Below are 55898 nucleotides of genomic sequence, written 5' to 3'. Positions count from 1 at the left end.
GGCGCGCCGTCGGCGCGGGAGGCACGGCCCTGGCCCATCGATTCGCGAATGACCTTGCCGCCGCCGAAGACGGCCTCGTCGCCGCCCGCGCTGAGGTCCTGCTCGACTTCGATCAGCAGATCCGTGTCGGCGAGCCGGATCCGGTCACCGACGGTGGGGCCGTAGAGGTCCGCGTAGCGCCTGCGCGTCATCGTCAGCGCCGGGACGGGCGCGGGCTGCTGCTGGGGCTGCGGCGTGGGGACGGGCTCGGACGGGGGTACGGGCACGTCAGTCATCGAGGCTTCCCTTCGTCTCGCCGCGCAGGCCGAAGACCTCGCGCCGTCCGGCCAGCGGGACCAGCTCGACCTCGGCCGGCAGGCCCGGCTCGAAGCGCACGGCGGTACCGGCCGGGATGTTGAGGCGCTGCCCGTGCGCTGCGGCCCGGTCGAACTCCAGACCGGGGTTGGCCTCGGCGAAGTGGTAGTGCGATCCGACCTGGATCGGGCGGTCCGCGGTGTTGACCACGGCGAGGGTGGTGACCGGCCGACCGAGGTTCAGCGCGACCTCGCCGTCCCCGAGCAGCAGCTCGCCCGGGACGACCGGACTCTCGGCCCGGGAGTGCCCCGGGTGCTCGGCCGGGTTCATCCGATCGGCTCATGGAGGGTGACCAGCTTGGTCCCGTCCGGGAAAGTGGCCTCGACCTGGACATCGTGGATCATCTCCGGGATCCCGTCCATCACGTCCGAACGGGTGAGCACCCGACGCCCCGACTCCATCAGCTCGGCCACGGTGCGGCCGTCCCTGGCCCCCTCCAGCACATGGACCGTCAGGAGGGCCACCGCCTCCGGATGGTTGAGCCGCAGCCCCCGCTCGCGGCGCGCCCTGGCGACGTCGGCGGCGACATGGATGAGCAGGCGCTCCTGCTCGTGCGGGGAGAGTCTCATCAGCGTGCACCTCTCACGGGTGCCCCGGGCCCACGGCCTGGGGGGTGGCACGCGGGCACGCCTTCGTGCCGCGGGGGTTGTCCGGGCAGCGGCGCGGGGATACCGGCCGGGTCGCACCGCACACGGGCCGCACTGCCCGCTGCCACCTCGGCCGATCGTCGCGCCCGGGGGCGGATCGTGTGCCGACACGCTAGCGGAAGGGCCGGTCCGCCGGTCAGAGGGCACACTCGGATTCACCCCCGGGTCGCCCCGGGAGCTTACTGCCCGTCATATCGCCATGTCCATGGCACTGCACTATGTGATGTCGGAATGCAGTGCTCCGCCAATGCCCGCCATCGGCGCCGCGCTCACCCGGTCGGCCGAACAGATCGAGCCGCCAAAGGCGGAACATTACCCTCCAGCGACCACCACCATGGGTGATATTCCCAGCTCAGGGCATATTCCCGCACGGCGTGTGAATTTTCTCAAGCCGCCTTCGAATTAGGCTGAATAGCTCTCACATCCGCCCCCGGTTCACTTCTTTGGGGCATTGGAAACACTGGGTGACAAGAATCACAAATGGCTGGCATGACGTGAAGATCGCATAAAAACGTGCCAATACTGTCCGCCGAACCAATAAGTCCTCGCCGCCGTGGCGGGGCGGTCCGGCCGGACGCCGAGTCTCGCCACCGGTCGGACGCCAGGTGCCCACACACCTGACAGGCGAGAACGGGAGACCCGAGCAGGCCGGGACGGCGCGACCGTCCCTTGGGGTGAAGCCATCACGGTGGCCGGGCAGCTTTCGGAGCCCGAACCCGACAGGGAGACCTTTCGTAGGCGGTTCCGGAAGGACACGCATGACTGCGTCCGTTCCTACCCACGCCCAGATTCAGCAGGACCAGGGGGAGCAGCAGGACCAGAGGGGCCGTCAGGACCAGCACCAGCACCAGCACCAGGAGCAGCGGGACCGACGGGAGGCCGTGAACAGCCGCCGCTGGCGGCCGGCCGTGGCCTCCGCGCTCACCCTGGCCGCACTGGCGGGCAGCACCCTGCTGGCCGCCGCACCGGCCGACGCCGCCACCGTCGAGATGAAGGCGCTGAGCATCGCGGCATCGAAGCACGGCGACCCCTACGGCTGGGGCGCCACCGGCCCGAACCGCTTCGACTGCTCAGGGCTGACGTACTACGCCTTCAAGCACGCCGGGAGGACCCTGCCGCGAACCGCACAGGCGCAGTACAACAGCGTGCGACATATCTCGAAGTCCAGCCTCCGACCGGGTGACCTGGTCTTCTTCCACTACGGAAGCTACGTCTACCACGTCGGAATCTACGCCGGCGGCGGCATGATCTGGCACGCGCCGCGCCCGGGCTCGTACGTGAAGAAGGAGCGGATCTGGACCAACTCGGTCTGGTACGGCCGCCCCTGACCGCCCGTCCCCGGTCGGTGCCGGACGTGTACCGGCCGGGGCCCTAATCTGACGATCATGACTGCTGTGTCGATCGACGCCGTGACCGGGATCCTGTCCGAGGCGGCGGAGGCCGCGATCCTCCCCCGCTTCCGGGCCCTGGCCGAGGGGGAGGTGACCGAGAAGTCGCCGGGCGAGCTGGTCACCGTCGCCGACCGCGAGGCCGAGGACCTGATCAGCCGTCGGCTGCGCACACTCCTGGACGCGCCGGTCGTCGGCGAGGAGGCCACCGCCGCCGACCCGGGGCTGGTCGCCGCGCTGCGGGAGGCCCCGGCGGCCTGGCTGGTGGACCCACTGGACGGGACCGCCAACTTCGTCGCCGGCCGCCCCGAGTACGCGGTCATGGCCGCCCTGGTCCGGGCCGGGGAGACGGTGGCGGCGTGGATCGTACAACCCGCCGAGGGGCGCGCCTACGTCGCCGAACGGGGCGCCGGGGCCTGGCGGGACGGCACCAGGATCCGGCGGACGCCCGCACCCGCCGACCCGTCAGAGCTGCGCGGAGCGGTGCTGACCCGGTTTCTGGACCCCGTCGCCAGGGCCCGGGTCGCCGCTGCGGCACCCCGGTTCGCCGAACTCGGCCCGGGCACGGGCTGCGCGGGCGTGGACTATCCGCGCGTGCTGGACGGCGGGCAGGACTTCGTCCTGTTCCACCGCACCCTCCCCTGGGACCACGCCCCGGGCACCCTGCTGCTCACCGAGGCGGGCGGCCTCGCCCAGCGGCCGGACGGCACCCCCTATCGCCCCACCGACGACCGCACCGGCCTCCTCGCCACCGCCGACCCCATCACCTGGCACACCGTCCGCCCCCTCCTGCTGCCCTGAACCATCAGTGCAGAGCGTCGGCGCCGGGGCCAGAAGCGGGGGTGGTGGCGGAAGAAGGACGGTGCATGGTCATGGGTCCAGCTTTCGGGGTAGTGCGCTGACGCCTGTGAGCCTTCCAGGCCGGGCGTCGAGCGGGGAGTGGCAGAAATGACAGCGTGCACATCGGCGGGGCCGCCCTATCCGGCACTCGCCGCAAGAGCACACCATCAACCGGCCCCTCGTCATCCTGCTGCTCATGGCGGACGAGGGCGAACTGCACGACAACAAGTACGGCCCGGAGCCCGACCGTCGGCACCCGCCGCGTCGTGGCGTGCGTGGCGACACCGCAGGCGAGCAGCTGTCCCAGGCCTGAGCCGGGGCCCGAAGGCCCGATTCGATCGTCGGCCGGGCACCGGGGGTGCCCAGCCGACGCGGGGTCAGCGGGGGGCGGTGCGGGTGAGGGTGGCGACGGCGTGGTCGATCTGGTCGGGGGTCAGGTCGGCGCGGGCGGTCAGCCGCAGGCGTGACCAGCGGTCCGGGACGGACGGCGGGCGGAAGCAGCCGACGGCCAGGCCCTGGCGGCGGCACTCCGTGGCCCAGGCCAGCGCGGCCTCAGGGGAGGCGACGCGGATCGAGACGACTGCCGCGTCCGGCGTGGACACCTGCAGGCCGTGTGCGGCGAGCCGGGTTGACAGTGTGCGCGCCACCTCGCGCGCTCGTTCGGCGCGCTGCGGCTCCTCGCGGATCAGCCGCAGCGCACCCAGCGCCGCGCCCACCGCCGCAGGGGCGAGTCCGGTGTCGAAGATGAACGTCCGAGCGGCCTGCACCAGGTGGTCGATGACGCGGCGCGGGCCCAGCACCGCCCCGCCCTGCGAGCCGAGCGACTTGGAGAGGGTGACCGTGGTCACCACGTCCGGCGAACCGGCCAGCCCGGCGGCGGCCGTCGCGCCGGCTCCGCCGGGGCCGAGCACGCCGAAGCCGTGCGCGTCGTCGACCAGCAGCGCCGCGCCGTGGGCCCGGCAGGCGGCGGCATGCCCGGCGAGGGGCGCGGCGTCACCGTCCACCGAGAACACCGAGTCGCTGATCACCAGCGCGCGGCGCCGGGTACGGCCGGCCAGCGCGGCGCGGACCGCGTCCGGCGAACGGTGCGCGGCCCGGGTGACCTCGGCGCGGGCCAGCCGGCAGCCGTCGATCAGCGAAGCGTGGTTGAGCTCGTCGGAGACGATCAGGGTGTCGGCGTCGGTCAGCGCGGTGACGGCGGCGAGGTTGGCGGTGTAGCCGGAGGAGAACACCAGGGCCGCCTCGGCTCCGCTGAAGTCCGCGAGCTCGGCCTCCAGTTCGGCGTGCAGCGCGGTACTGCCGGTGACCAGGCGCGAGCCGGTCGAACCGCCGCCCCAGCGCAGCGCCGCGTCCGACGCGGCGGCGGTGACCCGGGGGTGGCGGACCAGGCCCAGGTAGTCGTTGCTCGCCAGGTCGAGCAGGTCCTCCTCGGCCGGGCGCGGCCGGAGCGTCCGGACCAGGCCGGTACGGCGGCGCGCCTCGGCGGCCTCGTCCAGCCACCCGAAGGGGTCGGCGACAGCCGCGAGGGGGGTGGCGGGTCCGGCGACACTGCCGGGTCCGGCGACGGTGCCGGGTCCGGCGACGGTGCCGGGTCCGGCGACGGTGTGGGGGGTGGTGTGCAGGCTGGTCATCCGGAGCAGGCTCCTCGCTGGGCCTGCTGCCATGCGCAGCGCGGGCACAGCGGTGAACCGGGCGCGTCGGCCGGGTACTCGCTGGGCTCACCGCAGAGCACGCAGTCGGCGAAGGGTCCACCGGGCGCGGCGTCGGTGGCCGGGCGGGGTGGTTCTGGGGTGGCGGCGTCGCAGTAGGTCTCGTGCTCCACGCGGTGATCCTACGTGCTGCCCTTTCGCAGCCGCGCACGGCGCCGCTCGACTCGACGGACCGGCCGACGGCGGTCCACACCCCTACAACAGGCGCGACCGATCACGGAGCAGAGGCTCCGCCCGGTGATCGGGCGGAGCCTCTGCGGTGAGCTGCTAGGCCTTGAGCGCGACCGCTTCGGCCGGCTGCGCCTGCGGGTTCGCCTCGACAATGAGGTTGAGCTGCTTCTGCAGGTAACGGACGTTGAGCCCGAAGACGAGGCCGAGCCAGCAGGCCACAGCAGGACTGCAGGTCACCGGCAGCCCTGCGGCACGCTGGGCACTGGCCACGGCCTTGCCGGTGTTGTGGAAGGACACCAGCGGGGCCACCACCGTCCAGCTGAGGAAGAGCAGCACCATCATGCTGCCGCCGGGGCTGAGCTGCAGGCGGCGGTCGTACTCCTGCAGCTCACGGTGGATCTTGTAGTACCAGACGAGCGGGTAGATCCCGACAGTGATGATGGGCAGGCCGAGCCAGACAGCTACCGGGCCGCGGCGCTTCATCGCCACGCCGTTGACTGGTGGAGCCGACTCGGGGGTTGGGTCTGTCACTTGCTGCTCCCTGACGTCCGGTTGGGTTGGAAGCGCCAGAGTTGCAGCACTGTGGAGACGCTGTGCACGACGTTGCGTTTTCGTGATCAACTTTCTCGGAGACGGGCCCCACAGCGCCGCTGAACAGGGACGATTCCGACGAGGACGCTGACCGCCGCGGGTTCAGCTGGTCGGGAGGGAGGGGTCCCAGGCGAGGGTGTTTCCGGCGGTGTAGCTGAGGAACCAGTCCGGGGTGTCCAGCTCGGTGGCGACCGGCGTGCCGTCGGCGAAGGCGGACTGGACGATCACCACCGACTCCCCGACCGGCGTGACCCGGACGTCGAGCTGGGTGGAGGCGGCGCCGTTCGCCCGAGGCGTGAGGACCAGCTGCGGCATGCCCTTGTCGGGCTGCCGGAAGTGCACCATCGCCAGCGCCTGTCCGCTGCTGATCCTGGCCGCGGCCTGGGCCGCGGCCGCCGCGCTGCGGTAGTTGAGGACGGTCACCGAGGAGTACACCGCGTGGTCGGTCTGGCGGACGTAGTCGGCGGTCAGGTAGCTGGAGCAGTCGACCGTGGCGGCGGCCAGCGCGGCGAGCTCGCTCTGCGCGGCGCCGGCCGGCTGCTGGTTCCCGGAGACGGTGGCGGCGGAGGCCGTCCCGGAGCCGGAGGCGACCGATGCCTGGCCCGGAGCGGCCGTCTGCCCACTCGGGGTGGCCTGGCCTGTCGCAGCCGGCTGCCCGGCGCCCGCGGACTGACCGGACTGGGACGGCTGCGCGGACGCCGAGGGCTGGCTCGACGCCGAAGGCTGGGTCGTGGGGGTCGGCGCGACGGGCTGGTCGAAGGCCGACCCGCAGCCGCCGTCGCCGTACGCCGCCGCGTACCGGCTGCCCTGGTAACCGTCGGGGCTGGTCGGGCTGCCGGGGGCGGTCACCGTCAGCGGCAGTACCGCGTCCAGCCGGATCTGCAGGGCGCTGACGCCTCCGGCTCCTGACACCGCGTTGGCCCCGTACAGTCCGGCGCTGTCCTGGGACGCGCCGTCGGCCGTGGCCGGGGGGTCGATCGGGGTGCGGCCGGCGTAGTGGACCTCGGCCCAGGTCGCACCGGTCGCCGTGACGGCGAGCAGCCCGACCAGGGCGAACGTACGGGCCGTGCGCCTGCGAACTGGTCCGCTGGGCTTGGCGCGGTGGTCCCCCGGCGTGGTCATGCGGATGAGTGTATGGCGTCCACCTGTGTGCACAACCGTGGGTTCGGAACTCTGATCATCATCCGCCCGAATCCGCCCGATGGGCGTCCCGAATGCCGCGAACCAGTGGTTATGTCCGGGTTCCCTGGGTCGCTTTGGTACTTCTGTGACATCCCGGCAAGATTGCGCGCCGATCTTCTGGCGGGTTCCGCAGTGGCGAGGACCGGGCCCCGGAAGGCAGGATCGCCATCATGGATCTGCTCGACTCCCTCGTCGCCAAGGGCTTGCGCCGCGAACTCCCCACCCGTGAGGAGGCTCTCGCCGTACTGGCCACGTCCGACGACGAACTGCTGGACGTGGTCGCCGCCGCCGGCCGCGTGCGCCGTGCTTGGTTCGACCGCCGCGTGAAGCTCAACTACCTGGTCAACCTGAAGAGCGGGCTGTGCCCCGAGGACTGCAGCTACTGCTCGCAGCGGCTGGGCTCGAAGGCGGAGATCCTCAAGTACACCTGGCTCAAGCCGGACGAGGCCGCCGCCGCCGCCAAGGCCGGTGTGGCCGGTGGCGCGAAGCGCGTGTGCCTGGTCGCCAGCGGGCGCGGCCCGACGGACCGGGACGTGGAGCGGGTCGCCGACACCATCTCGGCGATCAAGGCCGAGAGCGCCGAGGTCGAGATCTGCGCCTGCCTGGGGCTGCTGTCTGACAATCAGGCGGTCCGGCTGCGCGAGGCCGGGGTGCACGCCTACAACCACAACCTCAACACCTCCGAGCAGACCTACGGTGACATCTGCTCCACCCACGACTACGCGGACCGGGTCGACACCGTGCAGCAGGCCCAGGCGGCCGGCCTGTCGGCCTGCTCCGGCCTGATCGCCGGTATGGGCGAGAGCGACGCCGACCTGGTGGACGTGGTGTTCGCGCTGCGCGGGCTGAACCCCGACTCGGTGCCGGTGAACTTCCTGATCCCGTTCGAGGGCACCCCGCTGGCGCAGGAGTGGAACCTCACCCCGCAGCGCTGCCTGCGGATCCTGGCGATGGTCCGCTTCGTCTGCCCGGACATCGAGGTCCGGCTCGCCGGCGGACGCGAGGTGCACCTGCGCAGCATGCAGCCGCTGGCGCTGCACCTGGTGAACTCCATCTTCCTGGGGGACTACCTCACCAGCGAGGGCCAGGCCGGCCAGACGGATCTGGACATGATCGCCGATGCCGGTTTCGTGGTCGAGGGCCAGGACGAGAAGACCATGCCCGGCGACCGCGCAGCCGCCGGTCACGGCTGCGGCAGCGCGAACGGCACCGCGAACGGCACCGCGAACGGCGACGCTGCCAGCACCGGCGGCTGCGGCAGCGCGAACGGCGGCGGCTGCGGCTCGCACGGCGCGGGCGCCGATGCCGATGGCTGCGCGTCCACCGGCTGCGCCTCGGGCGCCTGCGGTGAGGCGCATGCGGTGCCTGCGGCCCGGGAGGCGGTCGGTCCGGCCGGCGCCACCAGGATCCGCCGCCGGGGTACCGGCACCGATCTCCCGCCGAACGCGTGACCCCGGAGGAACTCCTCGCCCTGGACCGGGCGCACGTCTGGCACCCGTACGGGGCCATGCCCGGAGCCGTCGCCCCGTACGCCGTGGAGTCGGCGCGCGGGGTGCGGCTGCGGCTGGCGCAGCCGGTCGAGGGCCGGGACGAGCTGGTCGACGGCATGTCCTCCTGGTGGTCGGCGATCCACGGCTACGGCCACCCGGTGCTGGACGAGGCGGTCCGCGACCAGCTGGGACGGATGAGCCACGTCATGTTCGGCGGGCTGACCCACGAGCCCGCGGTGCGGCTGGCGGCACGGCTGGTGGAGATCACCCCCGAGCCGCTGCGCCATGTGTTCCTGGCCGACTCGGGGTCGGTCTCCGTCGAGGTCGCCGCCAAGATGTGCCTGCAGTACTGGCGTTCGGTCGGCCGCCCGGAGAAGCGGCGCCTGCTGACCTGGCGCGGCGGCTACCACGGCGACACCTTCCATCCCATGTCGGTGTGCGACCCGGAAGGCGGGATGCACCAGCTGTGGACCGGGGTGCTGCCGCGCCAGATCTTCGCGGACGCCCCGCCGGACGGCTTCGAGACCGATCCTGACCCCGCCTACCTGGCCCACCTGGACGAGCTGATCGGCCGTCACGCGGAGCAGACCGCCGCGGTGATCGTGGAGCCGGTGGTGCAGGGCGCGGGCGGGATGCGGTTCCACTCCCCCGCGCTGCTGCGGGCGCTGCGCGAGCTCTGCGACCGGCACGGCGTGCTGCTGGTGTTCGACGAGATCGCGACCGGCTTCGGCCGTACCGGGGAGCTGTTCGCCGCCGGCCATGCCGGGGTGGCGCCCGATGTGATGTGCGTGGGCAAGGCGCTGACCGGCGGCTATCTGACACTGGCCGCCACGCTGTGCACGACCCGGGTGGCCGAGGGGATCAGCAACGGCGAGGTCCCGGTGCTCGCGCACGGCCCCACCTTCATGGGCAATCCGCTGGCCTGCGCGGTCGCCAACGCGTCCATCGACCTGCTGCTGGCGCAGGACTGGCGGGGCGAGGTCGGCCGGATCGGGTCGGCGCTGGCTACCGGACTGGCCCCCGCCGTCGACCTGCCCGGGGTCAAGGACGTCCGGGTTCTGGGCGCGATCGGTGTGGTCCAGCTGGACCGCGAGGTGGACGTCGCCGCCGCCACCCGCGCCGCCGCGCGGCACGGGGTGTGGCTGCGGCCGTTCCGGGACCTCGTCTACACCATGCCGCCGTACGTCACCGGTGACGAGGACCTGGCCGCGGTGTGCGCCGGGGTGCTCGCCGCCGCAGAGGAAGGCTGAACCGCCGTGGGAATCATTCTGGTGAGCGGCACCGGCACGGAGATCGGCAAGACCGTGGTCACCGCCGCCGTCGCCGCGCTGGCCGTCGCCCGGGGCCGCCGGGTCGCGGTGCTCAAGCCCGCCCAGACCGGCGTCGGCCCCGACGAGCCCGGTGACGTGGACGAGGTGCGCCGTCTCGTCGGCGGCGAACTGACCTGTCGCGAACTGGCCCGCTACCCGGAGCCGCTGGCCCCGGGGACCGCCGCCGCGCGCAGCGGACTGCCGGCGCTGACGCCGCGACAGATCGCCGCGGAGGCGGCCCGGCTGGCCGAGACCCACGACCTGGTCCTGGTCGAGGGCGCGGGCGGGCTGCTGGTCCGCTTCGACCAGCAGCAGGCCGGCAGCCTCGCCGACGTCCCCGCGGAGCTGCGGGCGCTGGGGCGGGACTGCCAGGTGCTGCTGGTCACCACGTCCGGGCTGGGCACGCTGAACACCACCGAGCTGAGCGCCGAGGCGCTGCGGGCCCGGGGCGCGGAGCTGCTGGGTGTGGTCATCGGCAGCTGGCCGGAGCGGCCGGACCTGGCCGAGCGCTGCAACCTGGCCGACCTTCCGCTGGTCGCGGGCGCACCGCTGCTCGGCGCCGTCCCGGCGGGTGCCGTGCCGGGAGGGGCCGTGCCCGGCGCCGGCGCGCCGGGACGTGAGGAAGCGGACCGGGCCTCCCTCCTGGCCACGGCCCGCTCCTCGCTCGCCCCCGCCCTCGGTGGCGAGTGGCGGGGAGTGCCCGTACCGGCCGGGGTCAGCCGGTGATCTTGTTGAAGATCGAGGAGTAGGCGTAGCCGGTGGCCCGGTCGTAGTCCTGGACCTCCCAGAAGGCCAGCTCCTGGACGCCCTTGGCGGCGGCGAAGCTCTCCAGCGTGCGCGCGTTGGACTGGGTGAAGTTCTCGTTGTCGTCGTTCTGCCCGGCGATCGGCGTCAGCCCGATCTTGTTCCAGACCTGCGCCGAGCTGCCGCCGTAGATCGGGGCGAGCTGGCCCTCGGTGGCGACGGCCGCGGACTCGGCGTCCTTCAGCGCGTTCTCGCCGTCGCCGAAGTCCATGGTCATGATGTTGACCAGGTTCACCTTGACGCCCTTGCTCTTCGCGTCCTTCAGCAGGTTCAGCGCGTTGGACTCCAGGCCGGTCGGGTCGACCGGCACGGTGTAGTCGACCTGCACCGAGGGGTTCGCCTTCTGCAGCGCCGCGAGTGCCTGGTCCCGGCGGGAGTTGGCGGTGGTGTTGTCCAGGTAGCTGCCCTCGATGTCGAAGTCGAGGCGGGTGATCCCGTAGGTCTTCACCACGTTGGCATAGGCGGCGGTGAGGCTGCTCACCGAGGTGCAGGTCTGGGCCAGCTCGCCGCCGGACGCGCCACCGAAGGAGACGATGACCGTCCCGCCCGCCGACTTCAGTGCGTTGACCTGCGAGGTGAACGCGCCGAGCGGGTCGTTGTCGTCCTCCCACATCGGCGTGCAGCCGGACTTGGGGGTGAGGAAGGCCAGCGTGTAGTACTTCGTCCCGGTGGCCTTCATGTCGGCGGTCATGTCGCCCGCGTCGGCTGCGGAGATCTGCAGGTAGGGGGCGGCGTAGTGGGTCGGGAAGGAGCCGCCGGCCTGAGCGGGGACGGCCCCGGCCAGCAGGACGAGCGCGGGGACGAGGGCGGTGGCGGCGAGGGCGGCGGTACGCGTGGGGGACTTCGCCATGACGACCTTTCAGTTCCTGGAAAAGGAAAGCCGGCAAAACTAGTTAGGAAGGTTTCCTAACTGCATGCCAGGATGGTGAACCCTTGCCGGGTGCCTGTCAATAGCTGCGGACCGGTCCGGCCCGGGGAATGCCATTGACCGGGCACAGCAGGAGTGTTGGGATCGTCAGCTGTGTCCCTACCCCACGCCACCGAGCAGTCCACCGCCGTCCGGCCCGACGCCGACCCACCCGGGCTCTGGCGGAACCGCCCCTTCCTGCTGCTGTGGGGTGGCCAGACGGTCAGTGAGATCGGCAGCTCCGTCTCCACGCTGGCGCTGCCGCTGCTCGCGGTCACCACCCTGCGGGCGTCGACCTTCCAGGTGGCACTGCTGGGAATGCTGGGCTATCTGCCGTTCCTGCTGCTGTCGCTGCCGGCCGGAGTCCTGGTCGACCGGCTGCGCAAGCGCCCGCTGATGCTCTGGTGCGACGTGGCCCGAATGCTGCTGCTCGGCTCCGTCCCCCTGGTCGCCCTGCTGGGACGGGTCCCGATGGGGCAGCTGTTCGCCGTCGCACTGGGCGTGGGCGCGCTCAGCGTGATGTTCGACGTCGCCTACCAGAGCTATCTGCCGACGTTGCTGTCGACGCGTCAGCTCGTGGACGGCAACGGCAAGCTGGGGACCACTCAGGCGCTGGCCCAGTTCGTCGGGCCCTCGCTCGCCGGTGCCCTGGTCGGCCTGCTCGGCGCCGCCCGGGCGGTGGCCGTCGACGCGGGCTCGTACGCGCTCAGCACCGTGTCGCTCGCACTGATCCGGGTTCCGGAGACCGGCGCCGGGGATGAGCCGGGGAAGCCGCGCGTCGGCTTCCGCGAGGCGATGACGGAGGGGCTGGTGTTCGTGGTGCGCGATCCCATCCTGCGCTGCATCGTCGCCTGCACCGCCACCGCCAACCTGTTCTCCGGGGCGCTGAGCGCCGTCGAGGTCGTCTTCCTGGTGCGCACGCTGCACGCCACTCCCGTGGTGGTCGGCGCGGTGCTCGGCCTGGCCGCCGTCGGCGGGCTGGCCGGCGGGCTGCTGTCGGGGTGGCTGGCCCGCCGGGTCGGATCGGCCCGCGTCATCTGGGTCTCGATGCTCGCCCCGACGCCGCTGTTCCTGCTGATACCGCTCTCCCGTCCCGGCTGGGGTGTGCTGCTCTACTCGCTCGGCTGGGCGGCCTTCTCCGCGGCCGGAACCGTCTACAACACCGCGCAGGTCTCCTACCGCCAGTCCATCTGCCCACCGGAGCTGCTGGGCCGGATGAACGCCTCGGTGCGCTGGATCGTCTGGGGCACACTGCCGTTGGGCTCGCTGCTGGGCGGCGCGCTGGGCAGCTGGATCGGGCTGCGCCCCACGCTGTGGGTGTGTGTCCCGGGCGCGTGCGCGGCCGGGCTGTGGCTGCTGTGCTCGCCGCTGCGGACCATGCGCGACGTGCCGGAACCGCGGTTCGGGTAGCCCGCTCCGCCCTGAGGCGCACCGGCCGCGGACCGGTGCGGCGGGTCGGTGCGGCGGATCGGTGTAGGGGACAGCGGTCTCCGGCCCCCTTCGCCGGAAGGATGCCGACTGTCAGAGCCGGACCCTACGCTCTGAACACAGCAGAATCAGATGACACGAGCTGGGGGAAGCCTGATGTCCATTCCCGCCGCAGCCGCGGCACACCCCGAGGAGCCCGGGCCGGCCGACGCCGCCAGGGCCGAGCAAGTGACCAAGGCCTACGGAGCCGGAGACACCCGGGTGGTGGCCCTGGACGCGGTGGACGTACAGATCCGGCAGGGCCGGTTCACCGCCATCATGGGACCGTCCGGGTCCGGCAAGTCCACGCTGATGCACTGCCTCGCCGGACTGGACACGGTCACCTCGGGGCGGATCTGGATCGGCGACACCGAGATCAGCTCCCTCGGCGACAAGCAGCTCACCCGGCTCCGCCGGGACCGGATCGGCTTCGTCTTCCAGGCGTTCAACCTGCTGCCGACGCTCACCGCCGAGGAGAACATCACCCTGCCCGGCGACATCGCCGGGCGCCGTACCGACCCCGACTGGCTGCGGCAGATCGTGGAGACCCTGGGCCTGGGCGACCGGCTGCGGCACCGCCCCGCCGAGCTGTCCGGCGGCCAGCAGCAACGGGTCGCCGTGGCCCGGGCGCTGGCCTCCCGGCCGCAGATCATCTTCGCCGACGAACCCACCGGGAACCTGGACTCGCGCAGCGGCACCGAGGTCCTCGGCTTCCTCCGCGACAGCGTGGACCAGCTGGGCCAGACCGTGGTGATGGTGACCCACGACCCGAGCGCCGCCGCGCACGCGGACCTGGTGCTGTTCCTCGCCGACGGCCGCATCGTCGACCGGCTGGCCGACCCGACGGCGGACGCCGTGCTGGAGCGGATGCGCCGCTTCGACGGCTCCCGGACCGAATGAGGCCGCGATGCTGAAGGCAACCCTGCGGGGATTCCTGGCCCACAAGGGCCGGCTGGTGCTCTCACTGCTGGCCGTCCTGCTCTCGGTCGCCTTCGTGGCCGGCACGCTGATGTTCACCGACACCATCAGCGGCACCTTCGACCGGCTGTTCCGCAGCACCGCGGCGGACGTCAGCGTCACCCCGCACAGCGACCTGGGCACCAGTGACCAGAACTTCTCCGGCGCCGTCCCCACCGAGTCGCAGTCGCTGGCCGCGCGGATCGCCACCGTGCCCGGCGTGGCCAAGGCGGAGCCCCGGGTCACACTGTCCGGGATCGTGCTGGTCGACGCGTCCAACCACGACATCGGCTCCGTCGGCGGCGCGCCGACCCTGGGCCTGGACTGGACCACGCCCAGCGCCACCTCGGTGGTGAAGCTGACCTCCGGCAGCGCCCCGACCGCCGACGGGCAGGCCGTCATCGACGCCGACACCGTCGCCGAGCACCACCTGGTGCTGGGCCAGCAGTTGCGGGTGATCGCCGCGCCGGGCAGCTTTCCGGTCACCCTCACCGGCATCGCCACCTTCACCACCACCAACCCCGGCGCCACCCTGGTCTTCCTGCAGCACAACGCCGCGCAGCAGCGCCTGCTCGGCAGCCCCGACCGGATCACCTCGGTGGACGTGACGGCCGCGAGCGGCGTGTCCGACACCGTGCTGCAGCAACGGATCAGCGCTCTGGTCGGCACCGGCTACGACGTGAAGACCGCCGCGCAGACCGCCAAGGACAACGTCCAGCAACTCGGCACCTTCCTCTCCGTGATCAAGGACGCGCTGCTGGGCTTCGCCGGCATCGCGGTGCTGGTGGGCATCTCGCTGATCCTCAACACCTTCTCGATGCTGGTCGCCCAGCGCACCAGGGAGCTGGGGCTGCTCCGGGCGCTCGGCGCCAGCCGGAAACAGGTGAACCGCTCGGTCCTGATCGAGGCGGTGCTGCTGGGGGTGGTCGGCTCGACCCTGGGGCTGGCGGTCGGGGTGGGCCTGGCCCAGCTGCTGATCACGCTGATCGGCGGGGCCGGGATGCGGCTGAAGGGCAGTGAGATCGCCTTCCGCTGGCCGACTCCGGTGGCCGCCTACGCGGTGGGCGTGATCGTGACGGCGGTGTCGGCCTATCTGCCGGCCCGGCGGGCCGCCGCGGTGTCGCCGATGGCGGCCCTGCGCGAGGCGGACACGCCCGGCCGGGGCGCGCCGATGCGGCGCCGGGCGCTGCTCGGCGGCTCGGTGGTGCTGCTCGGTGCGGTGTCGCTGGTGGCCGCGTCGACGCTGCGCTCGGCCGGCTCGGCGGCGGGCTTCCTCGGCCTGGGCATCCTGTTCACCCTGGTCGGCCTGATCATGACCGGGCCGCTGCTGGCCGGTCCGGTGATCCGGGTGCTGGGCGGCTGGTTCCCCCGGGTGTTCGGCTCGGTGGGCGCGCTCAGCCAGCGCAACGCGCTCCGCAATCCGCGCCGGACCAGCGCCACCGCCTCCGCGCTGATGATCGGTCTGGCTCTGGTCGCGGCGCTGTCGGTGGTGGGCTCCTCGATGGCGGCCTCGTTCGACGACGAGGTCTCCAAGACCATCGGCGCGGACTACATCGTCCAGAACAGCACGGGCCTGCCGTTCCCGGGCGAGGTCGGCGACGCGATCCAGGCGGTGCCGGGGGTGGGACTGACCGTACGCAGCCAGACCGCCAAGGTGCGGCTGGTCGCCGCGGACGGCAGCTCGACCGCGACCGCCCTGGTCGGCACCGGCCCCGGCCTTGACCAGGTCGAGCACCTGACCCTGCGCTCCGGCACCATGGCCGCCGCCATCGCCCCCGGCGCGGTGATGGTCACCGCCGCCTACGCGGACGCGCACCACCTGTCCGTCGGCAGCCCGGTGACGGTGCTCTTCCCCAACGACCGGCGCGCCGCGCTGACCGTGGGCGCGGTCAACGCGGTGGACCCCAACAGCGTCAACGGGCTCCGCGACGCCGCCGTCACCGGCAGCGCCACCCTGCGGACCTACCTGCCGGGCGCGCTGGACGACGCGGTCTTCGTCGACGCCGCGCCGGGAGCGGACAAGACGCAGGTCAAGTCGGCGATCGCAACGGCGATCGGCAAGGACCCGCAGGTACAGGTCCGGGACCAGTCCGACTACAAGAAGCTGATCCGGCAGCAGATCGACATCCTGCTGCAGCTCATCTACGGGCTGCTGGCCCTGGCGATCATCATCGCGGTGCTGGGGGTGATCAACACCCTGGCCCTGTCGGTGGTGGAGCGCACCCGGGAGATCGGCCTGCTGCGGGCGATCGGCCTGTCCCGTCGTCAACTGCGGCGCATGGTCCGGCTGGAGTCGGTGGTGATCGCGCTGTTCGGCGCGGTCCTCGGGCTGGGCCTCGGCCTGGTCTGGGGGCTCGCCGCGCAGCGGCTGCTCGCCCTGAAGGGGATGCCCTCGCTGTCCATACCGTGGACCACGGTGCTGGCCGTCGTCATCGGCGCGGCCCTGGTCGGCCTGCTCGCCGCGCTCGGTCCGGCGCTGCGCGCCTCCCGGCTCAACGTCCTGGCCGCCATCGCCCACGAGTGACACCGTCCGCTGCGGGGGCCGCAGCACCGACCGGTGGTGCGGCCCCCGCAGCGCGACAGCCTGCTGCCGGATTCGGGGGCGGGTCAGTTGAACGGCTTGACCCAGCGGCGCCAGTGCTCCTCGCGGTGGTAGCCGGCCGAGGCCCAGGCCAGCTGCGCGCGCTCGTTGGCCACCAGCACCATGGCGTCCCCGCGCCGCCCGCCCGCCGTGACGAAGCGTCGCTCCGCCGCGTCGAGCAGCGCCGACGCGATCCCGCGCCGACGCTCGGCGGGCAGCACGGCCAGCCGGTACAGCGAACACCGCCAGCCGTCGTATCCGGCGATGACCGTGCCCACCAGACGACCGTCCGGCGCCTCCGCGAGGATCAGCGCCTCCGGGTCACGGGTGACCAGCCGGGTCACCCCGTCCACGTCGTCGGTGATGGACGTCCCCTCGGCCGCCTCCTCCCAGAAGGCGAGCACGCTCTCGGCATCGTCGGGCACGGCGGTACGCAGTCGAAGATCGGTCATGGGCCCAGCCAAGCAGCCCGGCCGCGGGCGCGGCCACGGGGTTTCAGCCCTTGGGATGTCGCACAGGCCCGGCTCAATGGTCGCCGGTGTCGCGCTGCGGGAGGCTGCCGAGCGGGAGTTCGAGCTCCAGCCAGACCACCTTGCCGTGGCGGGTCGCCCTGCTGCCCCAGCGGTGCGCGAGTTCGTTGACCAGGTGCATGCCCCGGCCGCCCTCGTCCTCCTCGGAGACCCTGCGCAACCGGGGCGCGTGGCTGTCGGCGTCGGCGACCTCAAGCGTCAGCACCCGGTCCCGGAACAGCCGCAGCTGGGTCGGCATCCCGGCATGCAGCAGCGCATTGCTGACCAGCTCGCTGACCAGAAGTTCGGCGAAGTCGCAGAGCGAGGGCAGGCCCCAGCCGACCAGCGTCTCGCGGGTGAACCGGCGGGCCCGGCCGACGGTGGCCATGTCGCCGGAGAGCGGCATCGTGGCGAGCCAGTCGTCACGGGGCTGCAGCGCCCTGGCCATGATCACGGCGATGTCGTCCTGGCTGTCCTGCGCCGAGAGGGCCCTGAGCACGGCGTCGCAGCTCTCCTCCAGGGACTCGCCGCGCATGGACACGACCTGCGAGAGCCTGCTCATCCCCTCGTCCAGGTCCTCGCCCCGCCGCTCGACCAGACCGTCGGTGTACAGGACCAGCACGCCCTCCTCGGGCAGGGTGACCTCCACGCTCTCGAACGGGACCCCGCCGACGCCCAGCGGGGCGCCCGCGGGCAGGTCGACGTAGCGCACCGAGCCGTTGGGTCCGGCCACCAGCGGCGGCAGATGCCCGGCGCAGGCCATGGTGCAGCACCGGTCCACCGGGTCGAACACCACGCACAGGCAGGTGGCGAACTGTCCCTCACCGATCGCCAGAGCGGTCTCGTCCAGGCGCCGCAGCACCCGGTCCGGGGCGATGTCCAGGGTGATCAGCGTGCGGGCCGCGGTCCGCAGCTGGCCCATGGTGGCGGCGGCCCTGATGCCGTGGCCCATCACGTCGCCGACGACCAGGGCGACCCGCCCGCAGGACAGCGGCACCACGTCGAACCAGTCGCCGCCGACCTCGCTGACCACGCTGCTCGGCAGGTAGCGGTAGGCGATGTCCAGGCCGGGGGTGCGGTGCACCTCCTGCGGCAGCAGGCTGCGCTGCAGGGTGAGCGCGGTGTCGCGTTCGCGCCGGTACAGCCGCGCGTTGTCGATGCACACCGCCGCGCGCGCCGCCAGCTCCTCGCCGAGCGCCACGTCGGCCTCGGTGAACGGCTCCGGATTGCGCATCCGGATGAACTCCGCCCCGCCCAGCACCACGCCCCGGGCCAGCAGCGGCACCATCAGATAGGAGTGGACGCCCGCGTCCAGGCTGGGCTGGACCCGGTCCGGGTGCGCGACGATCCGGTGCAGCGCCGCCTCGTCGACGTGGTCGACCAGGATCGAGCGGCCGGTGCGCAGGCTCTCGGCGTAGAGCTTGGCCGAGCGGGAGGTCTCGCCGACCTGGTCGGCGGCGCCGACCATGCCCGCCTCGGTGATCTCGCCGACGGCGACCGCGCGCATCAGCACCGTCCCGTCGATCGGCATCGGCTCCTGCTCGCCCTCCTGCTCGCCGCCCTGGAACACCGAGTCCAGCAGGTCGACGGTGACGAAGTCGGCGAAACGCGGGATGACCAGCTCCACCAGTTCCTCGGCGGTGCGCTGCAGATCGAGGGTGGTGCCGATGCGCTCGCTGGCGTCGTTGAGCAGGGCCAGCCGCTCCTGTGCGGCATGGGCCTCGTCCAGGGCCTGCTGGCGCGCCTTGGCCGCGTCCCGCTCGCGGGTGTAGAGCAGGGCGTTGTCGATGGACACCGCGGCGCGGGCCGCGAGTTCCCCGGCCAGCGACAGGTCCTGCTCGTCGTAGCGCCGCTCGGTCAGGGTCCGGTAGAAGGAGGCCACCCCGACCGCCGCGCCACGGGCGATCAGCGGCACCACCATGAAGCCGCGCACCCCCTGCTCGACGACCGCCGCCGACCGGGCCGGGTCGTCCGCGAACCAGCTCAGCGCCTTCGCGTCCAGGTCGGGCACCAGCAGCGGCCGACGGTGCATCAGGCACCAGGCGTAGGGGGTGGTCGGGTGGAACCGGTGCACGTCGCCGACCGGCGCGATCGGGACCATCCGCGAGTTGTCCACGGCGTGGAAGGCGAGCCGGCGCAGCAGCGCGGACCGGTCGGCGGGGGTGGGCGTGTCCTCGCCGCGCACCAGCGCGTCGACGACCTCGACCACCACCGCGTCGGCCAGCGCCGGGGTGGCAACCTCGGCCAGTTCCCGCGCGGTCTGGGTCAGGTCCAGCGTGGTGCCGATCCGGGCGGAGGCCTCGTTGACCATCGCCAGCCGGGCCCGGGCCGCGTTGGCCTCCTGCAGCGCCTGCTGCCGGGCCACCACGGTGGCGTGCTCGCGCAGGTAGAGCCGGGCGTTGTCGATGGCGACCGCCGCACGGGACGCCAGCTCGTCACCGACGTTGATGTCCTCCTGCTCGAACGCCTCCCGGTCGCCGCGCCGCGAGTACACCACCATCCCCAGTACCGACCCGCGCGCCACCAGCGGCGTGACCCGGACCGCACGCGAGTGGCTGCCCTGGTAGGCGCGGACCCGTTCGGCGGACATCCCGGTGGTCAGCGGCGGCAGCAGGTTCGAGGGCACGACCACGGTGCGGCCGGTCGCCATCGCCTCGGCGTAGGCGGAGTCCGGCGGCACGCTGTAGACCGCGCCGACCGGCAGGTCCTCGACCGGGTAGTCGTCGTCGCAGCAGGCCAGCGCGACCCGGCGGACCCGCTCCGCCCCGTGGACGTCGAGCGGGCTCTCGTCCGTCCCCGAGGCCAGCCGTTCCAGCACGAACACGCCGCTGAGGTCGGCCACCCGGGGGACCATGGTCTCCGCCAGCTCCCGCGCGGTCTGGCCCAGGTCCAGCGTGGTGCCGATCTGCGAGGTGGCCTCCACCAGCAGTTCCAGCCGCTCACGGGCCCTGGCCGCGCGGGACTCGGCCCGAAACCGCGCGGTGACGTCGATGATGGTCGAGCTCACCCCCAGGATCCGGCCGCTGGGCTCCTCCAGCCGGAAGTAGGAGGCCGACCAGGCGTGCTCCCGGCCCGGGTCGGCCGGGGTGACCCCGTGGGACCTGGCGTCCACCACCGGCTCGCCGCTCTCCAGGACCTGCTGCATCACCGCCTCGATCTCGGCGCCGTTCAGCCCCGGCAGCACCTCGGTGAGCCGCCGGCCGAGGTGGTCCTCGACGGTCATCCCGTTGATCCGGGCCAGCGCCTGGTTCAGCCGGACGAAGCGCAGGTCCAGGCCGTAGACGGCCATGCCGATCGGCGACTGGGTGAAGAAGCTGTCCAGGACGGCCAGGTCGGACTCGATCCGGCGGATCGCCCGGACGTCCGACGCCACCGCGAGCACCAGGGGCCGGCCGTCGCCGCCGAGGATGGGATGGGTGCGGAACTCCAGGTTGACCGAGTGCCCGTCCCTGTGTCGCACCGGGAACACGCCCGACCAGGCCTGACCGGCCAGGATGCCCGAGAACAGGGCCAGTACCCGGGCCCGCTCGTCGGGGCCCACCAGCAGCTGCGAGGCGTAGTTGCCGACGGCCTGCTCCGCGGTGTAGCCGAGCAGCACCTCCGCGTCGCCGCTCCAGTGCAGGATCCGGCCGTCCTCCTCGATCAGCGCGGTGGCGATCGGGATGAACATCAGACCGCGCGGCAGCACCGCGTCCCCGCCGCCCGCGACGCGGCCGGCGTCTGAACCGCTCGTTGGCATGTCGGAGGTCATGGTCAGGAAACCGCCCGGGGGTCCTCTTCCCGATGTGCCCGCTACCGCTGCGCCTGCTGTGTGCCGGGCCCTCCTCCTGCCGGGCCGGTCGTCTGCGGGCCCGGCACCGCCGGGCCCGCGACTGCTCTGCCATTTTCTCACTTCTGCCCCGGCCCGCTTGTGGAGTCCTGCGACCGGATGACCGGGCCCCATGCAGATGATCGACGCAGCGGCCGCGCGACGGCCCTCCGGGCCGACCTGCCGGGGCGGCGCGTCGGCCCGGTCCGCGCCGTCGCCGCCCGCCCTGGGCGCGGCTCGGTACGATGGCGGCGGGGAGGTGCCAGGTGGCCGGAGCGCCGCTGCTCAGCGAACTGATGCCGTGGTCCGTGCCGGGCCTGCGGCTGGGGCGGGAGTGGGTGCGGTCCGCGCATCCCGAGGTGCTGGCCGCACGGTGGCGCAGGCTCACCGAGGCGTCACCCGGGCAACGGGCGCTACTGTTCGGCCCGAGCCGGTCCCGTACCGTCCACAGCGCGGTCGCGCAGCTGCCCGGACGGACCGCCGCCACCAGCCGGCTCGCCCGCGATCCGGGGCCGGCCCCGGAGCCGGTGCTGATCCGGCACGGCGCCTTCGACCGGCTCTGGCTGCTGGCCGACCAGCGGCTGCTGGACCGGGCCCGGCCCGAGCTGTGGCGGGTCGCCGACCGGGCCCAGCTGTTCGCCACCGTCCAGCCGTGGACCCCGACCGCGCCCGGGCCCGCGGTGACCTTCTCGGCCGAGCTGCCCGACGGCCACCGGACCAGGGGCGTGGGCCGGATCCACCCGCTCTACCGGCAGCCCGGCGGACAGGACCCCAATCTGGCCCCGGGCCTGACGGAGGCTCTCGCCGGCGTCCTCGGCCTCCCGGTCACCCCGCCGGACGTGCTGGCCTGGATCGCCGCCGTCACCGCACACCCGGCCGCCGCCCGCGACGGCGAGGAGGTGCCGGTACCGCTGCCGTCCACGCCGGAGCAGTGGACGGCGGGGCTGGCGCTGGGACGGCGGGTGCTGTGGCTGCACAGCTTCGGTGCCCGCTGCGCGGATCCCGCCGGGGACCGTCCGCCGGGACCCCCGAAGATGCCCAGCGGGCGGCGACCCTTCGTCCGCGAGCGGGTCAGCGGCTTTCCGGACACCCTCGGCCACGAGCCGGACGGTGAGGCGCTGCTGCTCGGTGCCGACGGCCGGATCGCCCCGGTCCCGGCGTCGGTGACCCGGTACCCGGCGGGTGGCGGTCCGGTGCTGGAGCAGTGGCTGGCCGACCGCTCCCCCAGCGCCGACGCCCGCCCCGGCAGCCTGGAGTCCCTGGGGCTGGCCACCTGGCCGCAGCAGTTCACCGCCGACCTGATCCAGCTGGCGACCGTGCTGGCGCTGCTGGCCGAGCTGCACCCGGCCCAGTCCGCGCTGGCCGCTCCCGACGCCGGACGGTGGCTCAGCGGCGCGGAGCTGGCCGAGGCCGGGGTACTGCCGGTGCCGCCGCAGAGCCGGCGTCCGGCGTCGGTGCTGCAGCATCAGGAAGAGGGCCCGGAGGGGCAGTTCGCACTGCTGTGACCGGACCCGGACGGCCCCGCGCCGCACGCAGTCCGGCACCGACCCCGGCGGCCACCAGCAGGCTGCCCGCGATCTGCGCCGCCCCCAGTGTCCCGGTGCCGACCAGCGGCGCGGTCGCCGCGGCGGCGACCGGGATCACCCCGGAGAACAGCCCGGCCCGTTCGGCCCCCAGCCCCTGCACCGCGCTGTACCAGGCCCAGAACGCCACCACGGTGACCGGCAGCGCCATCCACACCAGCGCTGCCGCCTCCTCCGCGGTGGGCATCCGCAGCATCGCCGGGCCCTCCAGCAGCAGACCGGCCGCCAGCGCCTGCGCCGCCCCCATCGCGCAGGCGCAGCCGGCCAGCAGCAGCGGCCCCAGGGCCCGCACCAGCGGGACGGCGAGCAGCCCGAACGCCACCTCCCCGGCCAGCGCCAGCAGCGAGTAGCCGAACCCGGCCGCGTCGGTGCGCCCCAGCCCCTGCACCACGGCCGCCCCCGCGACCACCAGCAGCGCGGCCGCGGCGATCCGGGGCGAGGGCCTGCGCCGTTCCAGCAGCGGCGCCAGCACTGCCATCGCCAGCGGCGCGCACCCGACGACGACCCCGGGGACGGCGGGCTCGGCGGTACGTTCGGCCGCGATCACGGCGAGGTTGAAGCCCACCATCCCGCCCGCAGCCAGCAGCGCCAGCCGCAGCCACTGCCGCGGCGGCAGCGTCCGCACCGCCGCGATGTCGACACCCCGCCGCACCGCGAGCAGGAACAGCACCACGGCCGCGGCGGCGTAGCGCGCGGCTTGCCCGCCAAGCACCGGATAGTGCCCGAGCAGGCTCATCGCCACGAACGAGGTACCGATCAGGCTCGTCGCCAGCACCGCGTGCGCGGCGCCCCCGCCACCGCGGCCGACGGCGGTGGGGGCCGGACCCGTGCGGCGCGCACCGGCCCGGCCCGGGGTGGTGCGGCCCGGAGCGGCGGGGGTTCTGCGGGGGCGGATCGACGCGCGGGCGGCTGGGTTCTTCATGGGTACAGCCTGAGTGCGCGACTGGTCCGGGTTAAGGTCCACTTCGATGCCGTCTTCCTGGACCACTTCCGGCCCCACCCCGTCCCCGGCCGCTCCCCGCGCCGCTCGCCCCGCCGAGCCGGCCGACCCCGTCCCACCCGAGGGCGACACCGGCCAGGCGGCCCCCTCGCCGGCCTGGGAGCTGCTGCTGCCCGCCGTCTCCGGGCCGCCCCGCGGACGGGGCCGGGGGCTGGCCACCGCACTGCGGGCGGCGGTACGGGAGGGGCGGCTGGCGGCCGGGACCCGGCTGCCGTCCAGCCGGGATCTGGCCCGTGACCTGCGGGTCTCCCGGGGACTGGTGACCGAGCTGTACGCGCGGCTCACCGCCGAGGGCTACCTGAGCAGCCGCCGGGGCTCGGGCACCTGGGTGGCCGCGGTCGCCACCACCCACCCCGCCACGGCCGTGCCTCCGCCCGCACCGCGACCGGTACCGCTGACCGACTTCCGTCCCGGCCTGCCCGACCTGGCCGCCTTCCCGCGCGCGGCCTGGTCCGCCGCGCACCGCACCGCGCTGGCCGGACTGCCCGACAGCGCGCTGGACTACCCGGACCCGCAGGGCCTGCCGGAGCTGCGCGCCGCACTGGCCGAACTGCTGGCCCGGCGGCGCGGTGTGGTGGCCGCCCCCGACGAGGTGATCGTCTGCTCGGGGGTCGCCCAGGCGCTGACCCTGCTCGGCCGGGTGCTGCACCGGCGCGGACACCGGCTGATCGCGCTGGAGGACCCGGGCAGCCCGGCCGAGTACGACCTGCTCGCCGAGACCGGGCTGACCAGCGTCCCGGTCCCGGTCGACGCCGAGGGCGTGGACCCCGGCGCGCTGGCCGACAGCGGAGCGCGCGCGGTGGTCATCACCCCGGCGCACCAGTTCCCGACCGGGGTGGTGCACTCCCCCGCGCGCCGCGCGGTGCTGCTGGACTGGGCCAGGCGCCACGGGGGCCTGCTGGTCGAGGACGACTACGACGGGGACTTCCGCTACGACCGGGCGCCGGTCGGCGCGCTGCAGGGGCTGGCGCCCGACCTGGTCGCCTACACCGGATCGGTCAGCAAATCGCTGGCCCCCGGCCTGCGGCTGGGCTGGCTGGTGCCGCCCGCCGGGCTGCGCACCGAGCTGGTCGAGGCCAAGCGGGTCAGCGACCTCGGCAACGCGGTCCCCGAGCAGGCCGCGTTCGCCGCCTTCCTGCGCGCCGGACGCTACGACCGGCAGCTGCGGCTGTGCCAGCGGCGCTACCGGCAGCGCCGGGACGCGCTGGCCGGCGCCCTCGCCACGGCCCTGCCGGAGGTCCGGGTCAGCGGCATCGCGGCCGGGCTGCACCTGATCGCCCGGTTCCCGCCCGAGTTGGCCACCCGGCTGCCGGACGCCTGCCGCCGCGCGTCGGTGCGGCTGCGTCCGCTCGCCGACTACACCGTCGCGGCCGACCCCGCCGGCACCGCCGACGGTGCCGGGACCGGCCACGGAGTGTTCGTGCTCGGCTACGCGCACCTCGGGGTGGCGGAGATCACCGACGCCGTCAACCGACTCGCCGCGACACTGCGCAGTGTTGCCGTTTGATACCGAAGCCGTTCATGAGCTGAGCAGATGCTCGCACCTCAGCGCCACACACGGATACGATCCGGACACGCCCGGCAGCGTCGCCGGCGTGCCCGGGGGTGGAACGGAAAGGCGGAGAGTTGGCACAGCTCACCGGTGGGGACTCCTCACTGCTGCGGCGGATCAACTCCGCGGTCACCCTGCACGCCCTGCGCGGCGGAGACGCGCTCACGCTCACCCGGCTCGTGGGCGACACCGGGCTGTCCCGGCCGACCGTCGAGGGCGTGGTCGAGGGCCTGATGGAGTCCGGCCTCGTGGTCGAGGTGCACCCGGATCCGGACGCGCGCCCCGACAGCACCCGCCAACGCGGCCGCCCGGCCCGGCACTTCCGCTTCCGCGCCGAGGCCGGACACCTGCTCGGCATCGAGATCGGCACCCACGGCGCGCGCGCCGCACTGTCCGACCTGACCGGCCGGGTGCTGGGCAGCTACGCGCGGCCGATCGACGAGTCCACCGGCGCCACCGAGCGGCTGTCGCTGGTCCGGGCCACCGTGGCGGAGCTGCTGCGGCGCTCCGGCGTGTCCCGGGACACGCTCTGGGCCGTCGGCGTCGGCACCCCCGGCGTGGTGGACGCGGAGGGCGTGGTGCGACTCGGCACCGCCCTGCCCGACTGGACCGGCCTGGAGCTGGGCGCGCGGCTGCGCCGCTCGTTCCGCTGTCCGGTATTCGTGGAGAACGACGCCAACCTGGCCGCGATCGGCGAGCACTGGCAGGGCACCGCCGTCGGCATGGGCGACGTGGTGTTCGTGCTGGCGGGCCTCAGTCCGGGCGCGGGCTCGCTGATCAACGGGCGGCTGCACCGCGGCTTCGGCGGCGCGGCCGGCGAGATCGGCTCGCTGCACCTGCTCGGCCGCGAGTCCAACCCGGCGCAACTGCTCTCGGCGCCCAGCGAGCCGATCGACCCGCTGGACGAGGCGGCGGTGGCTCGGGTGCTGCGGCTGGCCGAGCAGGGCGACCAGGTCGCCCGCGACGTCCGGGACCGCTTCCTGGCCCGGCTGGTGCGCGACGTTGCCGCGCTGGTGCTGGCGATCGACCCGCAGATCGTGGTGATCGGCGGGTGGGCGACCGGGCTGGACGGGGTGCTGGAGCCGCTGCGCGAGCAGTTGGGACGCTTCTGCCTGCGGCCGCCCGAGGTGCGGCTGTCGGCGCTCGGTGACGAGGTCATCGCCACCGGAGCGCTGCGGCTGGCCCTCGACTTCGCCGAGGAGCAGTTGTTCTCGGTGGATCAGGAGGCCGCGCGGACCGCCACCGGCGCCGCCGGGGCGACGTCCACGGCGCCGGACTCGCCGAAGCTGAGCCGGCAGGTGTCGGCCCGGTAGGTGGAGACGGCCAGCGCGGCGACCCGGCCGTCAGCCCGGTAACGGGTGGTCAGCACCAGCACCGGGGTGCCCGGGGGGCGCTCCAGCAGCCGGGCCTGCTCCTCCTCGGCGACGCCGAGCTCGACCGTGCGGGACTCGCCGTCCAGTTCCAGACGCTGCAGCTGGCGCAGCACCGTACGGGCCCGGCTGGACTCGGCCAGGCTGGACTTCGGGAACACCGCCGGGACGTGGGCGACGACCTCGTCCGGCACGTAGAGGGTCTCCGCGCCCACGGTCTGGCCCTGCACCATCCGCAGCCGCCGGACGACGTGGACCGGCTGGTCGGCCGCCAGGCCGAGCGCGGTGGCCACGGCCGCCGGGGCAGGGGCGTGGTCGGAGTCGACGACCCGCCAGCTGTCGCGGACCGACCCGGTGCTGCCCTCGGCCGCGTCGGCGACCGGGATGCCCAGCCGCGGCGCGGCGACCAGGGTCCCGATGCCGCGGCGGCGTACCAGGCGGCCTTCGAGTTCCAGCTGGTCCAGGGCCTGCCGCAGCGTCGCGCGGGCGACGCCGAACCGGGCGGACAGGTCGCGCTCGTTGGGGAGCACCTCGCCCGCGGAGAACTCGGAGTCCAGCGCCCGCACCAGGACGGTGCGCAGGTGCCAGTACTTGGGCTCCGGCGCCGCTGCGGTGCCCGTCCCACTCGCGGCCTGTGTGGTCCCCACCCTGTCCTCCGCCTGTGATTTATGAGCCCTTATTTCTTAAAGGACCCTGCACTATGGCGACAGTAGGGGTAGCCCGGATCATTGGTCAAGACCAATGCCCGGCGCCGTGGCCGTGCCGTCACGCAGCGCGAGATGGCGGATGAGCCCGAGGCGCCCGCTGCGCATCATCAGCGCGTGGTTGGCCCGGAACACCGGGCGTCCGGGCACGGCCAGCCGGCGCAGCAGCGGCTTGTGCGCCTCGACGTCCTCGTGGAAGACGGCGACCGCCGCCCCGTCCCCGCGGCCGGTGACGGTCCAGCGGGTCAGCCCGCACAGGTCTCCGCTCAGGGTCGCCTCCAGCACCCCGGCCGCCGGGTCCTGCCGCGCCTCCCGCGCGAGCACCGCCAGCTCGAACGGCAGCAGCGAGCGGATCCGCATCGTGCCGCTGTGCTCGTCCAGCTGCCGCACCTCGCGGACCTCCGGCCACCAGAGCGGGTAGCGGCGCGGGTCGGCCAGTTCGGCGAAGACCTGCCGGGGCGGGGCCGGCAGCTCCCAGACGCTGGTGAACGTGTAGTGGTGCAGCGCGGCAGAGGTCATGACCCGAGTGTGCTCACGCCTGTCGGTGCGTCAACTCACAGCACCGACAGTGGGGATCACCGCCCCAGACCGGCCCTGATGGCCCGCTCGACCGGGGAGTGGTCACCGTCGGCGCGCTCGGTGAGCAGCGGGACGGCCGGCTCCAGCGGCGGCTGGGCCATGAAGCGGGGCGCACCGGCGCTCTGCCCCTGGGCGGCGTGGACCAGGAAGGGGTGGCACAGGTAGACGTCGCCGGCGGCGCCGGTGGCCTGGGCGACCGGGAGGTGCGCGGTGGCCTCCAGGATGCCGGTCCGCCCGATCTGCATGATGTCCAGGCCCGCCTCGCCGTAGCGCAGCAGCCGGCTGGGCACGGCCAGATGCGAGCCGACCCGGATCCGGGTGGGCGCGTCGGCCTCGGTGACGTCGGTGAACAGGAACAGCATCAGCAGCGCCCGTCCGCGCGAACGGTGGTTGGCCAGGTACGGCCAGTCGGTGCCCTCGGCGGTGTAGCTGCCCTCGATGTGCCAGCCGTCGTCCCCGCTCGGGTCCGGGTGCGGGAAACGGACCGGGACGGTGCCCAGACCCGCGCTGGGCACCCAGCGGCCCGGGCCGACCAGCTGGTCGAACGCCTGGTGCAGCACCGGCATGCTCGCGGCGCGCCGGAACGGCTCGTCCGTGTACCCGGGCAGTCGGACCACCGGAGCGGTCCAGGTCGACGGGTCGTCACGGTCGAAGCCGGTGTCGGGCCACATCCGGTCCACGCACTGCTCGGCGGTCTCCCGGGAGAAGGCTCCCTCGATGCGGACGAACCCGTCCATCTCGAACCTGCTGACCTGCGCGTCGTCGAGTGTCACCGGGTCACGGTAGCGTTCGGCCGACAGCACCCGCACCGCATTTGTTTCCTGACGGCACCCCTGCCAACGGCCGGCGCGCCGACGGCACCGACCTGCCACCGACACCCGGGAGTTCCCATGGCCGAAGCCCTGATCGCCGCCGTCTCCGGACGGATGCCCGAGATCGACCGGGACGCGTTCGTCGCGCCGACCGCCGTGGTGCTGGGCTCGGTCCGGCTCGCGGCGGGGGCGAGCGTCTGGTACCACGCTGTCCTGCGCGGCGACTGCGAGTCGATCACCGTGGGCGCGGGCACCAACATCCAGGACAACTGCACGGTCCACGCCGACCCCGGCTTCGCCGTCGTACTCGGCGAGCGGATCTCGGTGGGCCACAACGCGGTGCTGCACGGCTGCACCATCGGCGACGACGTCCTGGTCGGCATGGGGGCGACGGTGCTGAACGGTGCGGTGGTCGGCGCGGGCTCGCTGGTGGCGGCCGGCGCGGTGGTCCCGCAGGGAATGCAGGTCCCGCCGGGCTCGCTGGTGGCCGGGGTCCCGGCCAGGGTGCGCCGGGAGCTGACCGACGAGGACCTCGCCGCGATCAAGCTCAACGCCGAGGGCTACCTGCTGCTGAGCGGCGAGCACCGGGCCGCGTTCGAGTAACCGGGCGGGTGTGCTCCGACCGGGTGAAGGCGGCGGGGGCCCGGTGCTGACGCACCGTGCCCCCGCCCGCGCGAAGGCGACCGCCGACGGGCCAGCGGCCCCCGGCGGTGTGTTCGGCAGCCGTCAGAGCGCGCCGGACTCGGAGACGACGATCTTGGACTTGGTGGCACCGCTGCGGGAGCCGAGGCCCTCGATCTTCTTGACCAGCGCCATGCTGGCCTCGTCGGCGACCTCGCCGAACACCACGTGCTTGCCGTCCAGCCACGGCGTCACCACCGTGGTGACGAAGAACTGCGAGCCGTTGCTGTTCGGGCCGGCGTTGGCCATCGAGAGCAGGCCCGGACGGTCGTGCTTGAGGGTGAAGTTCTCGTCGGCGAACTTCTCGCCGTAGATGCTCTTGCCGCCCGTGCCGTTGCCGCGGGTGAAGTCGCCGCCCTGCAGCATGAACTCGGGGATGACCCGGTGGAACGGCGAGCCGGCGTAGCCGAAGCCCTGCTCCCCGGTGCACAGGGCGCGGAAGTTCTCGGCGGTCTTCGGGACCACGTCGTCGAACAGGTTGAAGGAGATCCGCCCGGCGGGGGCGTCGTCAATGGTGATGTCGAAGTAGACCTTGGTTGTCATGCTGACATCCTGACACTGCCCGGCCCCGAGTTCGAATCACGCCCCCACCCGGCGGCCGGACCTGCCCGTTCGGACGACTTCGCGGCTGGGACGGTTTCGTTCGTCCGCGCCCTGGTGACTCCTCCCAGCGGCCCGGAACGGTCAACCCCAGCCGTCGAAAACCGAGTGGAGCCGCCGCATGTCCGACGTGGCCTTCGTCGCCGTCACGATCGTCGTGTTCGCCGTTCTCGCCCTGATCGCCAGGGGAGTGGAGAAGCTGTGAGCGCGGACAACATCGTCGGCCTGGTGGTGTCCATCGGGCTGGTCGGCTACCTGGTGCTGGCACTGATCAAGCCGGAGAAGTTCTAGTGGACCCTACTCTGGCCGGATTCCTGCAGGCGCTGGCTCTGGTCGCCGCCCTGGCGCTGTCGCACCGCCCGCTGGGCGACTACATGGCGCACATCCTCACCAGCGCCCGGCATCTGCGGGGCGAGCGGCTGACCTACCGGCTGATCGGGGTGGACGGCGACGCCGACCAGACCTGGTACGTCTATCTGCGCAGCATGCTGGCCTTCTCGGCCATCTCGGTGCTGTTCCTGTACGCGTTCCAGCGGCTGCAGAACCACCTGTGGCTCTCCCTCGGCTTCCCCGCCGTGCCCGCGCCCACCGCGTGGAACACCGCCGCCTCCTTCGTCACCAACACCAACTGGCAGTCCTACTCCGGTGAGTCGACCATGGGCCATCTGGTGCAGATGGCCGGTCTGGCGGTGCAGAACTTCGCCTCCGCCGCGGTCGGCATCGCCGTCGTCGCCGCCCTGATCCGGGGCTTCACCCGGCACCGGACCGACCGGGTCGGCAACTTCTGGACCGACCTGACCCGGATCGTGCTGCGGCTGCTGCTTCCGGTCTCGGTGCTGTTCGCGATCGTCTTCGTGGCAGCCGGGATGGTGCAGAACCTGCACGCCGCCCACACCGTCGCCACGCTGGCCGGCGGCAGCCAGTCGATCACCGGCGGCCCGGTGGCCTCGCAGGAGGTCATCAAGGAGCTCGGCACCAACGGTGGCGGCTTCTACAACGCCAACTCCGCGCACCCGTTCGAGAACCCGAACCCGTTCACCAACTGGCTGGAGATCTACCTGCTGCTGGTGATCTCCTTCTCGCTGCCGCGCACCTTCGGCACGATGATCCGCGACCACCGCCAGGGCTACGCGATCCTCGCGGTGATGTCGCTGTTCTGGGTCGCCTCCGCCTCGCTGATGACCTTCTTCGAGTGGCAGCACCACGGAACGGCTTCGCAGGCCGCGCATGCGGCGATGGAGGGCAAGGAGGTCCGCTTCGGGATCGCCGCCACCGCCCTGTTCGCCTCCTCCACCACGCTCACCTCCACCGGCGCGGTCAACGCCGCGCACGACTCGCTGACCGCGCTCGGGGGCGGCATCGCCATCTTCGACATGATGCTCGGTGAGATCGCCCCCGGCGGTACCGGATCGGGCCTCTACGGCATGCTGGTGCTGGCCGTGGTGACGGTGTTCGTGGCCGGGCTCATGGTCGGCCGCACCCCGGAGTACCTGGGCAAGAAACTGAGCTCGCGGGAGATGAAGTTCGCCTCCCTCTACATCCTGACCACCCCGGCGATCGTGCTGATCGGCACCGGTGTCGCGATGTCGTTCACGGCCGAGCGCGCGGCCATGCTGAACAACGGCGCGCACGGCTTCTCCGAAGTCCTGTACGCCTTCACCTCCGCGGCCAACAACAACGGCTCCGCGTTCGCCGGACTGACCGTCACCAGCACCTGGTGGAACAGCGCGCTGGGCCTGGTGATGCTGTTCGGCCGGTTCCTGCCGATGGTGTTCGTACTGGCGCTGGCCGGCTCGCTGGCCCGGCAGCATCCGGTCCCGGCCGGAGCCGGGACGCTGCCCACCCACAACACGCTGTTCGTCGGGATGCTCTCGGGCGTGGTGCTGATCGTCGTCGGACTCACCTACTTCCCGGCCCTGGCCCTGGGACCGCTCGCGGAAGGCCTGCACTGATGAGCACCGACACCCCCGCCGCCACGCCGGACCTGCCCGACACCCACCGGGTCTCCGGCGGTCTGATGGACCCCAAGCAGCTGATGGCCTCGCTCCCCGACGCGGTGCGCAAGGTCGACCCCCGGGTGATGGTCAAGAACCCGGTGATGTTCGTGGTCGAGGTCGGCTCGCTGCTGACCACCTACTCCGCGATCCGTCAGACCAGCGTGTTCGCCTGGGTGATCACCGTGTGGCTGTGGCTGACCGTGGTGTTCGCCAACCTGGCCGAGGCCGTGGCCGAGGGCCGCGGCAAGGCCCAGGCCGACACCCTGCGCCGTACCAAGACCGACACCGTCGCCCGCCGGGTCGAGGGCGGCTGGTCCCCCGGGGCCACCGAGGTGCGCGAGAGCGAGGTGGCGGCCACCGAACTGCGGCTGGGCGACTTCGTGGTGGTCGAGGCCGGCCAGATCATCCCCGGCGACGGCGACGTGGTCGAGGGCGTAGCGAGCGTGGACGAGTCGGCGATCACCGGCGAGTCCGCGCCGGTGATCCGCGAGTCCGGCGGCGACCGCTCGGCCGTGACCGGCGGCACCAAGGTGCTCTCCGACCGCATCGTCGTGAAGATCACCTCCGAGCCCGGCAAGACCTTCATCGACCGCATGATCGCCCTGGTCGAGGGTGCGGCCCGGCAGAAGACGCCGAACGAGATCGCCCTCAACATCCTGCTGGCCTCGCTGACGATCGTGTTCCTGCTGGCCGTGGTCACCCTGCAGCCGATGGCCAAGTACGCCGGCGCCGAGCAGACCATCGTCGTCCTGGTCGCCCTGCTGGTGGCGCTGATCCCGACCACCATCGGCGCACTGCTCTCCGCGATCGGCATCGCCGGTATGGACCGGCTGGTCCAGCGCAACGTGCTGGCCATGTCCGGCCGCGCCGTCGAGGCCGCCGGCGACGTCTCCACCCTGCTGCTCGACAAGACCGGCACCATCACCTTCGGCAACCGCCAGGCCGCCGAGTTCCTCACCGTCGGCGAGGTCCAGGTCGCCCGGCTCGCCGACGCCGCCCAGTTGTCCTCGCTGGCCGACGAGACCCCCGAGGGCCGCTCCATCGTCGTCCTGGCGAAGGAGAAGTACGGACTACGGGCCCGGCACCAGGGCGAGCTGTCGCACGCCACCTGGATCGAGTTCACCGCCCAGACCCGCATGTCCGGCGTCGATCTCGACGAACCGTCAGGAGTGCACGCCACCCGCAAGGGTGCGGCCGGCTCGGTCGCCGCCTGGGTCCGCGACAACGGCGGCAGCACCGGCCAGGAGCTGGACCTCGCGGTCGAGCGGATCTCCAACCTCGGCGGCACCCCGCTGGTCGTCGCCGAGCAGGCGCCGGGATCCCCGGCCCGGGTGCTGGGGGTGATCTACCTCAAGGACGTGGTCAAACAGGGCATCAAGGAGCGCTTCGAGGACCTGCGGATGATGGGCATCAAGACCGTCATGATCACGGGTGACAACCCGCTGACGGCCGCCGCCATCGCCGAGGAGGCCGGTGTCGACGACTTCCTCGCCGAGGCCACCCCCGAGGACAAGATGGCCCTGATCCGCACCGAACAGGAGGGCGGCAAGCTGGTCGCCATGACCGGCGACGGCACCAACGACGCCCCGGCACTGGCCCAGGCCGACGTCGGCGTGGCCATGAACACCGGTACCTCGGCCGCCAAGGAGGCCGGGAACATGGTGGACCTGGACTCCAACCCCACCAAGCTGATCGAGATCGTCGAGATCGGCAAGCAGCTCCTGATCACCCGCGGCGCCCTGACCACGTTCTCCATCGCCAACGACGTCGCCAAGTACTTCGCGATCATCCCCGCCATGTTCGCCGCGGTGTACCCGGGGCTGAACCACCTCAACATCATGCACCTGCACAGCCCCAAGTCCGCGATCACCTCGGCGATCATCTTCAACGCCCTGATCATCATCGGACTGATCCCGCTGGCCCTGCGCGGAGTGCGCTACAAACCCTCCTCCGCCGGCGCCCTGCTCCGGCGCAACCTCGGCGTCTACGGCCTCGGCGGGCTGGTGCTGCCGTTCGTGGGCATCAAGGTGATCGACCTGATCGTCCAGTTCATCCCCGGCCTGCGCTGAACCGGGCCGATCAAAGGAGCACAACGATGGCCAAGCCCCTGCCGGCGCTGGTCCGGCTGCATCTGACGGGTCTGCGGATCCTGCTGGTCTTCACCGTGGTCTGCGGCATCGCCTACCCGCTGGTGATCACCGGCCTGGCCCAGGTCGCCTTCTCCGGTCAGGCCAACGGCTCGCTGGTGAAGGACGCCAACGGAACGGTCGTCGGATCGTCGCTGCTCGGCCAGAACTTCGTGCTGCGCCGGATCGACCCCAAGGCGCCGCAGCTGCCCGACCCGCGCTGGTTCCAGCCCCGGCCCTCGGCCGCCGGGAGTGACGGGTACGACCCGACCGCCTCCGGCGCCACCAACCTCGGCCCCAACGACACCGGCCTGACCCGGACGATCAAGCTGCGGCGGCTGGCCCTCGCCCTGTTCGACGGGGTCGCCCCGGCCTCGGTACCGGCCGACGCGCTCACCTCCAGCGGTTCGGGCCTCGACCCCGACATCTCCCCGGCCTACGCTTATGAGCAGGTCAACCGGGTCGCCAGGGCCCGCCGACTGGCACCGGCCCGGGTCCGGTCCCTGGTCGCGTCGAACATCCGCGGACGCAGCCTCGGGTTCCTGGGCCAGCAGCGGGTCGACGTGCTGACCCTCAACCTGGCCCTCGCCCGGCTCGGCTGACCCCAGCGCCAGGTCCGCACGGACCTGGGAACGGCCCGGCGAAGGGACTTCCGGTGACCCGCCCGCACAGCACCGAGGCACGCGGCCACACCCGGACCACCCCGGGCCGGCTCAAGGTCTACCTGGGCGCCGCACCAGGCGTCGGCAAGACCTACCGGATGCTGGACGAGGCCCGCCGCCGGGCCGATCGTGGCACCGACGTGGTCGTCGGCTTCGTGGAGTGCCACCGGCGCAGCCGCACCGAGGAGCGGCTGACCGGCCTGGAGGTCATGCCCCGGCTGGACCGCGAGTACCGGGGCGCCCACTTCACCGAGATGGACGTGGACGCGGTGCTGGCCCGCCGTCCCGAGGTCGCCCTGGTCGACGAGCTCGCCCACACCAACGTCCCCGGCGGACGCAACGCCAAGCGCTGGGAGGACGTGCGGGAACTGCTCGACGCCGGTATCGACGTGCTGACCACGGTGAACATCCAGCACCTGGAGTCCCTCAACGACGTGGTCCACAAGATCACCGGTGTGCCGCAGCGGGAGACCGTCCCCGACGAGGTGGTCCGCCGGGCCGACCAGATCGAGCTGGTCGACATGCCGCCGGAGGGGCTGCGCCGCCGGATGGTGCACGGCAACGTCTACGGGCCGGAGAAGGTCGACGCGGCGCTGTCCAACTACTTCCGGGTCGGCAATCTGATCGCGCTGCGCGAGCTCGCCCTGCTCTGGCTGGCCGGACGGGTCGACGAGGGCCTGCAGCGCTATCGCGCCGAGCACGGCATCGGCGGGGTCTGGGAGACGCGCGAGCGGGTGGTGGTGGCGCTCACTGGTGGGCCCGAGGGTGAGACGCTGATCCGCAGGGCCACCCGGATCGCCGACCGGGCCTCCGGCGGCGACCTGCTCGCCGTGCACATCGCCCGCAGCGACGGACTGGCCGACGCCTCCCCCGCCGCGATGTCGGAGCAGCGCCGGCTGGTCGAGAGCCTCGGCGGCAGCTACCACTCCGTCGTCGGCGACCACATCCCCACCGCCCTGCTGGACTTCGCCCGCGCCGAGAACGCCACCCAGCTGGTGCTGGGCACCAGCCGACGCGGGCGACTGTCCCGCTCGCTCACCGGCCCGGGGATCGGCGAGACCACCGTCGAACTGTCCGGCGACATCGACGTCCACATGGTCACCCACGAGGCGTCAGGACGCGGACGGCGGCTGCCCGCCCCGGACCGGCCGCATCCGACCATGCGCAGGGTGGCCGAGGCGACGGCCGCGGTGCTGGTGCCGGTGCTGCTCACGCTGGTGCTCACGCAGACCCGCGGCTCGCTCAACCTGACCAGCGACGCCCTGCTCTACCTGCTCACCGTGGTCGGCATCGCCTGCCTGGGCGGTGTGCTGTCCGCGCTGCTGGCGGCGGTGAGCGCCTCACTGCTGCTCAACTACTACTTCATCCCGCCGATCCGGCGCTTCACCATCGACCAGCCCAACAACGTCCTGGCCCTGCTCGCCTTCGCCGTCGTCGCGCTGACCACGGCCACTATCGTCGACCGGGCCACCCAGCTCTCGCACCGCGCGGCCCGGGCCACCGCCGAGGCGGAGACCCTCTCGGTGCTGGCCCACAGCGTGCTCGGCGGCGAGCAGGCGATCCCGGCGCTGCTCTCCCGGCTGCGGGAGACCTTCGCCATGGACAGCGTGACCCTGGTCCGCCGGCGCCCGCGCCGCCCCGACGTGGTCCTCGCCACCGCCACCAGAAACACCCCCGACCCCGCACCCGACGTCACCACGCCACCCGCCGAGCCCGCCGTGGAGGAGGTCGCGGTGGCGGACGACGCCGTCCTGCTGCTGCACGGACGTCCGCTGCCGGCGGCGGACCGCCGGGTGCTCACCGCCTTCGCCGCGCACATGGGCGCGGCGCTGGAGCGGGAGCGGCTGACCGAGGCGGCGGCCGAGGCCGAACCCATCGAGGCCGCCAACGAGTCGCGCGCCGCGCTGCTGGCCGCCGTCAGCCACGACCTGCGCGACCCGCTCGCGCGCGCCCTCGGTTCCGTCGCCGCGCTGGACCGGCCGGACGCCGACCTCCCGCCCGAGCGGCGGCGCCGGCTCGTCGCCGCTTCGCACGCGGCCCTCACCCGGCTGTCCCGGCTCTCCGACGACCTGATGGACCTCAGCCGCCTGCACAGCGGCACGCTCACCCCCGACCTGCGGCCGACCGCCCTGGCCGAGCCGTTCGCCGCCGCCAGGGAGGCCCTGGGCGCGGTGCCCGCGACCGTACGGGACAACGGGCTCGACACCGTGCCGGCGGTGCTGGCGGATCCGACCCTGGTTGCCCGGATCCTGGCCAACCTGCTGGACAACGCCCTGCTGCGGACGCCCGCCGGAGCCGAGGTGCAGGTCACCGCCGGCGCGCTGCGCGACCGGGTCGAGCTGCGGGTGGCCGACCGGGGCCCCGGCGCCCCGGTGACCGACTGCGACAGCGTCTTCGACCCGTTCCCGGCCGGCGCCGACGCCGAGACCGACCCGCGCGGTGCCGCCGGCGCCCGGCTCCCGCTGGCACTGGCCCGCGGATTCGCCGAGGCGATGGCCGGAACCCTGACGCCCGAGGACACCCCCGGCGGAGGACTCACCATGGTGCTCTCGCTCCGCACCGCCGAGGCGAACTGACGTACCGCCCGGTCAAGGCCGCGTCAAGGACGCTTCCCGGCTCATCAGGGAAGCGTCACTGGCGGCGGACCGTCCCGGCCCGTCCGGACCGTCAGTGGCGGAACTCGCCCAGGCGGGGGCGGACGCCGATCAGGCAGAGCAGCAGTACCAGCGCCGCACCGCCCGCCAGCATCGGGATGCGCGCCGAGAGTTCGCTGCCGCCCCGGTGCGCGGCGGCGGTGAAGGCGTCGTCGTTGATGGCGATCACCTTCTGCAGGGCGGCGTCATGGGCGGTGAAGTCGGCGTCGGAACCGCCCTGCGCCATGCTGACGCCGTAGACGATGGCGTCCTGCTGCCGGCCCTGGGCCACCAGCGAGCGGATGGTGCGGTCGTCGCGCTCGTAGGCCTGGTACGCGGTCAGCGCCTGCTCGGCGGCGGCGCGTTCGCCGGTGAAGGTGATGTTGCGGAACTCGTCGCCGTAGAAGCCGCCGAAGCGCACGTCGGCGTGGTTCGCCTGGTAGGTGGTGACCGCCGCGGCCAGTTGGGCGTCGTAGTCGCTGATGGTGACGCCGGGGAGCGAGGCTATCCGCACCGAGGCCGCCTCGAAGGCGTCCTGGTACTGCCCGGCGCGGCCCTGGTCGAGCAGGTAGCGGCTCTCGTCGGCGTTGGCGTCGTAGGCGACGGCACGGGCCCGGGTGAGCGCGACCACCGAGTCGAAGGCGTCGTGGCGGGCCACCCGCATCTGCTCGCCCTCGTCGGACCAGAGCGAACCGGCCAGCGCCACCAGCGTGACGGCGACCAGCGTCGCCGCCGCCAGCGCCGGGTTCACGATCCGCCGGAACCGGCGGGCCAGCCACAGCTGCAGCCCCAGCAGCGACAGCAGCAGCACCGTCCCGAGCGCCACGGTCCACAGCCCGGCGGTGCTCAGCGCCGAGCGCTCGGCGGTGTAGCTGCGGTTGTAGGCGTCGTTGTTCGCCTGCACCAGGCGGTCCGCCGCCGGCAGCAGGGCGGTCCGCATCAGGTCGGTGGCCTTGCGGTACTGGGCCAGCGCGGTCGGGTCGGGGTGTCCCGCGCCCGCGTGCGTCCGGTCGTTGAGCTCCATCGCCCGGGCCGCGAGGTCCTGGTAGCTGCCCATGCCGTCCAGCACGGCCGCCAGCGACTGCTGGACCTCGGTGTCGCCGGCCGCGTCCAGGGTGGCGTGCTGCAGATCGCGGTCGGCGTCGGTACGGTCCTGCGCGTACTGGGTCAGCGCGGTGGCGCGCTGGGCCGACAGCCGCGGGTCGTCACCGAAGACCAGCAGGTTCGCGGTCTGCGCGTCGAGGTCGGTCAGCGACTGGTAGAGCGCGGTGGCGTCGAGCACCTGCGGTGCCTGATGGTCCGTCACCGTCGACCAGGTGTTCTGCGCCCCCAGCGCGGAGGTGACCACGACCGCACCCAGCACCGCGGTCAGCAGCACGCAGCCCACGGTGGCCAGCCGCAGCCGGGACGGGACGTCCCGGCGCCGCACCCGGCGCGGCAGCCGGACGGCCGAGAGCCCTCGCCGTCCGGGGCCGCGCGGTGCCGTCCCCTCCGGGCGCAGGAGGTCCACCCCGGCTGCCGCGTCTGCCTCTGGTCTGTGCTCGCCGACCGTCGTCATGGTCCCGTACTGCCCTCTCCGCGGGCGGTCCTGCCTCGGACCGGCCCGTGCCCCTGCGGTTCCCGACGAACCGGTCTGTCAAGGGAGGCGGCGCCCTGCCGACGGTCCTGCGGTGCGACGGGCTCCACCACCCCCACCCTGTGCCCGTCACCGCGCATCCCGGGCGGCCGGAACAGCCCCCCGGCCGACGACTCTGCCCATCCCCGGCCTCCCCCGTCACCGGCCCTGACACCCTTCTGACGGGTCCGCCCCGGATCTTGACGCATCCTTGGCGGTACTCCCCCCGCGGCCGGTGCGTACGGGCCCCGGCGACCGCCGGCCGCCAAGGCCCGGCTAAGGGCCCGACAAGGAACGGTCACCCCGCGTCAGGAGCGCGCCAGGAGGCGTCAGGGCCACGCCAGGACGACCCTCCGGAGCTTGCCGGGCGTCGCCGGCACCGGCTGGGATGGACGGCATGGGACCTGGCAGCCGCAGCACCGACCGCGCCGTGACGGCGCCGGTCCATGCCGGCCGACGCCATGAGGACCGGCCGCCCCATCCCGGGCCCGGCCGTTCCCGCCCGTGCGCGACGCCGCACGCGGCCCTGTCCGCGATAACGCGCTGACGCCGCGCGCTTCTTCCGTCGCGCCGACGGCTCCCACGCCGTCCCCATCACCCCGGACCCGGCACCGCCCGGCCCCTTGCCGACCCGCGTGCCCGTGATCCCCGTACCGATCGATTGGACCAACCGTGCCTTCCGACCCCCAGCTCTTCGCCGACCGCACCGCACTGGTCACCGGTGCCACCGAGGGCATCGGCCACCAGACCGCGCTGGGCCTCGCGCTCGGCGGCGCACGTGTGATCGTGCACGGCCCGAGCGCGGAGAGCACCGGCGCCGCGGTCGAGCGCCTGGTCGCGGCCGGCGCCCCGGCCTCCGCACTGGAGCAGGCGGTGGCCGACTTCGCGCACCTGGACCAGGTCCGTGAGCTGGCCGTGCGCCTGGCCGACCACCACGAGACGCTGGACCTGCTGGTGCTGAACGCCGCGATCACCGGGCCCGAGCGGCGAACCCTGACCGACGCCGGCAACGAGCTCTGCTTCCAGGTCAACCACCTCGCCCCGTACCTGCTCACCCGGCTGCTGGAGCGACCGCTGAACCGGGGCGCGGACAGCAGGCTGGTCGCGCTCAGCTCCAGCCTGCACCGCACCGCCAACATCGACTGGACCGACCTGACCCGGGCCAAGCGCTACTCCCGGATCGCCGCGTACGGGCAGTCCAAGCTCGCGCTGACCACCTTCGTCACCGAGCTGGCCCGCTGGCTCCCGGAGGGGCACACCGCGCTCACGGTGCACCCGGGCGTCGCCGAGACCGCGATCCGCCCGCTCTACGGCACCTCGGGACGCCCCGCCGCGGAGGTCGCCGAGACCGTCCTGCGGCTCTGCTCCCCCGCCACCCCGGTGGTCAACGGCGGCTACTACGACGGGCTCACCCCGTCCCCGGCCGGCGCCCAGGTCGCCGACAAGCGCTCGGTCGACCGGCTGCTGAAGCTCAGCGAGCGGCTCACCCAGCGGGTGCCGCAAGCGGCCTGACCATGCGCCACGCCCCCTTCCACCGAAGCACCACGACAAGGAACCCATGTCCAAGCGCGCCCGCAAGAAGCACGACCGCCGCAAGAAGGGCGGCAACCACGGTGGCCGCCCCGGCTCCTGACCGCCGCTAGCCACCCCGTCGGCAACCACCGCGGCGAAAGCAGCAGTGGCGACAGCGCCGGCAGCCACCGAAACGGCGGGAAGCGGCCGGGGCCGGGGACGCGACGTCCCCGGCCCCGGCCGTCACTCCGTCAGCCGGCCAGCAGCTTCTGCTTGGCCTGCTGGAACTCCTCGTCGCTCAGCGCCCCGCTGGTGCGCAGCTCCGCCAGCTTGGCGAGCTGGTCCACGTCGCCGGAGCCGCCCGACGCGGTGGCGCCCACCGCGCCGCCGCCGGGTTCGCCCGCGGCATCGCGCACATACGCCTTGAACGCGTCCTCGCTCCGCTGCCTGGCCTCCAGATCACGCTGGCCCATGGACTTGCCCCGGACGATGACGTAGGCGAGCACGCCGACGAAGGGCAGCACAATCACCAGGACGATCCATCCGGCCTTGGCCCAGCCGCCCATGTCATGGCTGCGGAAGATGTCAGTGATGATCTTGAACAGCAGGAAGAACCACAGGATCCAGATGAAGAATTCGAACATGGACCAGAAGATGCTGAGCAAGGGGTAGTTGTTCATGACCGCTCCCGTCGCAGCGCAGTAGCCTCCGAAGAAATGGCTACAAAAGGTTGATATCACCCAAAACGCCCACCCGCGCGATGTGAGTCATCCTCCTGCGCCCGCCCGAGCCTGCCCTCGGACCCCGCTTCGGCCCGGTTCCGCACCCCGTCACCGGCGCTGCACTGATGCGCGGCAATCGCCCGAACGGCGGTGCGCTCACGAGGTGACGCCGCTCCCGGGCCGGACCGGGGGGCCGATGGCCGCGCTGAGCACCGCGGTGTTGGGCAGCAGCATCGGGCCCTCCGAGGTGCGCAGTTCGACGAAGATCAGCGTCATGTCGGTGACCTCGCCGTAGATCCGGCCGCCCAGCGGCCCGGACTGGACGCTGATCTCCTCGCCCACGGTGAACGGCCGGGCCACCAGCAGGACCAGCCCGGCGAAGATGTTGCCGAGCACCGGCTGCGCGGCGATCCCCAGGATCACCCCGGTCAGCGCCCCGCCGAGGATCAGCCTGCTCCACGGCACCTGCAGCAGGCTGAGCGCCCCGAGGATCACCAGGGCATAGCCGCTCAGCAGGCAGATCACCCGCAGCGGCGCGGTGCGCGCGTCACCGAAGCGGTGCGGCAGCAGCCGGAGCAGGTCGTCGGTCGCGCCGCGTACCGCGATCAGCGCGAAGACCAGGAACACGATCGCGCTGACCCCGGCGATCAGCCGGTACACCAGGTGGTTGTGCGCACCCGGCTCGCCGAGCAGTCCGCCGTAGGTGCTGGAGATCACCAGACCGGCGACCGCGAGGGTCGTCGTGACGATCGCCCGCCGGGTACGGATGGCGCCACGCCAGCGGCCGTCACCGCGAGGCGGCTTCCCGGCCGGTCCGGCTGTTCCGCCCTCCGGGTCTGCCCCGTGCTCCTGTTCCATTGGCACATCCTGACAGGCCGACAGGCCGATCCACGATCTTCCTCACGGCCCGTTTACGGATCAGCGGGTATCAACGTAGGGACGGCGCGTCGGGCGCCCGTCCACGTCGATCGAGCCCCAGGAACACGAGCCATGTCGAGCGAACCCGCGCCCTTTGGAGACGACTGGGACGAGGTGGTCCTCGACGAGGCGTTCGCCCGTTCCGCACCGGTCCACGAACCCTCCGGCCGGGCCCGGATGCTCAGTGCCCGCTGGAAGCGGGAGGCCCCGGAGCCCCAGCCCTGGCGCAGCGACAAGCCGCCGGCCAGCTGGTTCTGGAGCCGCGCCCGCAGCAGGCGCCGCTTCCGCCGCCGACCCGAGCCCTGACCGAGTCCTGACCCGGACCGCTCACCCGAGCCTCTGACGCGGCGTCAGCCCCGGACCGCTACCCGAGCCCCTGACGCGGGCGTCAGCCCCGGCCCCCGGCCCACATCGCGATCCGGTCGGCGATCCGCCCGGCGCCACGGGCCCGGCGCCGCCGGGCCTGGATACCGTAGACGGGTCGTCGTGTCGCGCGCCTGCGGCGTCGCCGCCGCAACGGCCGCCCGTCCATCCCGACCTGCCAGGCCATCTGCCGGCTCACGTACTCCCCCTGGATCGGGCGCCCCCGGCCCGTCGATTTCCATACTTGCGCAATTCGGCAACTGTTCGCCAGCACTATCCGTGAAGAAGCGCGCTCGGCGGGCCCATGGGACGATGGATGGCCGTGGGCCACTCCGACATCGAGCCCATCCCCTCCGCCCGGATCCGATCGGGCCGATCCCCTGCCTGACCAGGGGCGTTCATCACACTCTTGCGCAATCGTGCAACCTTCTCGCGGACCGGAAACGGCTTCACCGTCGAGGTCGGCGAGCGTCCCACATCGGGCCGAGCGAGCGAGGGGAGTCAGCATGAGCAGGCGGGACGGCGGAGCGCCTCGTGACGGCGACTCCTCCCACATAGCCGGTACGCCCGACTCCGGTACGACGCCACGCTCCCGGCGGCGCCGGATCCTCCGGGTCGTCGCCTGGATCACCGTGTGCCTGGTGCTGCTCACCGCCGGCGCGGGCGCCTGGGTCTACACCCACCTCTTCCGCGCCATCGCCACCGTCAGCCTGGCCGGGGTGAAGCACCAGCCCGCACCGGCGAAGGCCGACCCCCAGGGCAACACCCCGGTGAACCTGCTGCTCCTGGGCTCGCAGACGCGCGACGGCCAGCACGGGGTGAATCTGGGCAACTCCTCGAAGCTCGGCACCAACATCTCCGACACGGCCATGCTGGTGCACATCAACGCCGAGAAGCAGTGGGCGGTGGTGGTGTCGATTCCGCGCGACCTGATCGCCCCGCGCCCGGAGTGCCAGGGCCGCAACGACCCGGGAGTGAACGTTCCGGCCGCCGACGCGGCGATGTTCGACCTGGCGATGAACCTCGGCGGTCCCGCCTGCGCGGTGGCCACCGTCGAGCAGATGACCGGGATCCGGATCGACCACTTCGTCGAGGTGACCTTCAACGCGTTGCAGGACCTCACCGACGCCGTCAACGGCGTCACGGTCTGCGTACCGCCGCCGGGCATCAACGACCCGAACTACAGCGGCCTGGTCCTCAGCCCCGGGATGCACACGGTCAGCGGCGCGCAGGCGCTGGAGTTCGTCCGGGACCGGCACGGTGTCGGCGACGGCAGCGACCTGGGACGGATCCAGTACCAGCAGATGTTCGTCTCCTCGCTGTTCACCAAGCTGACCAGCAACGGCACCCTGTCCAATCCGGTCACGCTCTACAACATCGCGAGCGCGGTGACCCGCAACCTGACCGTGGACACCGGCCTGAAGTCGCTGCCCGCGCTGGTCTCGCTGGCCGAGAGCGTCAAGAACCTCAAGGCACACGACATCGAGATGATCACCGCCCCCTACGCGTACGACCCGGCGGATGTGAACCGGGTGATCCCGGGCGCCGGTTTCGACCAGGTCTGGGAGGACCTGCGCAAGGACCAGCCGCTGCCGGGGTCCACCGCCGCCAGGGAGTTCGGCACCACCGCCCCCTCCACCGCCCCGGCCGCGAGTTCACCGGCACCCGCCACGACCGTGACCGGCTCCGGGACGCCCGCACCGACGCCGGTGCCGCTGTCCTCGCTCGCCGTCCAGGTGTTCAACGGCACCACGACCCCGGACCTGGCCACCAACGCCGCCGCCACGCTCACGGCGCTCGGCGTGCGGGCCTCCGTCGGCGGCGGCGACTACATCGGCTACACCCGGACCGAGATCGACTACCCGCCCGGGGAGCAACTCGCGGCGCAGGCCCTGGCGACGCAGGTGGCCGGCGCGGATCTGCGGCAGAACAGCAGCGTGAGTGCGCTGACCCTGGTCCTCGGCGACAACGCGCCCGCCGGCCTCAGGACTCCCCCCGGTACGACCGGGGCGGCGGGGTCGGCCGGCCCGACGCCCACGCCGTCGATCAGCGCAGAGACCCGCACCGGCGACCAGAACATCTGCTCCAGCCTGCCCACCCCGGTCGACTACGGAGGACACCCGTAGCCGACCGGGGACGACCCTGGGGGGGTCCTGGGGTCGGTCAGCCCTTGCGGGCCTTGATCTCGGCGGTGAGCTGGGGCAGGACCGCGAACAGGTCACCCACCACGCCGTAGTCGGCCAGCTCGAAGATCGGCGCCTCGGCGTCCTTGTTCACCGCCACGATCGTCTTCGAGGTCTGCATCCCGGCCCGGTGCTGAATCGCCCCCGAGATCCCGTTCGCGATATACAACTGCGGCGACACCTGCTTACCCGTCTGCCCCACCTGGTTGCTGTGCGGATACCAACCCGCGTCCACCGCGGCCCGGCTCGCGCCCACCGCCGCACCCAGCGAGTCCGCAAGCTCCTCCACCACACCGAAACCCTCGGCCGCACCCACCCCACGACCACCCGAGACCACGATCGCCGCCTCGGTCAGCTCCGGACGCCCGGTCGACACCCGCGCCGTCCGCGAAACCACCCGCGTCCCGCTGGCGGCCGCACCGAACTCCACCGCCACCGCCTGCACCGCACCCGCGGCCGGAGCCGCCTCCGGACCCACCGCGTTCGGCTTCACCGTAATCACCGGCACCCCCCGCGACACCCGCGAGGTCGTGCTGAACGACGCCGCGAACGCCGACTGCGTCGCCACCGGACCACCATCACCCGCGGTCACGTCCACCGCATCGGTGATCACACCCGACCCCAGCCGCAACGCCAGCCGCGCCGCGACCTCCTTACCCTCCCCCGAGGACGTCACCAGCACCGCCACCGGGCTGCCGGCCCCGGCGATCTGCTCCAGCGCATCCACCTTCGGCACCACCAGGAACTCGCCGAACTCCGCAGCATCGGCCGTGTACACCGTCGCCGCACCGAACTCACCCAGCTTCACCGCCAGCTCCGCCGCCGCCGCACCGGCGCCCAACAGCACCGCCGACGGCTCACCGATCCGACGCGCCAGCGTCAACAGCTCCAGCGCCGGCTTGCGGACAGCACCGTCCACGTGATCCACCAGGACCAGGACTTCACCCATAACTCAGCTCTCCAAAGAAATTCAACGTCGACAAGGGGATGCGGGATGCGAGCCCGGGGCTCTAGATGAACTTCTGCGCGGCGAGGTACTCGGCCAGCTGCCTGCCGCCCTCGCCCTCGTCCTTGACGACCGTCCCCGCCGTCCGCGCCGCACGCGCCGCCACCGCGTCGACCACGGTCCACGCACCGGCCAGACCGACCTCCTCCGCCCCGATCCCCAGATCATCCAGGTCGAACCCCTGCACCGGCTTCTTCTTCGCCGCCATGATCCCCTTGAACGACGGGTACCGCGCCTCACCGGACTGGTCGGTCACCGACACCACCGCCGGCAACGACGCCTCCAGCAGCTCCGTGGCACCGTCGCCGTCCCGACGACCCCTCACCACCGTGCCCTCGACACTGACCTCGGACAGCAGCGTCACCTGCGGCACACCCAGACGCTCGGCCAGCAACGCCGGCACCACACCCATCGTCCCGTCCGTCGACGCCATCCCACACACCACCAGATCGAACCCGGTCCGCTCCAACGCCTTCGCCAGCACCAGCGAGGTCCCGATCACATCGGTCCCGTGGATGTCCTCGTCATTGACGTGCACCGCCTTGTCCGCACCCATCGACAACGCCTTGCGCAACGCGTCCTTCGCATCGTCCGGACCCACCGTCAACACCGTCACCTCCGCGTCCCCCGACGCCTCAGCGATCCGCAACGCCTGCTCCACCCCGTACTCGTCCAGCTCCGAGAGCAGACCGTCAACGGAATCCCGATCGGTCGTGTTGTCATCGGCAAAGCGACGGTCACCGGTCGCATCGGGCACGTACTTCACACAGACAACGATCCTCAAGCTCACGGCCTGTCTCCCTTTACAGTCAGTGGTGGTGTGGCAGTGGTGGTGTGGCAGTGGTGGACATCGATCGTGCCGACCAGCGGCGCGGCGGTCAGGGCAGGTTGCGGGCCATGACGATGCGCTGGACCTGGTTGGTGCCCTCGTAGATCTGGGTGATCTTGGCGTCGCGCATCATCCGCTCCAGCGGGTAGTCACGGGTGTAGCCGTACCCGCCCAGGAGCTGGACCGCGTCGGTGGTGATCTCCATCGCGGCGTCGGAGGCGAAGCATTTGGCCGCCGCGCCGAAGAACGTCAGGTCACCGTCACCACGCTGGGAGCGGGCGGCGGCGGCATAGGTGAGCTGCCGGGCCGCCTCCAGCTTCATCGCCATGTCGGCGAGCATGAACTGGATGCCCTGGAACTCGGCGATGGCCCTGCCGAACTGCCTGCGCTCCTTGACGTACCCGGCCGCGTAGTCCAGCGCGCCCTGCGCGATACCCAGCGCCTGGGCCGCGATGGTGATCCGGGTGTGGTCCAGCGTCTTCATCGCGGTCGCGAACCCGGTGCCCTCCGCGCCGATCATCCGGTCCGCCGGAATCCGCACATTGTCCAGGTACACCTCACGCGTCGGCGAACCCTTGATCCCCAGCTTCTTCTCCGGCGCCCCGAACGACACCCCCGCATCGCCCTTCTCCACCACGAACGCCGAGATCCCCCGGCTGCGCAGCTCCGGATCGGTGACCGCCATCACCGTGTAGAACTCGCTCACCCCGGCGTTGGTGATCCACCGCTTGACACCGTTGAGCACCCAGAAGTCCCCGTCGCGCACCGCGCGGGTCTTCATCCCCGCCGCGTCCGAACCCGCGTCCGGCTCCGACAGGCAGTACGAGAACATCCCCTGCCCGCGCGCCAACGGCGCCAGGTACTTCCGCTTCAGCGCCTCGTCCCCCGACAGGATCACCGGCAACGACCCCAGCTTGTTGACCGCCGGAATCAGCGAGGACGACGCACACACCCGCGCCACCTCCTCGATCACGATCACCGTCGCCAGCGCGTCCGCACCCGCACCCCCGTACTCCTCGGGCACATGCACCGCATGCAGATCATTCGCCGTCAGCGCGTCCAGCGCCTCCCGCGGAAACCGCGCCTGCTCATCCACCTCCGCCGCGAAGGGCGCGATCTTGGACTCCGCCAGCGAACGCACCGCATCCCGAAGCATCTCGTGCTCCTCCGAGATCCGGAACAGGTCAAAGTCGTTGCTCATCGCGGTAGCTCTCCAGTCGGCGGCGTCAGCAGAAGGCACTCAGTACCTCTGATTATGCACACCAAGTGCCAAATCTGTAGTCCGGTGCTACGTTTTCCGCCATGACCGAGGTGCCCACCCGACGCCGAGCCGCCCCAGCGGCCAAGACCGCCACAGCGTCCAAGACCGCCGGCACAGCCAAGCCGCCGATGCGGGACGCGCTGGTCGCCGCCGCGTTCCAGCTCTTCCCCGAGCGCGGCTTCGAGCAGACGACGGTGGACGACATCGTCGCCCTCGCGGGAGTGGGACGCCGCTCCTTCTTCCGCTACTTCCCCTCCAAGGAGGACGTGGTCTTCCCCGACCACGAACGCTGCCTGGCCGACATGACCGAGTTCCTGGACGCCAGCGCGGACGGCGACGACCCGGTGGCCAGGGTCTGCGACGCCGCCCGGCTGGTACTGCGGATGTACGCGGAGAACCCGGCCTTCTCGGTGCAGCGCTACCAGCTCACCAAGAAGGTCCCCGGGCTGCGCGGCTACGAGCTCTCGGTGGTCTGGCGCTACGAACGGACCCTGGCCGGCTACCTGCGCGGCCGCTACGCCGACCGCACCGACGGGACCATCCGCGCCGACGTGATCGCCGCCTCGGTGGTCGCCGCCCACAACAACGCCCTGCGCTCCTGGCTGCGCGGCGGCGGCCGCGACGACGCGGCCGCCCTCACCGACCAGGCCCTCGACCTGGTCATGCGCACCTGGAGCGGCGAACCCGCCGACGGCGCCGGGGCGACGCCCCCGCCCGAGGACGACGTGGTGGTGGTCATCACCCGGCGCAGCACCCCGCTCTGGCGCGTCGTCAGGGACGTCGAGGCCGCCTTCGACGAGAACTGAGGCGGGCCATCCTTTCGGATAATGGCACTAGGTACCTTTACTGAAGAACACCCCGTACCCTAGGGTCGCAGTGTGCTTCCCTCACAGACGACCACGGCGCCCGCCACGGCGCCCGACGCCGACCACTCAGGGCTCGACTTCCACCGGTGCCGCTGGTGCGGGACCCCCGCGTACCGCCGCCTGCTCTGCCCCAGTTGCGCCTCCCCCGATCTGGAGCCGGCCCACGGCGACGGCGCGGGCGTGCTGACCCGCCGTCTCGGCCGCGAGGACGCGGTACTGGTCCAGATGAACGAGGGCCTCGCCCTCGCCGGACGCCTCGTCGGCACCCACCCCCGCACGGCCTACCCCGGCGCGCCCCTCCGCCTCGTCCCCAGCCCCGACCCCCACCACGGCGAACCCACCTTCGAACTCCTCGACGCCGAACGGTAACGACGTCACGAGAGCACCGGCTCGACCTTCAACGCCCGTCGAGCTCCGCGCGTACCGGCGCGATGATCTCCTCGACGAGCCAACGTGCGGCCCGTGGCGGGTACGGGCTTCGCAGGCTGAGCACGATGTGCGTCATGCCGGCGCCGATGAGCTCCAGGACCGCCCTGCGGTCACCGGCCGGGTCGTCGTAGGAGACGATGTACTGCACCGATCGGGTGATCGTCCGAGGGTCCCGCCCGACGGCCACGCAGTGCGCGTCCAGGACGCGGCTGCGCTGGGTGATGTAGTCCAGGGTGTTGTGCGGCGGGCCGGGGATGTTCCAGATGTCCGCGTGCTCGGCGACCAGACGGAGGGTTCTGGTTCCCCAGCCGCCGATGAGCAGTGGTGGGCCCGCTTGCTGGACCGGCTTGGGCTCGTTGCGGTTGCCCCTGAGCGTGTAGTACTGCCCGTGGAAGTCGAAGACCTCCTCCGTCCACATGCGCTTGAGGATGGCGATCGTCTCGGCCAGGCGGCCGATACCCTCGCCCGGCGGAACCAGGGTCAGACCGTAGGCCTCGTACTCCGCGACGGCGGGGTTCTCGCCGATGACGCCGCCGGTGTCGGGGGGCTGGTGGGTGCCGCCCACGCCGAGGCCCATGACCAGGCGGCCCTGGGAGATCACGTCGACCGTGGTGGCGATCTTGCCCAGGACGGCAGGCTGACGGATCCGGTTACTGGTCACGAGCAGTCCCAGCCGCAGCCGTCGGGTCTGTGCGGCCAGGGCACTCAGCAGCGTCCAGCCTTCGAGGATCTGCCCGTCCCTGGGGCCCGCGATCGGCATCAGGTGATCCCACAGCCATGCGTCCGCGATCTCCGGCAGCTCGTCGGCCTCCTGCCAGATCCGGAGGATGTCCTGGTAGGCGACGCGCATCGGGGTGGTCTTGATGCCAAACGTCACTCGGTCCAGATGGTGGTCGGTCATGGTGCCCACGCGCCCTTCGGCTCGACGTGCGGCCGTTGACGACGGCAGCACTGTCACCATAGATGATCGTCAGCACTCCTGACTATCAGCCCTGGGATACGATGCGGGCATGACGAGCGATGCAGCCTCCGAGGTCCTCTCCTCCCGGCTCGGCTACCTGCTCAAACACGTGCAGCTGCGGCTTGCCGAGGCATCCGCGCCGGCGCTGGCGCCGTTCGGCATCGACGGCCGCGAACTGGCGGTCCTGGTCGTGCTCGCGGCGGAGTACCCGCTGTCCCAGCTGGAGGCGGCAGGCAGGCTGAGCGTCGACCGCACGACGATGGTGGCGCTCGTCGACGCCCTGGAGGAGAAGGGGCTCGTCGAGCGCCGACGCAGCCCCCAGGACCGGCGCAGGAACACCGTCCAGCTGACCCCGGCGGGTGAGGACTGCCTGCGCGACGCCGAGCACGCCCGCACGGAGATGGAACGTCAGTTCCTCGCCCCGCTCTCCCCCTCGGACGCAAGCCAGTTGGTCCGCGCCCTGCAAACCCTCGTCACCGCCCCGAAGACCACCGCCTGACCACCGGCCCGTGTGAAACGGCTCGGCTTCGCCACCGCTCGGCTGGTCCGGACGGCGGAACGGCGGGGGCTCCGGTTGCGGGGCGTCGGGGCGCGGCCGTTGACTGGATCATCGACATCGTCCGCGCCCTCGTCCTGACGCGGACCCGATCGATGCTTCGGCTACCAGGAGAGGCGGTTCTGGGTGCTCTCGGCGCGCAGCCTGTTCCAGGAGATCCACGACAACGACGACGCCTTCCGCCTGTTCTGCAGTATCGCCGCGAAGGGCGAGAGCCAGGGCGGCTGGGAGAACAGCCGCATCGCGGCCCTGGTGGCGGACCCGGGGCTGGCCCCAAAGATCGCCCGGCACGGCGCCGACGAGGACAAGCACGGCCGCATCTTCAAGGCGCTGCTGCACAAACGCGGACTCACCGAGGTCGAGGTCCCGGACGAGACGGACTACACGATGCTGCTGGAACGCCAGGGCATCGGCCTGGCGCATGTGCGGCTGCGCGAGAACCAGCCGCTCACCCACCACGACGTCATCGTCTACCTCGCCCACAGTCGGGTCACCGAGCAGCGGGCCGCCGAACAGATGCGGCTGCTGACCGCGACCTTCGGCGACCATCCGGAGGTGGGCCACGCAGTCCGGATGATCTCCGCCGACGAGGATAACCACCTCGCCTACTGCCACGAGGAACTGCTGCGGCTGGCGGCCGCCGGACACGGCAGGACCATCCTGACCGCCCTGCAGCGCACCGCCCGGGCCGAGATCCGGACCTACCGCGACGTCAGCCTCGCCGTGATGGCTCACATGGGGCGGATCCTGCACTGGACACGGCCGAAGGCCACCGTGCTGGCCCTCGGCATCCACGCGGTCTACGGCTACGAACGGCTGGGCGGCTGGCGCCGGATGACGTCGCTGCGGATGCCCGAAGTCCGCAACGCCCTTGGTGCGTAGTGACGAAAGCAGGCCCGCCCCGACTTCTGATGCCCTCTCAGCTGGCGCAGAAGAGTGGAGTGCGACGGAATTGGTATGGGCATGCCGTGCTGTGGCGACGGATGTGACCGCTCGGCTCCGTTCGAGGGGCCGCTCAGCGAGAGGACATCCATGCACCCCAGACGACTCGCCGGTGCCGGCCTGGCAGCGGTGGCACTGACCGCCGTCCTCGTCGGCCCCGCCCAGGCCGACAACCTCCCCGAGACCGTGTCCGCCACCGGCTCCCCGAGCGGTGTCAGCGCCATCTGCCCCCAGGGCCTGCACCCGGACAACAACTGGACCATCACCAACGGCGACGGCACCCCGCTCGGCAGCAACCAGCGATGGACCTGGAGGGACACCGACGGAGACAGGGGCATCATGGTCTGGATCGGCCCCTACCTCAACTCGCCGCCCCCACCCGCCAGCATCACCCTGACCATCTCCTGCATCTGCTGAGCACCCAGCAGCGGAGGCGGTGCGGCGGTCGCTGCCGCACCGCCTCCGCGCCCCTCCGCGCCCGTCCGCGCCCCTCCGCAATCCGGCGTCAGTCCCCCTCGGCGTTGATGTGCGGGAGGATCCGGTCCAGCCAGCGCGGCGTCCACCAGGCCCGTGGGCCGAGGAGGGTCATCACGGCGGGCACCAGCAGCAGCCGCACCACCGTGGCGTCGATCAGCACACTGACGGCGAGGCCCAGGCCGAGCATCTTGACGACGATGTTGGTGCTGACGATGAAGGCCGCGAAGACGCTCACCATGATGAGCGCGGCGCAGGTGATCACCCGCGCGGTGATCTCCAGCGCGTGCGCGACGCTGGCCTTGGCGTCCCCGGTGCGCAGCCACGCCTCGTGCACGCGGGCCAGCAGGAACACCTCGTAGTCCATGCTCAGCCCGAAGACGATGGCGAACATCATCATCGGCACATAGCTCTCGATCGGCACCTTCCCGGACACCCCGAGTTCCGGCCCCAGCCAGCCCCACTGGAACACGGCGACGACGACACCGTAGGACGCGGCGATCGAGAGCAGGTTGAGCACCGCGGCCTTCACCGCGACCAGCAGCCCGCGGAACACCGCGAGGATGATCAGGAAGGCCAGGCCGACCACCACGGCGATGATCCACGGCAGCCGTCGGGCGACGATGTCCAGGAAGTCGACCTGCGAGGCGGTGATCCCGGTGACGTAGCCCCTGGCCACGGTGCCGGACACGGCGGCGGGCAGCACGTGGTCCTTGAGGTCGTTGACCAGGCTCGTGGTGGCCTTGTCCTGCGGGGCGTGTGTGGAGATCACCGTCCCGATCAGCACGTCGCCGTCGGGGGTGGGTTTGAGCGGGCTGACGCTGGCGGTGTTCGGGACACCGGTCAGCGCCGCGGACGCCTGGGTCGCCAGCGCGGCGCGGTTCGCCTCGGGCACACTGCCCTGGTCGATGACGACGGTCAGCGGCCCGTTGGAGCCAGGGCCGAACGCCGCCGACATCAGGTCGAAGGCCCGGCGGTCGGTGAAGGTGGTCGGGTCGGCGCCGTCGCCGATGTGCCCGAGCTGGATCGAGAACAGCGGGATCGCCAGCACCGCCACCGTCACCAGGCCGCCGACCAGGAACCACCACGGCCGACGCTCCACCCGCTGGGCGTAGCGGTGCCAGGCGCCGGCGTCGGTGGCGTCCGGCCCGGTCGGGGCCTCCGCCACCGGGGTGCGGACCCGGAGCCGGTCGATGCGGCGGCCGATCAGCCCGAGCAGCGCCGGGACCAGCGTGAGCGCCCCGACGACGGCGGTCAGCACGGTGACGCCGGCCGCGATGCCGAGCCGGCCGATGAAACTCACCCCGGAGACCGACAGTCCGGCCAGGGCGATCATCACGGTGCAGCCGGAGACCAGCACCGCGCGGCCACTGGTGGACGTGGCCTGTCCCGCGCTGACGGCCGGATCCATGCCGTCCATCACGTTCTGCCGGTGACGGGTGATCAGAAACAGTGCGTAGTCGATGCCGACGCCAAGACCGATCATCGTGGCGAGCGTCGGCGACACGCTGGCGAAGGTGAACGCCGCCGCGAGCAGGCCGAGCAGGCTGACCCCCATCAGCACGCTGACCAGTGCGGTGAGCAGCGGCAGCACCGCCGCGAGAACGCTGCCGAACCCGATCAGCAGCACCACGATGGCCACGGCGAAGCCGATCGCCTCGCTGGTGCGGTCGTCCGGCTTGGGCCGGGCCAGCTCGCCCAGGGACCCCCCGTACTCGACCTGCACCCCGACCGCGCGCATCGGCGCCACTGCGGCGTCCACCTGCTGCAGGTAACTCGCGCCCAGGGCAGTGGGGTTGGTATCGAACTGGACCGAGATGTAAGCGGTCCGGCCGTCGCCGGACAGCGGCCCGCTGCCGGACTGCCCGCTCTGCGGCTGGGTACCGGCCGGTGGCGGGGTTCCCGTCTGCGGACTCGCCTGCTGCTGGGGGATGGGGTTCTGCGCCGACAGGACGTGTGGAAGCTGCTGCAGATTGGCGACCGCCTGCGCGATCTGGCTCTGGAAGCCGGTCAGCGGCTGCGCGTCGTGCAGCACCACCTGCCCGCCCACGCCCGCCGCGGACGGCTGGTGCGCCCGGAGCACGGTGAGGCCCTGCCCGGACTGGGTACTGGGCAGCGCGAAGTCGTCGGAGTACTGGCCGCCGAACTGCTGCTGCGCCGCGATCACCCCGCCCAGCGCGACCAGCCAGCAGACCAGCACCACCACCGCGTGCCGCGCGCACCACTCCCCCAGCGCCCGCAACACCCCCGGACGCGGAGCCGCAGCGGACGCGGGCGTGGGCGCGTCCGGGCTGCGCCTGGACGGTGGGTTCATGCGCGCTCCCGACAGGCGAAGGACTGCTGCGGACGACGTGGGCGGCCAGGGGTGGCTGGGAGTGGGTGGGGCGACCGAGGTGGCTACGGACAGCGCATGTGATACTACGGAGCGAGATCGACCCGGCCCACGGAAACGCCCACGACGCCGCCCACCGTCCCCCACCCGGGCGAACGCGTCCGGCCAGGCACGCCGCCGGACCGCGCCCGCAGGACGTCCGGCCCGAGGCCCTAGGATCGTTGCACTATGAATCAGGTTCACCGCATCCGGAGCATGGTCGCGCTCGGCGACTCGTTCACCGAGGGCATGTGCGACACCGTGCTGCCCGACGGCCACTACCGTGGCTGGGCGGACCGCGTCGCCGAACGCCTCGCCGCGGAGCTGGCCCGCGCCGAGGACGGAGCGGAGTTCCGGTACGCCAACCTGGCCGTGCGCGGGAAGCTGATCGGCCAGATCGCCGACGAGCAGGGCGACGCGGCCGTCGCCCTCGGCGGCGAGCTGGTCACCCTGGCCGGCGGCCTCAACGACGTGATGCGCCCCGGCTGCGACCTCGACCACGTCGAACGCACCCTCGGCGGCCTCGCCGAGAAGCTCGCCGTCGGCGCCCGGCAGGTCGTCATGTTCTACAGCGTCGACCCCAGCCGCCGGATGCGCGGCAGCGCCCGCATCATGCCGCAGACGCTGCGCCTGCAGCGCTTCGTCGGCGACCTCGCCCGTCGTCACGACAACATCGCCGTCGTCGACCTCTTCCACCTGCGGGCCTTCGACGACCCACGCATGTGGGCCGAGGACCGGCTGCACTTCTCCGCCGAGGGCCACCGCCGCGTCGCCGAGGCCGTCCTCCAGGCGCTCGGCTTCGAGCCGGAGTTCGACTGGCGCGAACCGCTCCCGCCCGCACCGCCGGTCCCGCGCATCGGCAAACTCCGTGCCGACCTCCGCTGGCTCCGCGTCCACGTCGGGCCGTGGGTCCTGCGCCGCCTGACCGGCAAGTCCTCCGGCGACGGCCGCCCCGCCAAGCGCCCCACCCTGGACCGCTTCCCCGCCTGACCGGCACCCCTGGCTCCGCCGTCCGCTCTCCCGTCCGCGCGCGCACTCGCCTTCCGCTATGCCTCGGACGAGGCCCTGATCCCGGGGCAGCGGTCGGGAACGCTTCCGGGCTCCGCACGCGTTCCTACAGGAGGGACTGTTCCTCCAGATCCCCGACCTGGGGCCGGAGTTGGCCGACGCGAGCACCTCCCGCGGAGTGCTTCCGGCGCGGGGGCGCCACCGCGGATACGCCGCCCGGCCGCTTCGGGTGTGGCGAAAGCGGACGAGGGACGTCCAAATGCGGACAAAGCGGCACCAAGCACTCTTTACGTTCTGGTCATGATCCGTTTGTGATCGCGAAACACCGGTTCGGCAGTATGCAGAGCATGGGAGACCTGAAGAACCTGACGAACCGTAAGCACCACTGGCGCCGCGACACCGTCGAGCTCTCGGCGGTCTTCATCGCGGTCGCACTCGCGGACCTGGTGGCGAACGTCGTCGTGCACGGGCACGACGGTCCGGTGCTGCTGGTGGCCTCCGCACTGGCACTGCTGGCCACGGCGGCGTGGCACAGCTGGTGGTCGCACCGCCACCCGCACGCACCACCGGGTCCGGCGCCGGGTGACATCGTCAGCTCGTCGCCCGCGTCCCCGGTGCTGTCCGCCGCGATGCCGCCGGAGCAGCAGGCGCTGTGGCGGATCAGGGCGACCGTGCCGGACTCCCCCGGCAGCCTGGCCATGCTGTGCCGGTCGCTGGCCGACCTGCCGGTGAACATCATCGCCATGCAGGCTCACCCGCTCGCCGAGGAGACCGTCGACGAGTTCCTGGTGCAGGCCCGGATCGAGACCGACCCGCAGGACATCAGCCGGGCCGTGGTCGCCGCCGGGGGCACCGAGGTGTGGCTGGA

General features: G+C 72.5%; 52 protein-coding genes and 1 riboswitch (2 of these 53 cut by a window edge). Of the genes, 28 read left to right on the top strand and 24 right to left on the bottom strand.

Going from position 1 to position 55898, the window contains the following annotated elements:
• The 3 genes from ABH925_RS20810 to ABH925_RS20800 form a co-directional block, all read right to left on the bottom strand.
• On the bottom strand, window positions 1–191 hold the start of the coding sequence (locus ABH925_RS20810) for an urease subunit alpha (protein WP_370150126.1). Its footprint begins 1522 nt before the window's first position; only the first 191 of its 1713 coding nucleotides appear in the window; the start codon lies at window positions 189–191; its stop codon lies off the left edge, out of view.
• Between the two features lie 76 nt (window positions 192–267).
• Window positions 268–624: an urease subunit beta gene (locus tag ABH925_RS20805; RefSeq protein ID WP_370150005.1), complete on the bottom strand. Its 357-nt coding sequence runs from the start codon at window positions 622–624 to the stop codon at window positions 268–270.
• The gene (locus ABH925_RS20800) at window positions 621–923 is read right to left on the bottom strand and encodes an urease subunit gamma (RefSeq protein ID WP_370150003.1); all 303 of its coding nucleotides are present in this window, start codon (window positions 921–923) and stop codon (window positions 621–623) included. Before ABH925_RS20800 ends, ABH925_RS20805 begins: the two co-directional genes overlap by 4 nt.
• 283 nt (window positions 924–1206) lie before the next feature.
• Between ABH925_RS20800 and ABH925_RS20795 the strand changes: the two genes are divergently transcribed.
• The 3 genes from ABH925_RS20795 to ABH925_RS20785 all read left to right on the top strand — a co-directional run bounded on the left by ABH925_RS20795 (window position 1207) and on the right by ABH925_RS20785 (window position 3190).
• Window positions 1207–1407: a hypothetical protein gene (locus tag ABH925_RS20795; protein WP_370150001.1), complete on the top strand. Its 201-nt coding sequence runs from the start codon at window positions 1207–1209 to the stop codon at window positions 1405–1407.
• Between the two features lie 190 nt (window positions 1408–1597).
• A riboswitch (cyclic di-AMP (ydaO/yuaA leader) is annotated at window positions 1598–1757 on the top strand.
• Between the two features lie 2 nt (window positions 1758–1759).
• Window positions 1760–2329: a C40 family peptidase gene (locus ABH925_RS20790; protein ID WP_370149999.1), complete on the top strand. Its 570-nt coding sequence runs from the start codon at window positions 1760–1762 to the stop codon at window positions 2327–2329.
• Between the two features lie 57 nt (window positions 2330–2386).
• The gene (locus ABH925_RS20785) at window positions 2387–3190 is read left to right on the top strand and encodes an inositol monophosphatase (RefSeq protein WP_370149996.1); all 804 of its coding nucleotides are present in this window, start codon (window positions 2387–2389) and stop codon (window positions 3188–3190) included.
• A 416-nt stretch (window positions 3191–3606) separates the two neighbouring features.
• Here the strand turns inward: ABH925_RS20785 and ABH925_RS20780 are convergent, their stop codons facing one another.
• From ABH925_RS20780 to ABH925_RS20765, 4 genes are all read right to left on the bottom strand, one after another.
• Complete coding sequence (locus ABH925_RS20780; RefSeq protein ID WP_370149994.1) at window positions 3607–4860, bottom strand: 8-amino-7-oxononanoate synthase; 1254 nt, start codon at window positions 4858–4860, stop codon at window positions 3607–3609.
• Entirely contained in the window at window positions 4857–5051 is a 195-nt protein-coding gene (locus ABH925_RS20775; RefSeq protein ID WP_370149993.1) for a hypothetical protein, read from the bottom strand. The genes ABH925_RS20780 and ABH925_RS20775 overlap by 4 nt, the downstream gene beginning before the upstream one ends.
• A gap of 154 nt (window positions 5052–5205) precedes the next feature.
• Window positions 5206–5640: a DUF4234 domain-containing protein gene (locus tag ABH925_RS20770; protein WP_370149992.1), complete on the bottom strand. Its 435-nt coding sequence runs from the start codon at window positions 5638–5640 to the stop codon at window positions 5206–5208.
• A 162-nt stretch (window positions 5641–5802) separates the two neighbouring features.
• Window positions 5803–6822 (bottom strand): hypothetical protein, encoded by a 1020-nt coding sequence (locus ABH925_RS20765; RefSeq protein ID WP_370149991.1) that lies wholly within the window; start codon window positions 6820–6822, stop codon window positions 5803–5805.
• 230 nt (window positions 6823–7052) lie between these two features.
• Between ABH925_RS20765 and bioB the strand changes: the two genes are divergently transcribed.
• Genes bioB through bioD form a run of 3 tightly spaced genes read left to right on the top strand, consistent with a single transcriptional unit; the run spans window position 7053 to window position 10408 of the window.
• Window positions 7053–8333: a biotin synthase BioB gene (bioB, locus tag ABH925_RS20760; protein ID WP_370149989.1), complete on the top strand. Its 1281-nt coding sequence runs from the start codon at window positions 7053–7055 to the stop codon at window positions 8331–8333.
• Window positions 8334–8389: 56 nt separating this feature from the next.
• Entirely contained in the window at window positions 8390–9622 is a 1233-nt protein-coding gene (locus ABH925_RS20755; RefSeq protein WP_370150124.1) for an adenosylmethionine--8-amino-7-oxononanoate transaminase, read from the top strand.
• Between the two features lie 6 nt (window positions 9623–9628).
• Complete coding sequence (bioD, locus tag ABH925_RS20750) at window positions 9629–10408, top strand: dethiobiotin synthase (protein ID WP_370149986.1); 780 nt, start codon at window positions 9629–9631, stop codon at window positions 10406–10408.
• Here bioD and ABH925_RS20745 read toward each other — a convergent pair.
• Window positions 10398–11336 carry a chitinase gene (locus ABH925_RS20745; RefSeq protein WP_370149985.1) on the bottom strand — a complete coding sequence of 313 codons (939 nt, stop codon included), beginning with the start codon at window positions 11334–11336 and terminating at the stop codon, window positions 10398–10400. The two genes, bioD and ABH925_RS20745, sit on opposite strands and share 11 nt — an antisense overlap.
• 171 nt (window positions 11337–11507) lie before the next feature.
• Between ABH925_RS20745 and ABH925_RS20740 the strand changes: the two genes are divergently transcribed.
• From ABH925_RS20740 to ABH925_RS20730, 3 genes are all read left to right on the top strand, one after another.
• On the top strand, window positions 11508–12803 hold the full coding sequence (locus tag ABH925_RS20740) for an MFS transporter (protein ID WP_370149983.1): 1296 nt from the start codon (window positions 11508–11510) through the stop codon (window positions 12801–12803).
• 174 nt (window positions 12804–12977) lie between these two features.
• On the top strand, window positions 12978–13760 hold the full coding sequence (locus ABH925_RS20735) for an ABC transporter ATP-binding protein (RefSeq protein WP_370149981.1): 783 nt from the start codon (window positions 12978–12980) through the stop codon (window positions 13758–13760).
• A gap of 7 nt (window positions 13761–13767) precedes the next feature.
• Window positions 13768–16341 (top strand): ABC transporter permease, encoded by a 2574-nt coding sequence (locus ABH925_RS20730; protein ID WP_370149979.1) that lies wholly within the window; start codon window positions 13768–13770, stop codon window positions 16339–16341.
• Window positions 16342–16424: 83 nt separating this feature from the next.
• Here ABH925_RS20730 and ABH925_RS20725 read toward each other — a convergent pair whose 3' ends face one another.
• Both ABH925_RS20725 and ABH925_RS20720 read right to left on the bottom strand, forming a co-directional pair.
• The gene (locus ABH925_RS20725) at window positions 16425–16850 is read right to left on the bottom strand and encodes a GNAT family N-acetyltransferase (RefSeq protein ID WP_370149976.1); all 426 of its coding nucleotides are present in this window, start codon (window positions 16848–16850) and stop codon (window positions 16425–16427) included.
• Window positions 16851–16923: 73 nt separating this feature from the next.
• Window positions 16924–20646, bottom strand: coding sequence for a SpoIIE family protein phosphatase (locus ABH925_RS20720; RefSeq protein ID WP_370149975.1), 3723 nt, complete (start codon window positions 20644–20646; stop codon window positions 16924–16926).
• A 335-nt stretch (window positions 20647–20981) separates the two neighbouring features.
• On the opposite strand from ABH925_RS20720, the gene ABH925_RS20715 reads away from it, so the two are divergent.
• Entirely contained in the window at window positions 20982–22220 is a 1239-nt protein-coding gene (locus ABH925_RS20715) for a type ISP restriction/modification enzyme (RefSeq protein WP_370149973.1), read from the top strand.
• On the opposite strand, the gene ABH925_RS20710 is transcribed toward ABH925_RS20715, so the two are convergent.
• Complete coding sequence (locus tag ABH925_RS20710; RefSeq protein ID WP_370149971.1) at window positions 22102–23220, bottom strand: DMT family transporter; 1119 nt, start codon at window positions 23218–23220, stop codon at window positions 22102–22104. The genes ABH925_RS20715 and ABH925_RS20710 overlap by 119 nt on opposite strands.
• 46 nt (window positions 23221–23266) lie before the next feature.
• Between ABH925_RS20710 and ABH925_RS20705 the strand changes: the two genes are divergently transcribed.
• The gene (locus tag ABH925_RS20705; protein WP_370149969.1) at window positions 23267–24805 is read left to right on the top strand and encodes a PLP-dependent aminotransferase family protein; all 1539 of its coding nucleotides are present in this window, start codon (window positions 23267–23269) and stop codon (window positions 24803–24805) included.
• A gap of 119 nt (window positions 24806–24924) precedes the next feature.
• Window positions 24925–26163 (top strand): ROK family protein, encoded by a 1239-nt coding sequence (locus ABH925_RS20700; protein ID WP_370149968.1) that lies wholly within the window; start codon window positions 24925–24927, stop codon window positions 26161–26163.
• On the opposite strand, the gene ABH925_RS20695 is transcribed toward ABH925_RS20700, so the two are convergent.
• The 3 genes from ABH925_RS20695 to ABH925_RS20685 form a co-directional block, all read right to left on the bottom strand.
• Window positions 26070–26867, bottom strand: a complete 798-nt coding sequence (locus ABH925_RS20695; protein WP_370149966.1) for a GntR family transcriptional regulator — start codon at window positions 26865–26867, stop codon at window positions 26070–26072. The genes ABH925_RS20700 and ABH925_RS20695 overlap by 94 nt on opposite strands.
• 78 nt (window positions 26868–26945) lie before the next feature.
• Window positions 26946–27443 carry an SRPBCC family protein gene (locus ABH925_RS20690; RefSeq protein ID WP_370149964.1) on the bottom strand — a complete coding sequence of 166 codons (498 nt, stop codon included), beginning with the start codon at window positions 27441–27443 and terminating at the stop codon, window positions 26946–26948.
• Between the two features lie 56 nt (window positions 27444–27499).
• Window positions 27500–28240 (bottom strand): phytanoyl-CoA dioxygenase family protein, encoded by a 741-nt coding sequence (locus ABH925_RS20685; RefSeq protein ID WP_370150123.1) that lies wholly within the window; start codon window positions 28238–28240, stop codon window positions 27500–27502.
• A gap of 153 nt (window positions 28241–28393) precedes the next feature.
• Here ABH925_RS20685 and ABH925_RS20680 point away from each other — a divergent pair, with 153 nt between their 5' ends.
• Complete coding sequence (locus tag ABH925_RS20680; protein ID WP_370149962.1) at window positions 28394–28918, top strand: gamma carbonic anhydrase family protein; 525 nt, start codon at window positions 28394–28396, stop codon at window positions 28916–28918.
• Between the two features lie 123 nt (window positions 28919–29041).
• Here ABH925_RS20680 and ABH925_RS20675 read toward each other — a convergent pair whose 3' ends face one another.
• Entirely contained in the window at window positions 29042–29539 is a 498-nt protein-coding gene (locus ABH925_RS20675; RefSeq protein ID WP_370149959.1) for a peptidylprolyl isomerase, read from the bottom strand.
• 258 nt (window positions 29540–29797) lie between these two features.
• Here ABH925_RS20675 and kdpF point away from each other — a divergent pair, with 258 nt between their 5' ends.
• The 5 genes from kdpF to ABH925_RS20650 are packed head-to-tail and all read left to right on the top strand — an operon-like array spanning window position 29798 to window position 36957.
• Complete coding sequence (kdpF, locus tag ABH925_RS20670) at window positions 29798–29887, top strand: K(+)-transporting ATPase subunit F (RefSeq protein ID WP_370149957.1); 90 nt, start codon at window positions 29798–29800, stop codon at window positions 29885–29887.
• Window positions 29887–31548, top strand: coding sequence for a potassium-transporting ATPase subunit KdpA (gene kdpA, locus ABH925_RS20665; protein ID WP_370149956.1), 1662 nt, complete (start codon window positions 29887–29889; stop codon window positions 31546–31548). Before kdpF ends, kdpA begins: the two co-directional genes overlap by 1 nt.
• Window positions 31548–33662: a potassium-transporting ATPase subunit KdpB gene (gene kdpB, locus ABH925_RS20660; protein ID WP_370149954.1), complete on the top strand. Its 2115-nt coding sequence runs from the start codon at window positions 31548–31550 to the stop codon at window positions 33660–33662. The genes kdpA and kdpB overlap by 1 nt, the downstream gene beginning before the upstream one ends.
• A gap of 26 nt (window positions 33663–33688) precedes the next feature.
• The gene (gene kdpC / locus ABH925_RS20655; protein ID WP_370149953.1) at window positions 33689–34321 is read left to right on the top strand and encodes a potassium-transporting ATPase subunit KdpC; all 633 of its coding nucleotides are present in this window, start codon (window positions 33689–33691) and stop codon (window positions 34319–34321) included.
• 53 nt (window positions 34322–34374) lie between these two features.
• Entirely contained in the window at window positions 34375–36957 is a 2583-nt protein-coding gene (locus ABH925_RS20650; RefSeq protein ID WP_370149951.1) for a DUF4118 domain-containing protein, read from the top strand.
• Between the two features lie 91 nt (window positions 36958–37048).
• On the opposite strand, the gene ABH925_RS20645 is transcribed toward ABH925_RS20650, so the two are convergent.
• Window positions 37049–38572 carry a hypothetical protein gene (locus ABH925_RS20645; protein ID WP_370149949.1) on the bottom strand — a complete coding sequence of 508 codons (1524 nt, stop codon included), beginning with the start codon at window positions 38570–38572 and terminating at the stop codon, window positions 37049–37051.
• Window positions 38573–39301: 729 nt separating this feature from the next.
• Between ABH925_RS20645 and ABH925_RS20640 the strand changes: the two genes are divergently transcribed.
• Window positions 39302–40141, top strand: coding sequence for an SDR family NAD(P)-dependent oxidoreductase (locus ABH925_RS20640; protein WP_370149947.1), 840 nt, complete (start codon window positions 39302–39304; stop codon window positions 40139–40141).
• A 251-nt stretch (window positions 40142–40392) separates the two neighbouring features.
• Here ABH925_RS20640 and ABH925_RS20635 read toward each other — a convergent pair whose 3' ends face one another.
• Both ABH925_RS20635 and ABH925_RS20630 read right to left on the bottom strand, forming a co-directional pair.
• The gene (locus tag ABH925_RS20635; protein ID WP_370149946.1) at window positions 40393–40821 is read right to left on the bottom strand and encodes an SHOCT domain-containing protein; all 429 of its coding nucleotides are present in this window, start codon (window positions 40819–40821) and stop codon (window positions 40393–40395) included.
• A gap of 198 nt (window positions 40822–41019) precedes the next feature.
• Window positions 41020–41721 carry a mechanosensitive ion channel family protein gene (locus ABH925_RS20630; RefSeq protein WP_370149944.1) on the bottom strand — a complete coding sequence of 234 codons (702 nt, stop codon included), beginning with the start codon at window positions 41719–41721 and terminating at the stop codon, window positions 41020–41022.
• Between the two features lie 132 nt (window positions 41722–41853).
• Here ABH925_RS20630 and ABH925_RS20625 point away from each other — a divergent pair, with 132 nt between their 5' ends.
• Window positions 41854–42087, top strand: coding sequence for a hypothetical protein (locus ABH925_RS20625; RefSeq protein ID WP_370149943.1), 234 nt, complete (start codon window positions 41854–41856; stop codon window positions 42085–42087).
• Between the two features lie 82 nt (window positions 42088–42169).
• Here ABH925_RS20625 and ABH925_RS20620 read toward each other — a convergent pair whose 3' ends face one another.
• Window positions 42170–42343 (bottom strand): hypothetical protein, encoded by a 174-nt coding sequence (locus tag ABH925_RS20620; RefSeq protein WP_370149941.1) that lies wholly within the window; start codon window positions 42341–42343, stop codon window positions 42170–42172.
• Window positions 42344–42650: 307 nt separating this feature from the next.
• Between ABH925_RS20620 and ABH925_RS20615 the strand changes: the two genes are divergently transcribed.
• Window positions 42651–44270, top strand: a complete 1620-nt coding sequence (locus ABH925_RS20615) for an LCP family protein (protein WP_370149939.1) — start codon at window positions 42651–42653, stop codon at window positions 44268–44270.
• 37 nt (window positions 44271–44307) lie between these two features.
• On the opposite strand, the gene ABH925_RS20610 is transcribed toward ABH925_RS20615, so the two are convergent.
• The 3 genes from ABH925_RS20610 to ABH925_RS20600 all read right to left on the bottom strand — a co-directional run bounded on the left by ABH925_RS20610 (window position 44308) and on the right by ABH925_RS20600 (window position 47363).
• Window positions 44308–45276: an electron transfer flavoprotein subunit alpha/FixB family protein gene (locus tag ABH925_RS20610; RefSeq protein WP_370149938.1), complete on the bottom strand. Its 969-nt coding sequence runs from the start codon at window positions 45274–45276 to the stop codon at window positions 44308–44310.
• A 61-nt stretch (window positions 45277–45337) separates the two neighbouring features.
• Window positions 45338–46123: an electron transfer flavoprotein subunit beta gene (locus ABH925_RS20605; RefSeq protein WP_370149936.1), complete on the bottom strand. Its 786-nt coding sequence runs from the start codon at window positions 46121–46123 to the stop codon at window positions 45338–45340.
• A gap of 88 nt (window positions 46124–46211) precedes the next feature.
• The gene (locus ABH925_RS20600; protein WP_370149934.1) at window positions 46212–47363 is read right to left on the bottom strand and encodes an acyl-CoA dehydrogenase family protein; all 1152 of its coding nucleotides are present in this window, start codon (window positions 47361–47363) and stop codon (window positions 46212–46214) included.
• A 188-nt stretch (window positions 47364–47551) separates the two neighbouring features.
• Between ABH925_RS20600 and ABH925_RS20595 the strand changes: the two genes are divergently transcribed.
• Entirely contained in the window at window positions 47552–48229 is a 678-nt protein-coding gene (locus ABH925_RS20595) for a TetR family transcriptional regulator (protein WP_370150122.1), read from the top strand.
• A 72-nt stretch (window positions 48230–48301) separates the two neighbouring features.
• The gene (locus ABH925_RS20590) at window positions 48302–48658 is read left to right on the top strand and encodes a hypothetical protein (RefSeq protein WP_370149933.1); all 357 of its coding nucleotides are present in this window, start codon (window positions 48302–48304) and stop codon (window positions 48656–48658) included.
• Window positions 48659–48686: 28 nt separating this feature from the next.
• On the opposite strand, the gene ABH925_RS20585 is transcribed toward ABH925_RS20590, so the two are convergent.
• Entirely contained in the window at window positions 48687–49619 is a 933-nt protein-coding gene (locus ABH925_RS20585; RefSeq protein ID WP_370149931.1) for an LLM class flavin-dependent oxidoreductase, read from the bottom strand.
• 109 nt (window positions 49620–49728) lie between these two features.
• Here ABH925_RS20585 and ABH925_RS20580 point away from each other — a divergent pair, with 109 nt between their 5' ends.
• The 3 genes from ABH925_RS20580 to ABH925_RS20570 all read left to right on the top strand — a co-directional run bounded on the left by ABH925_RS20580 (window position 49729) and on the right by ABH925_RS20570 (window position 51594).
• Window positions 49729–50178 (top strand): MarR family winged helix-turn-helix transcriptional regulator, encoded by a 450-nt coding sequence (locus ABH925_RS20580; protein ID WP_370149930.1) that lies wholly within the window; start codon window positions 49729–49731, stop codon window positions 50176–50178.
• A 183-nt stretch (window positions 50179–50361) separates the two neighbouring features.
• The gene (locus ABH925_RS20575; protein WP_370149929.1) at window positions 50362–51117 is read left to right on the top strand and encodes a ferritin-like domain-containing protein; all 756 of its coding nucleotides are present in this window, start codon (window positions 50362–50364) and stop codon (window positions 51115–51117) included.
• 150 nt (window positions 51118–51267) lie between these two features.
• Complete coding sequence (locus ABH925_RS20570) at window positions 51268–51594, top strand: hypothetical protein (RefSeq protein WP_370149927.1); 327 nt, start codon at window positions 51268–51270, stop codon at window positions 51592–51594.
• 88 nt (window positions 51595–51682) lie between these two features.
• On the opposite strand, the gene ABH925_RS20565 is transcribed toward ABH925_RS20570, so the two are convergent.
• On the bottom strand, window positions 51683–53965 hold the full coding sequence (locus ABH925_RS20565; protein ID WP_370149925.1) for an MMPL family transporter: 2283 nt from the start codon (window positions 53963–53965) through the stop codon (window positions 51683–51685).
• 246 nt (window positions 53966–54211) lie between these two features.
• On the opposite strand from ABH925_RS20565, the gene ABH925_RS20560 reads away from it, so the two are divergent.
• Entirely contained in the window at window positions 54212–55012 is an 801-nt protein-coding gene (locus tag ABH925_RS20560; RefSeq protein WP_370149924.1) for an SGNH/GDSL hydrolase family protein, read from the top strand.
• A gap of 365 nt (window positions 55013–55377) precedes the next feature.
• Window positions 55378–55898, top strand: partial view of a GNAT family N-acetyltransferase gene (locus tag ABH925_RS20555; RefSeq protein ID WP_370149921.1) — the beginning only. The gene runs 811 nt beyond the window's last position; the window shows 521 of its 1332 coding nt (coding positions 1–521); its start codon is at window positions 55378–55380; its stop codon lies beyond the right edge, outside the window.

The organism is Streptacidiphilus sp. EB129, from assembly GCF_041262645.1.
Taxonomy (GTDB): Bacteria; Actinomycetota; Actinomycetes; order Streptomycetales; family Streptomycetaceae; genus Streptacidiphilus.
Note: the sequence above shows the minus strand (reverse complement) of the source record. Positions and strands in the feature narration are given on the sequence as shown.

What these genes read in the sequence shown, in the direction of transcription:
- ABH925_RS20805 (WP_370150005.1), bottom strand. Translation starts at nt 624, where the DNA reads ATGAACCCGGCCGAGCACCCGGGGCACTCCCGGGCCGAGAGTCCGGTC.
- ABH925_RS20800 (WP_370150003.1), bottom strand. Translation starts at nt 923, where the DNA reads ATGAGACTCTCCCCGCACGAGCAGGAGCGCCTGCTCATCCATGTCGCC.
- ABH925_RS20795 (WP_370150001.1), top strand. Translation starts at nt 1,207, where the DNA reads ATGGCACTGCACTATGTGATGTCGGAATGCAGTGCTCCGCCAATGCCC.
- ABH925_RS20790 (WP_370149999.1), top strand. Translation starts at nt 1,760, where the DNA reads ATGACTGCGTCCGTTCCTACCCACGCCCAGATTCAGCAGGACCAGGGG.
- ABH925_RS20785 (WP_370149996.1), top strand. Translation starts at nt 2,387, where the DNA reads ATGACTGCTGTGTCGATCGACGCCGTGACCGGGATCCTGTCCGAGGCG.
- ABH925_RS20780 (WP_370149994.1), bottom strand. Translation starts at nt 4,860, where the DNA reads ATGACCAGCCTGCACACCACCCCCCACACCGTCGCCGGACCCGGCACC.
- ABH925_RS20765 (WP_370149991.1), bottom strand. Translation starts at nt 6,822, where the DNA reads ATGACCACGCCGGGGGACCACCGCGCCAAGCCCAGCGGACCAGTTCGC.
- bioB (WP_370149989.1), top strand. Translation starts at nt 7,053, where the DNA reads ATGGATCTGCTCGACTCCCTCGTCGCCAAGGGCTTGCGCCGCGAACTC.
- ABH925_RS20755 (WP_370150124.1), top strand. Translation starts at nt 8,390, where the DNA reads ATGCCCGGAGCCGTCGCCCCGTACGCCGTGGAGTCGGCGCGCGGGGTG.
- ABH925_RS20745 (WP_370149985.1), bottom strand. Translation starts at nt 11,336, where the DNA reads ATGGCGAAGTCCCCCACGCGTACCGCCGCCCTCGCCGCCACCGCCCTC.
- ABH925_RS20735 (WP_370149981.1), top strand. Translation starts at nt 12,978, where the DNA reads ATGTCCATTCCCGCCGCAGCCGCGGCACACCCCGAGGAGCCCGGGCCG.
- ABH925_RS20730 (WP_370149979.1), top strand. Translation starts at nt 13,768, where the DNA reads ATGCTGAAGGCAACCCTGCGGGGATTCCTGGCCCACAAGGGCCGGCTG.
- ABH925_RS20725 (WP_370149976.1), bottom strand. Translation starts at nt 16,850, where the DNA reads ATGACCGATCTTCGACTGCGTACCGCCGTGCCCGACGATGCCGAGAGC.
- ABH925_RS20720 (WP_370149975.1), bottom strand. Translation starts at nt 20,646, where the DNA reads ATGCCAACGAGCGGTTCAGACGCCGGCCGCGTCGCGGGCGGCGGGGAC.
- ABH925_RS20710 (WP_370149971.1), bottom strand. Translation starts at nt 23,220, where the DNA reads ATGAAGAACCCAGCCGCCCGCGCGTCGATCCGCCCCCGCAGAACCCCC.
- ABH925_RS20705 (WP_370149969.1), top strand. Translation starts at nt 23,267, where the DNA reads ATGCCGTCTTCCTGGACCACTTCCGGCCCCACCCCGTCCCCGGCCGCT.
- ABH925_RS20690 (WP_370149964.1), bottom strand. Translation starts at nt 27,443, where the DNA reads ATGACCTCTGCCGCGCTGCACCACTACACGTTCACCAGCGTCTGGGAG.
- ABH925_RS20685 (WP_370150123.1), bottom strand. Translation starts at nt 28,240, where the DNA reads ATGGACGGGTTCGTCCGCATCGAGGGAGCCTTCTCCCGGGAGACCGCC.
- ABH925_RS20680 (WP_370149962.1), top strand. Translation starts at nt 28,394, where the DNA reads ATGGCCGAAGCCCTGATCGCCGCCGTCTCCGGACGGATGCCCGAGATC.
- ABH925_RS20675 (WP_370149959.1), bottom strand. Translation starts at nt 29,539, where the DNA reads ATGACAACCAAGGTCTACTTCGACATCACCATTGACGACGCCCCCGCC.
- kdpB (WP_370149954.1), top strand. Translation starts at nt 31,548, where the DNA reads ATGAGCACCGACACCCCCGCCGCCACGCCGGACCTGCCCGACACCCAC.
- kdpC (WP_370149953.1), top strand. Translation starts at nt 33,689, where the DNA reads ATGGCCAAGCCCCTGCCGGCGCTGGTCCGGCTGCATCTGACGGGTCTG.
- ABH925_RS20645 (WP_370149949.1), bottom strand. Translation starts at nt 38,572, where the DNA reads ATGACGACGGTCGGCGAGCACAGACCAGAGGCAGACGCGGCAGCCGGG.
- ABH925_RS20635 (WP_370149946.1), bottom strand. Translation starts at nt 40,821, where the DNA reads ATGAACAACTACCCCTTGCTCAGCATCTTCTGGTCCATGTTCGAATTC.
- ABH925_RS20630 (WP_370149944.1), bottom strand. Translation starts at nt 41,721, where the DNA reads ATGGAACAGGAGCACGGGGCAGACCCGGAGGGCGGAACAGCCGGACCG.
- ABH925_RS20625 (WP_370149943.1), top strand. Translation starts at nt 41,854, where the DNA reads ATGTCGAGCGAACCCGCGCCCTTTGGAGACGACTGGGACGAGGTGGTC.
- ABH925_RS20615 (WP_370149939.1), top strand. Translation starts at nt 42,651, where the DNA reads ATGAGCAGGCGGGACGGCGGAGCGCCTCGTGACGGCGACTCCTCCCAC.
- ABH925_RS20610 (WP_370149938.1), bottom strand. Translation starts at nt 45,276, where the DNA reads ATGGGTGAAGTCCTGGTCCTGGTGGATCACGTGGACGGTGCTGTCCGC.
- ABH925_RS20600 (WP_370149934.1), bottom strand. Translation starts at nt 47,363, where the DNA reads ATGAGCAACGACTTTGACCTGTTCCGGATCTCGGAGGAGCACGAGATG.
- ABH925_RS20595 (WP_370150122.1), top strand. Translation starts at nt 47,552, where the DNA reads ATGCGGGACGCGCTGGTCGCCGCCGCGTTCCAGCTCTTCCCCGAGCGC.
- ABH925_RS20585 (WP_370149931.1), bottom strand. Translation starts at nt 49,619, where the DNA reads ATGACCGACCACCATCTGGACCGAGTGACGTTTGGCATCAAGACCACC.
- ABH925_RS20580 (WP_370149930.1), top strand. Translation starts at nt 49,729, where the DNA reads ATGACGAGCGATGCAGCCTCCGAGGTCCTCTCCTCCCGGCTCGGCTAC.
- ABH925_RS20570 (WP_370149927.1), top strand. Translation starts at nt 51,268, where the DNA reads ATGCACCCCAGACGACTCGCCGGTGCCGGCCTGGCAGCGGTGGCACTG.
- ABH925_RS20565 (WP_370149925.1), bottom strand. Translation starts at nt 53,965, where the DNA reads ATGAACCCACCGTCCAGGCGCAGCCCGGACGCGCCCACGCCCGCGTCC.
- ABH925_RS20560 (WP_370149924.1), top strand. Translation starts at nt 54,212, where the DNA reads ATGAATCAGGTTCACCGCATCCGGAGCATGGTCGCGCTCGGCGACTCG.